Source organism: Pseudomonas ulcerans, from assembly GCF_036324125.1.
GTDB lineage: Bacteria > Pseudomonadota > Gammaproteobacteria > Pseudomonadales > Pseudomonadaceae > Aquipseudomonas > Aquipseudomonas ulcerans.
The window spans coordinates 55,080-111,723 of record NZ_JAZDQN010000013.1 but is presented as its reverse complement, the minus strand read 5'-3'; the positions used below and the strand labels follow the sequence as shown (position 1 = coordinate 111,723).

Below are 56,644 nucleotides of genomic sequence, written 5' to 3'. Positions count from 1 at the left end.
CCCGAGCGGCGCCCTGGCGCACCGGCATTTCGGCGATCTGCTGGAATACCTGCGCCCCGGCGACCTGATGGTGTTCAACAACACCCGGGTCATCCCGGCCCGCCTGTTCGGCCAGAAGGCTTCCGGCGGCAAGCTGGAAATCCTCGTCGAGCGCGTGCTGGATAGCCATCGCGTGCTCGCCCACGTGCGCGCCAGCAAGGCGCCCAAGCCCGGCACGCAGATCCTTATCGATGGCGGCGGCGAAGCGGAAATGGTGGCGCGTCACGACACCCTGTTCGAGCTGCGCTTCGCCGAGGACGTGCTGCCCCTGCTGGACCGCGTCGGCCACATGCCGCTGCCTCCTTATATAGACCGCCCCGACGAGGGCGCCGACCGCGAGCGCTACCAGACGGTCTACGCCGAACGCGCCGGCGCCGTGGCGGCGCCCACCGCCGGTCTGCACTTCGATGAGGAACTGCTGGCGAAGATCGCCGAGAAGGGCGTCGATACGGCGTTCGTCACCTTGCACGTCGGCGCCGGTACCTTCCAGCCGGTGCGCGTCGAGCGCATCGAAGACCACCACATGCATAAAGAGTGGCTGGAAGTCGGCCAGGATGTGGTGGATGCCGTGGCGGCCTGTCGGGCCCGCGGTGGTCGCGTGGTCGCGGTGGGCACCACCAGCGTGCGCTCGCTGGAGAGCGCGGCGCGGGATGGCGTGCTCAAGCCGTTCAGCGGCGACACCGACATCTTCATCTTCCCGGGCCGGCCGTTCCATGTGGTCGATGCCCTGGTCACCAACTTCCACCTGCCCGAGTCCACGCTGCTGATGCTGGTTTCGGCCTTCGCCGGTTACCCGGAAACCATGGCCGCCTACGCCGCCGCCGTGAGCAACGAGTACCGCTTCTTCAGTTACGGTGATGCCATGTTCATCACCCGCAATCCGGCGCCGCGCGGCCCCGAGGATCAAGCATGAGTCGCACCTGTCGTATGTCCTTCGAGTTGCTGGCCACCGACGGCAAGGCCCGTCGCGGCCGCCTGACCTTCCCCCGTGGCACCGTGGAAACCCCGGCCTTCATGCCGGTGGGCACCTATGGCACGGTCAAGGGCATGCTGCCACGGGACATCGAGGCCATCGGCGCCGAGATGATCCTCGGCAACACCTTCCACCTGTGGCTGCGCCCGGGCACCGAGGTGATCAAGGCCCACGGCGACCTGCACGACTTCATGCAGTGGAAAGGCCCGATCCTCACCGATTCCGGCGGTTTCCAGGTGTTCAGCCTCGGCGCCATGCGCAAGATCAAGGAAGAAGGCGTGACCTTCGCCTCCCCGGTGGACGGCTCGAAAGTGTTCATGGGCCCGGAAGAGTCGATGCAGGTCCAGCGTGACCTGGGCTCCGACGTGGTGATGATCTTCGACGAATGCACCCCGTACCCGGCCGACGAGGACGTGGCGCGCGTGTCCATGGAGCTGTCGCTGCGCTGGGCCCAGCGCTCGAAGAACGCCCATGGCGACAACACCGCGGCGCTGTTCGGCATCGTCCAGGGCGGCATGCACCAGGACCTGCGCATGCGCTCCCTGGAAGGCCTGGACAAGATCGGCTTCGACGGCCTGGCCATCGGCGGCCTGTCGGTGGGTGAGCCCAAGCACGAGATGATCAAGGTGCTGGACTACCTGCCCGGCCAGATGCCGGCTGACAAACCTCGTTACCTTATGGGTGTTGGCAAGCCGGAGGATCTTGTGGAGGGTGTGCGCCGCGGCGTCGACATGTTCGATTGCGTGATGCCGACTCGTAACGCGAGAAACGGTCATCTGTTTATCGATACCGGCGTGCTAAAAATCCGCAACGCGTTCCATCGTCACGATGATTCGCCCCTGGATCCGACCTGCGACTGCTACACCTGCCAGAACTTCTCCCGTGCCTATCTGCACCACCTGGATAAATGCGGGGAAATGCTCGGCGCCATGTTGAATACGATCCACAACTTGCGTCATTACCAGCGCCTGATGGCTGGTTTGCGCGAGGCTATTCAACAGGGTACATTGGCCGCCTTTGTCGACGCCTTTTACGCCAAACGCGGACTTCCCGTACCGCCTTTGGATTGATGTTCTGTCATCCGACAAATACAACTTCTGCAAACTGGAGTGCTAAATGAGCTTTCTGATCCCTGCCGCTTACGCGGACGCCGCAGCCCCTGCCGCTGCTGCCGGCCCGGCCGGTACCGGTTTCGAATGGATCTTCCTGGTCGGTTTCCTGGTCATCTTCTACCTGATGATCTGGCGCCCACAGGCCAAACGTGCCAAAGAGCAGAAAAACCTGCTGAGCGCCCTGCAAAAGGGTGACGAAGTGGTTACCAACGGCGGCATCGCCGGCAAGATCGTCAAGGTCAGCGATGACTTCGTGGTCCTGGAAGTGTCCGACTCGGTCGAACTGAAGTTCCAGAAGGGCGCCATCGCGGCCACCCTGCCGAAGGGCACGCTGAAAGCGATCTGAGTTACGTTTTTCACCAATCGACGGGGCGCGCAAGGCGCCCCGCGTCTTGAACGGGCGGCGTGATGCTGAACAAAACTCCTCTATGGAAATACGCACTGATCCTGGTCGTACTGGTGATCGGTTTTATTTATTCCGCTCCCAACCTCTATCCTGACGACCCGGCGGTGCAGGTCAGCGGCGCGAGCACCGCGCTGCAGGTCAGCCAGGCCGATCTGGATCGCGCCAGCAAGGCGTTGACCGATGCAGGGATTGCAGTCAAGGGCGCCAGCCTGGGCGTCAACGGCAAGGGTGCGCTGCTGCGCCTGACCAAGCAGGAAGACCAGCTTCCGGCCAAGGACGTCGTGCGCAAGGCACTGGGCGATGACTACGTGGTGGCGCTGAACCTGGCCCCGACCACTCCGCAATGGCTGCGCAACCTCGGGGCACACCCGATGAAGCTGGGCCTGGACCTGTCCGGTGGCGTGCACTTCCTCCTCGAAGTGGACATGGACAAGGCCATGAGCGCGCGCCTGAAAGTCTACGAAGGCGAAGTGAAGAGCCTCCTGCGCAAGGAAAAAGTCCGCTACCGCAGCCTGCCGCAGCAGGATGGTGGCATCCAGCTGGGCTTCTCCGACGACGCGACCCGCGAGCAGGCCCGCAGCCTGATCCGCAAGAATTTCAACGATTTCGAGCTGACCACCACCGAGCGTAACGAGTTGTCGGTGCTGCGTCTGGCCATCGCCCCGGCGAAGATCACGGAAATCCGTGAATACGCCATCAAGCAGAACCTGACCACGGTACGTAACCGCGTCAACGAGCTGGGCGTCGCCGAACCGCTGGTACAGCGCCAGGGTGCCAACCGCATCGTGGTCGAGCTGCCGGGCGTGCAGGACACCGCCGAAGCCAAGCGTATCCTCGGCAAGACCGCCAACCTGGAATTCCGCCTGGGCGCCGAGCCTGGTGCGTCGAAAGCCACTACCGAGCAATTCGAGTTCCGTGAGGGCGGTCGTTCGGCGCTGGTCGAGCGTGGCCTGATCATCACCGGTGACCAGGTTACCGACGCCCAGGCCAGCTACGACGAGCACGGCCGTCCGCAGGTGAACATCCGTCTCGATGGCCACGGCGGCGAGCTGATGAGCCGCGCGACCCGCAGCAACGTCGGTCGCAGCATGGCGGTGATCTTCATCGAGCAGCGTCCGATCACCCGCTACGAGAAGAAAGTCGTGGACGGCGTCGAGAAAGACGTGGCAGTCCAGACCTTCCAGGAAGAGAAGAAGATCATCAGCCTGGCGACCATCCAGTCGCCGCTGGGCAGCCAGTTCCGCATCACCGGCCTGAACGGCCAGGGCGAGTCTTCCGAGCTGGCCCTGCTGCTGCGTGCCGGTGGCCTGGCCGCGCCGATGTACTTCGCTGAAGAGCGCACCATTGGCCCGAGCCTGGGTGCCGACAACATCACCAAGGGTATCGACGCGTCCCTGTGGGGCATGCTGTTCGTCTCGCTGTTCATCATCGCCATCTACCGCTTCTTCGGCCTGATCGCCACTGTCGCCCTGGCGGGCAACATGGTCCTGCTGCTGGCGCTGATGTCGTTGCTGGGCGCGACCCTGACCCTGCCAGGCATCGCCGGTATCGTGCTGACCATGGGCATGGCGGTCGACGCCAACGTGCTGATCTTCTCGCGGATCCGCGAGGAGCTGGCCAATGGCATGTCGGCGCAACGCGCCATCCACGAAGGCTTCGACCGTGCCTACACGGCGATTCTCGACGCCAACCTGACCACCCTGCTGGTCGGCGGCATCCTCTTCGCCATGGGCACCGGCCCGGTGAAAGGCTTCGCCGTCACCATGTCGCTGGGTATCTTCACCTCGATGTTCACCGCCATTCTGGTTACCCGTGCGATCGTCAACTCGATCTACGGCGGCCGTGACATCAAGAAGCTGTGGGTTTAAGGGGCTGCCATGCTACGTACGATCAACTTCATGGGCGTGCGCAACGTTGCGTTCGCCATCACCATGCTCCTTACCGTGCTGGCCCTGTTCAGCTGGTTCCACAAGGGCCTGAACTTCGGCCTGGACTTCACCGGCGGTACGCTCATCGAGCTGACCTACGAGCGCCCGGCCGATCTTGGCCAGGTCCGTGAAGAACTGGTCAAGTCCGGCTTCCACGAGGCGGTGGTGCAGAGCTTCGGCGCCACCACCGACCTGCTGGTGCGCATGCCGGGCGATGACCCGCAACTGGGCAACAAGGTGGCCGATGCGCTGAAGGCGGCGGGCGGCGACAACCCGGCCACGGTCAAGCGCGTCGAGTTCGTCGGCCCGCAGGTGGGTGAGGAACTGCGTGACCAGGGCGGCCTCGGCATGCTCCTGGCGCTGGGCGGGATCCTGATCTACCTGGCCTTCCGCTTCCAGTGGAAGTTCGCCGTGGGTGCCATCGTTTCCCTGATCCACGACGTGGTCGTGACCATGGGCATCCTGTCGTTCTTCCAGATCACCTTCGACCTGACGGTGCTGGCGGCGGTACTGGCGATTATCGGTTACTCGCTCAACGACACCATCGTCGTGTTCGACCGTGTTCGCGAGAACTTCCGGGTGCTGCGCAAGGCTTCGCTGATCGAGAACATCAACATCTCGACCACCCAGACCCTGCTGCGTACCGTGGCGACCTCGGTATCGACCTTGCTGGCCATCGCTGCCTTGCTGGTCTTCGGTGGCGACAACCTGTACGGCTTCTCCCTGGCACTGTTCATCGGTGTTCTGGCGGGTACCTACTCGTCGATCTACATCGCCAACGTGGTGCTGATCTGGCTGAACCTGAGCAGTGAAGACCTGATTCCTCCGGCGAAAACCGAAGGCGTGGACGACCGTCCATAAGGCTTTTTCCTACGCCGTTGGCGGAAGAGAAGGGCGCGAGTGTTGAACTCGCGCCCTTTTTTTTGCTCCAAGGCTGGGAGAAGCGCGGGTAAGTCCCGCAGGTAAATCAGGAGGTTCACGTGAACAAGTCGATGCTCGTGGGTGCGGTACTGGGTGCTGTCGGTGTGACTGCCGGAGGTGCTGTCGCGACCTACAGCCTGGTCAACAATGGCCCGGAGTATGCCCAGGTAGTGGGTGTGCAACCGGTCAAGACGACCGTCAAGACGCCACGGGAAGTCTGCAAGGACGTCACGGTCACCCGGCAGAAACCGGTGCAGGACCAGCACCAGATCGCCGGTACGGTGGTCGGTGCGCTGGCCGGTGGCCTGCTGGGCAACCAGATCGGCGGCGGTACCGGCAAGAAGATTGCCACGGTGGCCGGTGCGGTCGGTGGCGGTTACGCCGGCAACAAGGTACAGGAGCACATGCAGAACAGCGACACCTACACCACCACTCAGACCCGCTGCAACACGGTCAATGACGTGAGCGAGAAGGTGGTCGGGTACGACGTGAAGTATTCGATTGGTGACAAGGTGGGGCAGGTGCGGATGGACCGTGATCCGGGCTCGCAGATCCCGCTGGACAAGCAGGGCAACCTGATCCTGGGGCAGGCGCAGCCTGCTCAGTAAGCCGATTTGATGGCTGGCGCGGACCTTGTAGGAGCGGGTTCACCCGCGATGGCGGTAATGAATCCGGCATCGTAATCGCGGGTAAACCCGCTCCCACAAGGTTCGCTGCGGCATCAAAATATGGGCACAAAAAAAGCACCGCGAAGGTGCTTTTTTGTTTTTCAGCTGAAACTCAGCGCTTTACCGAAGGCGGCAGGTGCGGCTGGATCGCCGTCAGCACGGCCTTGAAGCACTTGATGTTGCCGGCAACCACATGACCTTTCTCAAGGAAGTCATGACCACCGGTGAAGTCGCTCACCAGGCCGCCTGCTTCCTGGATCAGCAGCGCGCCCGCAGCCATGTCCCACTCGGACAGGCCCGACTCCCAGAAGGCATCGAAACGACCGGCAGCCACGTAGGCCAGGTCCAGGCTGGCGGCGCCGGCGCGGCGGATGCCGGCGGTCTGGCCGACCAGTGCACGGAACATGCCCAGGTAGTTGTCCAGGTATTCCATCTGGCTGTCGCGGAACGGGAAGCCGGTGCCCAGCAGGGCGCCTTCCAGGCTGGTGCGCGAGCTGACGCGCAGGCGACGACCATTGAGCTGGGCGCCACGGCCACGGCTGGCGGTGAACTCTTCCTGGCGCACCGGATCGACGATCACGGCGTGTTCCAGGCGGCCACGGTATTTGCAGGCGATGCTCACCGCGAAGTGCGGAACGCCACGCAGGAAGTTGGTGGTGCCGTCCAGCGGATCGATGATCCACAGGTAATCCTCGCCCTCGCCGCTGCCGGCGTGCAGACCGGTCTCTTCACCGTGGATGGCGTGGTTCGGATAAGCCTTGCGCAGCGCATCGATGATGACTTTCTCGGCGGCGCGATCGACTTCGGAGACGTAGTCCTTCGCGTCCTTCTCATCAACCTTGATGCTATCCAGGCGTTCGATTGAGCGGAAAATCAGTTCGCTGGCGCTGCGGGCGGCGCGCAGCGCGATATTCAGCATGGGCTGCATGGACGTTTCACCTGAGTTTTAAAGAAATGAAAGCCGCACAGTCTATCAGAAAAGTTCCGGCCGGGTGGGGCAACATTTGCTTACGTGGCGTTACGCCGGTCGCTTCTGTAAGATTTGCTCCCCCCTGACTTGATGCCTGTGAGCGCCCGACGTGCTGGAAAATATTCGTGTTGTCCTGGTCTGTACCAGTCATCCCGGCAACATCGGCGGGGCTGCGCGTGCCATGAAGAACATGGGACTGTCGCGCCTCGTGCTGGTGGATCCGGCGGATTTCCCTTCCCCTGAAGCCAGTGCCCGCGCCTCCGGCGCCGACGATGTGCTGGCCGGCGCGCAAGTGGTCGCCACCCTTGAGGACGCGCTGGTCGGCTGCACGCTAGTGGTCGGCACCAGCGCGCGCAGCCGCAGCCTGCCCTGGCCGATGCTCGATCCGCGCGAATGCGGTGCCGAGGCGGTCAAGCGCGCGGCGCAAGGCGAGCAGGTCGCCCTGGTCTTTGGTCGTGAGCACGCCGGCCTGACCAACGACGAGCTGCAGCGATGTCACTACCACGTGCATATCCCCTCCAACCCGGACTTCAGCTCGCTGAACCTGGCGGCGGCGGTGCAGGTGCTGAGTTACGAAGTGCGCATGGCCTGGCTGGCGGAAACGCCGGCGGCCGCCACCGCGGACAAGGAAGAAACGGTCGAGGAATTGGCCACCATGGATGAAATGGAGCGGTTCTACGGCCACCTGGAAAGCACCCTGGTGCAGATCGGTTTCCTCGATCCGGCCAAACCCAAGCACCTGATGCCGCGGCTGCGGCGCCTGTTCGGGCGCAGCGCGGTGAATCGTTCGGAAATGAGTATTTTGCGCGGCATCCTCACCGAAACCCAGAAAGCGGCCCGGGGCGATGCGCACAAGCGGAAGGATCAATAGATGTTCGAGCGTCTGCGTGAAGATATCCAAAGCGTTTTCCACCGTGACCCGGCGGCGCGCAATGCCTTCGAGGTGCTGACCTGCTACCCGGGGATGCACGCGATCTGGCTGCATCGCGCGGCGCACTGCCTGTGGAAGAAGGACTGGAAATGGCTGGCTCGCCTGGTGTCCAACTTCGGACGCTGGCTGACCGGCATCGAGATTCACCCGGGGGCGAAGGTCGGCCGGCGCTTCTTCATCGACCACGGCATGGGCATCGTCATCGGCGAGACTGCCGAGATTGGCGATGACGTGACCCTCTACCAGGGCGTGACCCTGGGCGGCACCAGCTGGAACAAGGGCAAGCGCCACCCGACCCTGGAAGACGGCGTGGTGGTTGGCGCCGGGGCCAAGGTGCTCGGTCCGTTCACCGTCGGTGCCGGGGCCAAGATCGGTTCCAATGCCGTGGTGACCAAGGCGGTGCCGGCCGGCGCCACCGCGGTGGGCATTCCCGGGCGCATCATCGTCAAGAGCGATGGCGAGCAGGAAGCCCGGCGCAAGGCCATGGCCGAGAAGATCGGCTTCGATGCCTATGGTGTCAGCGAAGACATGCCGGACCCCGTGGCGCGCGCCATCGGTCAGTTGCTCGACCACCTGCAGGCGGTCGATGGTCGTCTCGAAGACATGTGCGGCGCCCTGACCAAGCTGGGCAGCGACTACTGCGCCAAGGAGCTGCCGGCCTTGCACGACGAGGATTTCGCCTGCGTCAAGGGCGAGGTACGAAGCGACGCGGCGACGCATTGACAGTCGTCCGGCACATTGGGGCGTGTGCTCACGCCCCGACTTTGCTATCATTCCGCGCCGCCGTTCAGGCGCAAACCCGACTAAAGCAGTAGGTCTTATAGTTGACTTAAACGCTCGGGAATCGCATACTCGCACACATTCCGTAACCTCCGTGGTATCAAATAGCCATGCGACTGACTACCAAAGGCCGATACGCCGTGACTGCCATGCTCGACCTGGCACTGCACGCGCAAAATGGGCCGGTCTCCCTGGCCGACATCTCCGAGCGCCAAGGCATCTCCCTTTCCTACCTGGAACAGCTGTTCGCCAAGCTGCGCCGCAGCAACCTGGTATCCAGCGTTCGCGGTCCGGGTGGCGGCTACCAGCTGTCGCGGACCATGGAAAGCATCCAGGTCGCCCAGGTCATCGATGCGGTCAATGAATCGGTCGATGCCACCCGTTGCCAGGGCCTGGGTGATTGCCATGCCGGCGATACCTGCCTGACCCACCACCTGTGGTGCGACCTCAGCGCCCGGATCCACGAATTCCTCAGCGGAATCAGCCTGGCCGACCTCGTGACCCGCCGTGAGGTCCAGGAAGTCGCCCAGCGCCAGGACCTGCGCCGCATCGCCGGCCGAGCCCCGCATCTGGACAAGATTGAAACGTCCGCCGTCGAATAACCGTACCGACGAGCGACGCGCCTGCCTGATAGGAGATATTCAATGAAGTTGCCGATCTACCTCGATTATTCCGCGACCACTCCGGTCGACCCACGCGTCGCCCAGAAGATGAGCGAATGCCTGCTGGTCGACGGGAACTTCGGTAACCCGGCGTCGCGCTCCCACGTCTTCGGCTGGAAAGCCGAGGAAGCGGTCGAGAACGCCCGCCGCCAGGTCGCCGACCTGGTCAACGCCGATCCACGCGAAATCGTCTGGACCAGCGGCGCCACCGAATCCGACAACCTGGCGCTGAAGGGCGTTGCGCACTTCTACGGCTCCAAGGGCAAGCACATCATCACCTCCAAGATCGAGCACAAGGCGGTCCTGGACAGCACCCGCCAGCTGGAGCGCGAAGGTTTCGAGGTCACCTACCTGGAGCCGGGCGAAGACGGCCTGATCACTCCGGCGCTGGTTGAATCCGCACTGCGTGAAGACACCATCCTGGTCTCGGTCATGCACGTGAACAACGAGATCGGCACCATCAACGACATCGCTGCCATCGGCGAACTGACCCGCTCCCGCGGCGTGCTGTTCCATGTCGACGCCGCGCAGTCCACCGGCAAGGTCGAGATCGACCTGCAGAAGCTGAAAGTCGACCTGATGTCCTTCTCCGCCCACAAGACCTACGGTCCGAAAGGCATCGGCGCGCTGTACGTCAGCCGCAAGCCTCGCGTGCGCCTGGAAGCGGCCATGCACGGTGGCGGTCACGAGCGCGGCATGCGTTCCGGCACCCTGGCCACCCACCAGATCGTCGGCATGGGCGAAGCCTTCGCCGTGGCGAAAGAACTGATGGCCAGCGAGAACGTGCGCATCAAGGCGCTGAGCGACCGCTTCTTCAAGCAGGTCCAGGGCCTGGAAGAGCTGTACGTCAACGGCAGCCTGACCGCGCGTATCCCGCACAACCTGAACCTGAGCTTCAACTACGTCGAAGGCGAGTCGCTGATCATGGCGCTCAAGGACCTGGCCGTTTCGTCCGGTTCCGCCTGTACTTCGGCATCCCTCGAGCCGTCCTACGTCCTGCGTGCCCTGGGCCGCAACGACGAGCTGGCGCATAGCTCGATCCGCTTCACCTTCGGCCGTTTCACCACCGAAGAAGAAATCGACTACGCCGCGCAGAAGGTTTGCGAGGCCGTTACCAAGCTGCGTGAACTCTCGCCGCTGTGGGACATGTACAAAGACGGCGTCGACATCTCCAAGATCGAGTGGGCTGCGCACTAAGTAGTCGCCGGCAAGAGCGGCTCCCTGATGAGGAAGGAATTGCACCATGGCATACAGTGAAAAGGTCATCGACCACTACGAAAACCCACGCAACGTCGGCAAGATGAATGCCGAGGACCCGGATGTCGGTACCGGCATGGTCGGCGCTCCAGCGTGCGGCGACGTGATGCGTCTGCAGATCAAGGTCAACGAGCAGGGCGTCATCGAAGACGCCAAGTTCAAGACCTACGGCTGCGGTTCGGCCATCGCCTCCAGCTCCCTCGCCACCGAGTGGATGAAGGGCAAGACCCTGGACGAAGCCGAAACCATCAAGAACACCCAGCTGGCCGAAGAACTGGCCCTGCCGCCGGTGAAGATCCACTGCTCGGTACTCGCCGAAGACGCCATCAAGGCGGCCGTTCGCGATTACAAGCAGAAGAAAGGTTTGATCTAACCCGCCTGTCGCAGGTCAAGGAGTCCCGATGGCTATCAGCATGACAGAAGCCGCCGCCAACCATGTGCGGCGCTCCCTCGAAGGACGCGGCAAAGGTGACGGCATTCGCCTGGGCGTCCGTACTACCGGCTGCTCCGGTCTGGCCTACGTGCTGGAATTCGTCGACGAGCCGAACGACGAAGACCAGGTCTTCGAGAGCCATGGCATGAAGGTCATCATCGACCCGAAAAGCCTGGTCTACCTCGACGGCACCGAACTGGACTTCGTCAAGGAAGGGTTGAACGAGGGCTTCAAGTTCAACAACCCCAACGTGCGCGGTGAGTGTGGCTGCGGCGAAAGCTTCAACGTCTGAGGCTGCGCGTGGGTACTCCTTGTCATTTCGCCCTGTTTGACCTGCAGCCGGACTTCCGTCTGGACCTGGACCAGCTGGCCGCTCGCTACCGCGAACTGGCCCGCGCCGTGCACCCGGACCGCTTCGCCGACGCCAGCGAGCGCGAGCAGCGCCTGGCGCTGGAGCGTTCCGCCGGTCTCAACGAGGCCTACCAGACCCTCAAGAGCGCGCCCCGTCGGGCGCGTTACCTGTTGGCGATCAGCGGCCACGAAGTGCCGCAGGAAGTCACCGTCCACGATCCCGAGTTTCTCTTCCAGCAGATGCAATGGCGCGAAGAGCTTGAAGACCTGCAGGACAGTGCCGACCTCGATGGCGTGGCCGCCTTCAAGCGCCGCCTGAAAGTCGCCCAGGAAGCCCTCAACGAGGAGTTCGCCGCCTGCTGGAACGATGCCGCGCAGCGTGAACAGGCCGAGCGCCTGATGCGCCGCATGCAGTTCCTCGACAAGCTCGCCTACGAAGTGCGCCAGCTGGAAGAGCGCCTCGACGATTAACCCGGTGCTGCCGCTGGCAGCACCTTTGGTATTCAGATAAGCATGGCCCTACTGCAGATCGCCGAACCCGGTCAGAGCCCGCAACCCCACCAGCGCCGTCTGGCCGTGGGTATTGACCTTGGCACCACCAATTCGCTGGTCGCTGCCCTGCGCAGTGGTCTTTCCGCTCCGTTGCCCGACGCCGAGGGCCGGGTCATCCTGCCGTCCGCGGTGCGCTACCACGCCGACCACATGGATGTCGGCCATGCCGCCCGCGAGGCCGCATCGGCCGATCCGCTGAACACCATCCTCTCGGTCAAGCGCCTGATGGGTCGCGGCCTGGCAGACGTCAAGCAACTGGGCGAGCAACTGCCGTACCGTTTCGTCGGCGGCGAGTCGCACATGCCGTTCATCGATACCGTGCAGGGCCCGAAAAGCCCGGTGGAAGTCTCGGCGGACATCCTCAAGGTGCTGCGCCAGCGTGCCGAGGACAGCCTCGGTGGCGAGCTGGTGGGTGCGGTGATCACCGTCCCGGCCTACTTCGACGATGCCCAGCGCCAGGCCACCAAGGACGCTGCGCGTCTCGCCGGCCTGAATGTCCTGCGCCTGCTCAACGAGCCGACTGCGGCAGCCGTGGCCTACGGCCTGGACCAGAATGCCGAAGGCGTGGTGGCCATCTATGACCTGGGTGGCGGCACCTTCGATATTTCCATACTGCGCCTGACCGGCGGCGTCTTCGAAGTACTGGCCACCGGCGGCGATACCGCCCTGGGCGGCGACGATTTCGACCACGCAATCGCCGGCTGGATCATCCAGTCCGCCGGGTTGTCGTCCGACCTCGATCCGAGCGCCCAGCGCCGCCTGCTGGAAACCGCTTGCGCGGCCAAGGAAGCGCTGACCGACGCCGAGTCCGTCAGCGTGAGCTACGGCGAATGGCAGGCCGAGCTGACCCGCGCCGCCTTCGACGCCCTGATCGAGCCGATGATTGCCCGCAGCCTCAAGGCATGCCGTCGCGCCGTGCGTGACAGCGGCGTCGAGCTGGAAGAAGTTAGTGCCGTGGTCATGGTTGGTGGTTCGACCCGCGTGCCTCGGGTGCGCAGCGCCGTGGGCGAGCTGTTCGGCCGCCAGCCGCTGACCGATATCGACCCGGACCAGGTGGTTGCCATCGGTGCCGCGATCCAGGCCGATACCCTGGCCGGCAATCGCCGTGAAGGCGGCGAACTGCTGCTGCTCGACGTGATTCCGCTGTCCCTGGGCCTGGAAACCATGGGCGGGCTGATGGAGAAGGTGATTCCGCGCAACACCACCATCCCGGTTGCCCGTGCCCAGGAGTTCACCACCTATAAAGACGGCCAGAGCGCGATGATGATCCACGTGCTCCAGGGCGAGCGCGAGCTGATCAGCGACTGCCGTTCCCTGGCGCGCTTCGAGCTGCGCGGCATCCCGGCCATGGTCGCTGGCGCGGCGAAGATCCGCGTGACCTTCCAGGTCGACGCCGACGGCCTGCTCAGCGTCTCGGCGCGGGAGCTGGGTTCGGGCGTGGAGGCGAGCATCCAGGTCAAGCCGTCCTACGGCCTGACCGACGGCGAGATCGCCCGCATGCTCAAGGACTCCTTCGAACATGCCGGCAACGACAAGGCCGCGCGCCAGTTGCGCGAGCACCAGGTCGACGCCGAGCGCCTGCTCGAAGCGGTGCAGGGCGCCCTGGACGCCGATGGCGAGCGCCTGCTGGACGCCGACGAGCGCCTGGCGATCGAATACCAGATGCAAGAATTGCGTGATTTGATGACCGGCACCGATGGCGCGGCCATCGAGCAGCAGACCAAGCGTCTGTCGCAGGTGACCGATGCCTTTGCCGCCCGGCGCCTTGATTCGACGGTAAAAGCCGCACTGGCCGGGCGCAACCTGAATGAGATCGAGGATAACTGATGCCGCAGGTAACATTTCTGCCCCATGAGAAGTTCTGTCCGGACGGCCTGACCGTCGAGGCAGCACCGGGGACTTCCATTCTCGAACTGGCTCATGACCATCACATCGAGATCGAAAGCGCCTGTGGCGGCGTGTGCGCCTGCACCACCTGCCATTGCATCGTGCGCAAGGGCTTCGATTCGGTCGAGGAAGCGGACGAGCTCGAAGAAGACATGCTGGACAAGGCCTGGGGCCTGGAAGCGCAGTCGCGCCTGGCGTGCCAGGTGAAGGTCGGTGAAGAAGACCTGGCCATCGAGATTCCGAAGTACTCGCTCAACCACGCCGCCGAAGCGCCGCACTGATTCCTGGAGCCGACATGAGCCTGAAATGGGTTGATGTACTTGAAATTGCTATCCAGCTTGCCGAAAGCAAGCCGGAAGTCGATCCTCGCTACGTGAACTTCGTCGATCTGCATCGCTGGGTGCTGGCATTGCCAGAGTTCAGCGACGATCCGGCCCGCGGTGGCGAGAAGGTCCTGGAAGCCATCCAGGCCGCCTGGATCGAAGAAGCCGACTGAGCGCACTCGGCAGGTTAGGCAATCCCCCGGAACCCGCGTATAATTCGCGGGTTTAATTTTTCGCATCACTTACTGTTTCTGGAGTTACACCATGGCTGTTCAACGCACTTTCTCCATCATCAAGCCTGACGCCGTTGCCAAGAACGTGATCGGCAAGATCACCACCCGCTTCGAAGACGCCGGCCTGAAAATCGTCGCCTCGAAAATCAAGCAACTGTCCAAGGCCGAAGCCGAAGGCTTCTACGCTGAGCACAAAGAGCGCGGCTTCTTCGGCGACCTGGTTGCCTTCATGACTTCCGGTCCGGTTGTCGTCCAGGTTCTGGAAGGCGAGAACGCCATCGCTCGCAACCGTGAGCTGATGGGCGCTACCAACCCTAAAGAAGCTGCTCCAGGCACCATCCGTGCCGACTTCGCCGAGTCCATCGACGCCAACGCCGTCCACGGTTCGGACTCCGAAGCCGCTGCCGCTCGCGAAATCGCCTACTTCTTCGCAGCTACCGAGGTAACCACTCGCTAAGCCACGGCTGACGAGTGAGGGTGAATCCATGACGACATCTACCGACAAAATCAACCTGTTGGGGCTGACCCAACCGGAAATGGAAAAGTTCTTCGACTCGATAGGGGAGAAGCGCTTCCGTGCCGGCCAGGTAATGAAATGGATTCACCATTTTGGCGTCGATGATTTCGACGCCATGACCAACGTCGGCAAGGCCCTGCGCGAAAAGCTCAAGGCGCGCGCCGAGATTCGCGGACCGGAAGTGGTCAGCGAGGACATCTCGTCCGACGGTACCCGCAAGTGGGTCGTGCGCGTTGCCTCCGGCAGCTGCGTCGAGACCGTGTACATCCCCCAGGGCAAGCGCGGTACGTTGTGCGTATCGTCCCAGGCCGGTTGCGCCCTGGATTGCAGTTTCTGCTCCACCGGCAAGCAAGGATTCAACAGCAACCTCACCGCCGCCGAAGTGATCGGCCAGGTGTGGATTGCCAACAAGTCGTTCGGCTCCGTGCCGGCCACCATCGACCGCGCCATCACCAACGTGGTGATGATGGGGATGGGCGAGCCGCTGCTGAACTTCGACAACGTGGTTGCCGCCATGCACCTGATGATGGACGACCTCGGCTACGGCATCTCCAAGCGCCGGGTGACCCTGTCCACCTCCGGCGTGGTGCCGATGATCGATGAGCTGGCCAAGCACATCGACGTGTCCCTGGCCCTGTCGCTGCATGCGCCGAACGACGCGCTGCGCAACGAACTGGTGCCGATCAACAAGAAGTACCCGCTCAAGGTGGTCCTCGATTCGTGCATGCGCTACATGTCCGAACTGGGCGAGAAGCGTGTGCTGACCATCGAGTACACCCTGCTCAAGGACGTCAACGACAAGCTCGAACACGCCGTGGAAATGGCCGAGCTGCTCAAGAACGTACCGTGCAAGATCAACCTGATCCCGTTCAACCCGTTCCCGCATTCCGGCTACGAGCGGCCGAGCAACAATGCCATCCGCCGTTTCCAGGACCACCTGCACCATGCCGGTTTCAACGTGACCGTGCGCACCACCCGTGGCGAGGACATCGACGCCGCCTGTGGCCAGCTGGTCGGCCAGGTGATGGACCGTACCCGTCGCAGTGAGCGCTACATCGCCGTGCGGCAACTGAACGCCGACGCCGATTCCAGCGGCGTGGCGGGCAACTGAGACGAGAATCGCCATGACCCTGCGCGCTGCGCTGCCGCTTGTTCTGCTGACGACGCTGCTGTGTGGCTGCGTCAGCTCCGGCGGTTCCGCTTCGCAGGTCGGCGGCAAGGCGCGTGACGAAGCCCGCCAGGCCTATGTGCAACTGGGCCTGGGCTATCTGCAGCAAGGGCAGGTCGAACGGGCCAAGATTCCCCTGAAGAAAGCCCTCGAACTCGGCGCCAGCGACGCCCAGGCCAATGCGGCACTGGCCATGGTGTTCCAGCGCGAGGGTGAGACGGAACTGGCCGACGCGCATTTTCGCAAGGCGCTCTCGGCCCAGCCCCACGACGCGCGGATCCGCAACAACTACGGCAGTTTTCTCTTCGCCAACGGGCAATATGCCCAGGCGCAGCAGATGTTTCGCCAAGCGTCCGCCGATACCCTGTATCCTGAGCGGTCCCGAGTGTTCGAGAACCTCGGGCTGACCGCCCTGAAGCTGGGGCAGCGCGACCAGGCGCGGGAATACCTGGAAAAGGCTTTGCGTCTCAACCAGCAACAGCCCAAGGCCCTGCTGGAAATGGCTGAGATGTCTTACGAAGACAGGCATTATGTGCCGGCTCGCGATTTCTACGACCGGCACGGCCGTCTGAGTGAACCGAGCGCCCGCAGCCTGTTGCTTGGCAGTCGCCTGGCAACGGTCTTCGAAGAAAGGACCAAGGCCCTTGAGCTGGGCCTGCAATTACAACGACTTTATCCCGGTACGCCGGAATATCAGCAATACCTGTCGGAGCAATGATGAAAGCGGCGCATCCCGAAGTAGCAGCAGCGACTCGTGAGAATCCCGGTGAAACCCTGCGTCAGGCCCGCGAGAGCCGCGGCTGGGAGCAGGGCGAAGTGGCCCGCAAGCTCAATCTGACCGTGAGTTCCCTCAAGAACCTTGAAGACGGCGCCTTCGACAAGCTGCCGGGGCATACCTTCGCCCGTGGCTATATCCGCGCCTATGCCAAGTTGCTGGACATGGACCAGGCCGCCCTGGTGCAGTCCTTCGACGGCTACACCGGCACCCATGCCCAGGGCAGCGACGTGCATGCCCTTGGCCGTATCGAGGAGCCGGTGCGGCTTTCCCACAATATCCTGCGCATCGTCAGCCTGTTGCTGCTGGTGGTAGTGGTTGGTGGCGGCTTCGTCTGGTGGAAGGACCAGAGCGGCAGTGCCGGCAAGGAACTGTTCAACCTCGCGCCGGAACACATCGAAGTGGAAAGCGCCGACGGCACCACCCAGATCCATCCGCTGGACGAGCCGGAAGACCAGGCCGTCAGCGCAGGCCAGCAGCCTGAAACCGAGGCCCCGGCCAGCGAGCCGCTGCCCCTGGCCGAAACCGCACCACAAGCCCCGGCCGCGCCGGTGACCAGCGCGCCAGCGGTCACTGCCGCCCCGGCCACGCCAAGCGTCGCCACCGCCCCGGCTGCCCAGGCTGCTGCCACTCCAGCACCTGCTGCGCCGGTCGCGCCCGTTGCGCCGGTGACCGCTCCGGTGGCCGCCGTCGCTGCCCCGGCGCCTGCTGCCCCTGCCGTCGCTCCGGCGGGCAGTGGCCAGTTGAACGTGCAGTTCACCGCCGATTGCTGGACTTCGGTCACCGACGGCAACGGCAAGGTCCTGTACAGCGGCATCAAGCGCAAGGGTGAATCCCTCGAACTGGCCGGCAAGCCGCCGTTCGCCGTGCGCCTGGGTGTTGCCCGCGGTGCGCAGGTCAGCTGGAACGGCCAGCCTGTGGATATCGCTCCGTTCACCAGTGGCGAGACCGCTCGCCTGAAGTTGGGACAATAAGTCATGCACGGCGAATCTCCGATCAAACGTCGCGAATCCCGGAAAATCTGGGTCGGTAACGTGCCTGTCGGCGGCGATGCACCCATCGCCGTCCAGAGCATGACCAACACCGATACCAACGACGTTGCCGCCACCGTGGCGCAGATCAACCGTCTTGTCGATGCCGGCGTCGACATCGTCCGCGTCTCGGTACCGGACATGGATGCCGCCGAAGCCTTCGGCCGCATCAAGCAGCAGGTCAGCGTGCCGCTGGTCGCCGACATCCACTTCGACTACAGGATCGCCCTGCGCGTCGCCGAGCTGGGCGTGGACTGCCTGCGCATCAACCCGGGCAATATCGGCCGTGAAGACCGTGTCCGCGCCGTGGTCGATGCCGCCCGCGACCGCGGTATCCCGATCCGCATCGGCGTCAACGCCGGTTCGCTGGAGAAGGACCTGCAGAAGAAGTACGGCGAACCGACCCCGGCAGCGCTGGTGGAGTCGGCGCTGCGCCATGTCGAGCACCTCGATCGTCTGGACTTCCAGGACTTCAAGGTCAGCGTCAAGGCTTCGGACGTGTTCATGGCCGTCGAAGCCTATCGCCTGCTTGCCAAGCAGATCGTCCAGCCGTTGCACCTGGGCATCACCGAAGCCGGCGGCCTGCGCTCGGGCACGGTGAAATCGGCGGTCGGCCTCGGTATGCTGCTCGCCGACGGGATTGGCGATACTATCCGCATCTCCCTGGCGGCCGATCCGGTTGAGGAAGTGAAGGTCGGCTACGACATCCTCAAGTCGCTGCACCTGCGTTCCCGCGGCATCAACTTCATCGCCTGCCCGAGCTGCTCGCGGCAGAATTTCGATGTGGTCAAGACCATGAACGAGCTCGAAGGCCGTCTGGAAGACCTGCTGGTGCCGATGGACGTAGCGGTGATCGGTTGCGTGGTCAACGGTCCCGGTGAAGCCAAGGAAGCCCATGTCGGGCTGACCGGCGGCACGCCGAACCTGATCTACATCGACGGCAAGCCGGCGCAGAAGCTGACCAATGACAACCTGGTGGATGACCTGGAAAAGCTCATCCGCCAGAAAGCGGCCGAGAAGGCCGAGGCCGACGCGGCAGTGATTGCCCGCGGTTGACCGCTACAGATTTCGTTAAGGATTTTTCGTGAGCAAATCGCTGCAAGCCATCCGTGGCATGAACGACATCCTGCCCGAGCAGACGCCCCTGTGGCGCTATTTCGAAAGCACCGTGGCAGGTCTGCTGGATACCTATGGCTATCGCCAGATCCGCACGCCGATCGTCGAGTTCACCGAGCTGTTCAAGCGCTCCATCGGTGAGGTCACCGATATCGTCGAGAAGGAGATGTACACCTTCACCGACCGCAACGGCGACTCCCTGACCCTGCGTCCTGAAGGTACCGCGGCCTGCGTGCGTGCGGTGCTGGAGCACGGCATCACCGGCAACGAGCAGGTGCAGAAACTCTGGTACATCGGCCAGATGTTCCGCCACGAGCGTCCGCAGAAAGGCCGTTATCGCCAGTTCCACCAGATCGGCGTCGAGGTGTTCAACCTCGCCGGTCCCGACATCGACGCCGAGCTGATCGCCCTGACCTGGCGCCTGTGGGGCCAACTGGGCCTGCGCGACGCTGTGACCCTGGAGCTGAACAGCCTCGGCACCAGCGAAGCCCGCGCCCGTTATCGCGAAGCGCTGGTGGAGTTCCTCTCCGCCCGTCTCGACCAACTGGACGAAGACAGCCTGCGCCGCCTCAAGACCAACCCGCTGCGCATCCTCGACAGCAAGGACGCGAAGACCCAGGCTGCCCTGGTCGGCGCGCCGAAGCTGGAAGAGTACCTGGACGAAGAATCCCGCGTGCACTTCGAAGGCCTCAAGTCGCGCCTGGATGCCGCTGGCATCCCGTACGTGATCAACACCAAGCTGGTGCGTGGCCTCGACTACTACAGCAAGACCGTGTTCGAGTGGGTCACCGACAAGCTCGGTGCCCAGGGCACCGTCTGCGCCGGCGGCCGCTACGACGGCCTGGTCGAGCAGATGGGGGGCAAGCCGACCACTGGCGTCGGTTTCGCCATGGGTATCGAGCGGCTGATCCTGCTCCTGGAAACCCTGGAGCTGGTGCCGGAGTCGATCTCCCGCCAGGTCGACGTCTACCTCTGCGCCTTCGGCGAGCAAGCCGAGCTGGCGGGCCTGCAGCTCAGCGAAAGACTGCGCGACCGCCTGCCGAACCTGCGCCTGCAGGTCAACGCCGGTGGCGGCAGCTTCAAGAGCCAGTTCAAGAAAGCCGACAAGAGCGCGGCGCTGTTCGCCCTGATCCTCGGGGACGACGAACTGGCCCAACAAGTGGTAGGTTTCAAACCCCTGCGTGGTCAGGGTGAACAACAGAACATTGCCTGGGATGCTCTGGCCGAGCACCTGGAAGCTTCCCTCGCGCAGGCGTGAAGCGCCCACAGCCGAATTGTCGAAAGGAGTATTGGGGTGTCGAGTACCGATGATGAAACACTGGCCACGGTTAAGGACTGGTGGGAGCGCAACGGCAAGCCACTGGTAACCGGCGGCCTGCTGGCCCTGGTGATCGTGTTCGGCTGGCAGGCCTGGCACAAGTACCAGACCAACCAGTCGCAAGGCGCTTCGAACCTGTATCAGGCCCTGCTGGAAACCTCGCTGACGCCGACCGGCACGCCGGACGCCGCGAAGGTCGCCGAGCTGTCGGGCAAGCTGAAGAGCGAATTCGGCGGTACCGCCTACGCCCAGTACGGCAGCCTGTTCGTGGCCAAGGTCGCGGTGGACAGCGGCAAGCTGGACGATGCCGCCGCCGAGCTGAAGAGCGTCTACGACAAGCCGGCCAACGCCACCCTGGGCGAAGTCGCCCGTCAGCGCCTGGCCCGCGTGCTGGCTGCGCAGAACAAGGCCGACGAGGCCCTGAAGCTGCTCGACGGCGATACCGACAAGGCCTTCGTCGCCACCCGCGAGGAGCTCAAGGGCGACCTGCTCGTGCAGCTGGGCCGCGCCGATGATGCACATGCCGCATATCAGAAGGCCAAGGCCGCGCTGTCCGACGACGACGCGGTAGGTGGCCTGCAACTCAAGCTCGACGACCTGGCCAAAGGGGATGCGTGACGTGATCGGTTGGAAACATGCAGCAGTGCTGACCCTGGCCATCCTGGCCGCGGGTTGCAGCAGCAACAGCAAGAAGGAACTGCCACCGGCCGAGCTGACCAAGTTCACCGAGGAAGTGGTCCTGCAGAAGCAGTGGAGCCGTTCGATCGGTGACGGTCAGGGCGATACCTGGAACATGCTGGTGCCGGCCATCGAGAACGACCGCATCTACGCCTCCGACGTGACCGGCGTGGTGATGTCGCTGGATCGCATGAACGGCGACGTGGTCTGGAAGAAGGACCTGGAAAAGCCGATCTCCGGCGCCGTTGGCGTGGGTTATGGCATGGTCCTGCTGGGCACCATCAAGGGTGAGGTCATCGCCCTCGATTCCAGCACCGGCGAACAGAAATGGACCGCCCGGGTCACCAGCGAAGTGCTGGCCCCGCCAGCGACCAACGGTGACATCGTCGTGGTGCAGACCCAGGACGATCGCCTGATCGGCCTCGATGCCGCCACCGGCGACCGCCGCTGGATCTACGACAGCACCCCTGCCGTACTGACCCTGCGCGGTACCGGCGCGCCTATCGTGACCAACCGCCTGGCGGTTGCCGGCCTGTCCAGCGGCAAGGTCATCGCCCTGGATACCAGCAACGGCGTACCGGTGTGGGAGCAGCGCGTAGCGGTTCCGCAAGGTCGTTCGGAACTGGAGCGCGTGGTGGACATCGACGGCGGCCTGCTGCTGTCCGGTGGCACCCTGTACGTCGCCACCTACCAGGGCCGCGTCGCCGGCCTGGACCTGGAAAGCGGCCGTGTGCTGTGGCAGCGCGATGCCTCCAGCTACACCGGCGTCGCCCAGGGCTTCGGCAACGTCTACGTCAGCGAGGCCTCGGGCACCGTCGAAGGGATCGACGAGCGTTCGTCCTCGGCGCTGTGGAGCAACGACCAACTGGCCCGCCGCCAACTGTCGGCGCCAGAAGTGTTCTCCAGCTTCGTGGCAGTCGGCGACCTGGAAGGTTACCTGCACCTGCTGAGCCAGGTGGACGGCCGCTTCGTCGGCCGCGAGCGCATCGACAGCGACGGCCTGCGCGCCCGTCCGCTGGTCGATGGCAACATGATTTACGTGTATGGCAACAGCGGCACCCTGGAGGCGCTGACCATCAAGTAAGTCTATGCTTGGGGCCTTCGGGCCCCGGGCCGCGACGTCGTGAGACGACGCCCCGAACTTCGGCCGCTGCCCCGCAGCGGCCTTTGTATTTTCTGAATTTACGCAATGGAGAGCCGCATGGTTCCCGTAATCGCCCTGGTGGGTCGCCCGAACGTCGGCAAGTCCACCATGTTCAACCGCCTGACCAAGACCCGCGACGCCATCGTCGGCGATCTCTCGGGCCTGACCCGCGACCGCCAGTACGGTGAAGCGCGCTGGCAGGGCCGTTCCTACATCCTCATCGACACCGGCGGCATCACCGGTGACGAGGCGGGCATGGACGAGAAGATGGCCGAGCAGTCGCTGATGGCCATCGAGGAAGCCGACTACGTGCTGTTCCTGGTGGACGCCCGCGCCGGCCTGACCGCTGCCGACCAGATGATCGCCGAGCACCTGCGCAAGCGGAACAAACAGTCGTTCCTGGTGGCGAACAAGGTCGACAACATCGATCCTGACACCGCCCGCGCCGAATTCGCCCCGATGGGCATGGGCAACGCCATTCCGGTGGCCGGCTCGCAAGGCCGCGGCATCAACGCCATGATGGAAATCGTCCTCGGTGACGTGCCGCGCGACGCGGAAGAAGAGTCCCTCGACGAGAACGTCGCCGAAGGCGAGGAAGCCACCCGCATCCCCGGCCCGAGCGAGAAGGATGGCATCAAGATCGCCATCATCGGCCGGCCGAACGTCGGCAAGTCGACCCTGGTCAACCGCATGCTCGGTGAAGAGCGTGTGGTGGTCTACGACGAGCCCGGCACCACCCGCGACAGCATCTACATTCCCTTCGAGCGCAACGAAGAGAAGTACACCCTGATCGACACTGCCGGCGTCCGCAAGCGCGGCAAGATCCACGAGGAAGTCGAGAAGTTCTCGGTGGTGAAGACCCTGCAGGCGATCAAGGACGCCAACGTGGTGATCTTCGTCATGGATGCCCGCGAAGGCGTGGTCGACCATGACCTCAACCTGCTGGGCTTCGCCCTGGAAGCCGGTCGTGCCATCGTCATCGCCCTGAACAAGTGGGACGGCATGCAGCCGGGCGAGCGCGACTATGTGAAGACCGAGCTGGAGCGCCGGCTGTTCTTCGTCGACTTCGCCGACATCCACTTCATCTCCGCCCTGCACGGCACCGGCGTCGGCAACCTGTACCAGTCGGTGCAGAACTCGTTCAAGTCGGCGGTCACCCGCTGGCCGACCAGCCGCCTGACCCAGATCCTCGAAGACGCGGTCAGCGAGCACCAGCCGCCGATGGTCAACGGCCGCCGCATCAAGCTGCGCTATGCCCACCTCGGTGGCGCCAACCCGCCGATCATCGTGATTCACGGCAACCAGGTGGAGAAGGTTCCGCGTTCGTACTCGCGTTACTTGGAAAACACCTACCGTCGCGTGCTCAAGCTGGTCGGTACGCCGATCCGCATCGAGTACAAGGGCAGCGACAACCCGTTCGAGGGCAACAAGAACACCCTCACCGACCGTCAGGTCAACAAGAAACGCCGGCTGATGTCGCACCACAAGAAAGCCGAGAAGAAGCGCAAGGACAAGCGCAAGTAAGCACGTGGCGGCGCAGGGGCGAATCCTGCGCCGCCGCTGTTCTTGATCCCGGTCAGCGCCCCCCGCTGGCCGTGTGTTACAACCTTTTTCCCGATCCGTCGATCCGCTATGCTCGGTGGTCTACCGCCCCTGGGCCGGGTCCGCAGGAAAGAGGGCTTCATGATCAGCAGCAAGCTGCCGAATGTCGGCACGACCATCTTCACCACCATGTCTCAACTCGCCGTGCAGACCGGCGCGTTGAACCTGTCCCAGGGTTTTCCCGACTTCAATGGCCCGCAGGCCCTGCTCGATGCAGTGGGGCGGCATGTCAGCGCAGGGCACAACCAGTATTCACCGATGACCGGCCTGCCGGCGTTGCGCCAGCAGGTGGCGGCGAAGATCGCCCGTCACTATGGCGTCAGCGTCGATGCCGACAGCGAAGTGACCATCGTCCCGGGTGCCACCGAAGGCATCTTCTGTGCGATCCAGGCGGTGATCCGCGCCGGTGACGAGGTGATCGTCTTCGACCCCAGCTACGACAGCTACGAGCCTTCCGTGGAACTGGCCGGTGGCCGCTGCGTGCATGTGCAACTGGACCCGGCGGACTTCAGCATCGACTGGCAGAAGTTCAGCGATGCCCTGGGCCCGAAGACTCGGATGGTCATCATCAACTCGCCGCACAACCCCAGCGGCGCGCTGATTACCCGCGCCGACCTGGACCAACTGGCGGCCCTGATCGCCGACCGCGACATCTACCTGGTCAGCGACGAGGTCTACGAGCACCTGGTGTTCGACGGTGTCGCCCATGCCAGCGTGCTCAGCCATGAGGCGCTGTACTCGCGTGCCTTCGTGGTCAGCTCGTTCGGCAAGACCTACCACGTCACCGGCTGGAAGACCGGCTACGTGATCGCGCCGCCGGCGCTGAGCGCGGAAATGCGCAAGATCCACCAGTACGTCAACTTCTGCGGCGTGACCCCGCTGCAATGGGCTTTGGCCGATTTCATGGCCGAGCACCCCGAGCATATCGACGAATTGCCGGCCTTCTACCAGGCCAAGCGCGACCTGTTCTGCGACCTGCTGGCGCCGTCGCGCTTCAGCTTCCGCCGTGCGCCGGGCACCTATTTCCAGCTGGTGGATTACTCGGCGATCCGTCCCGACCTGAACGACGTCGACATGTCCTTGTGGCTGACCCGCGAACATGGCGTGGCGACCATCCCGGTATCGGTGTTCTACCAGCAACCCATTCCTGAACAGCGCCTGGTGCGCCTGTGTTTCGCCAAACGCGAGGAGACGCTGCGCGAGGCAGCGGAGAAACTATGCGCGATCTGAGCAGCCTGCCCAATCTGAAAGTCGCCCTGGTCCAGACCAGCCTGATCTGGCAGGACCCCCAGGCCAACTACGAGCATTTCGAAAACCTGCTGGACCAGGCCCGCGGTGCCGACCTGGTGATCCTGCCGGAGATGTTCACCACGGGTTTTTCCATGGAGTCCGAACGCCTGGCCGAGCCGGAGAACGGGCCGACCCATGCCTGGCTCAAGGCCCAGGCGGTGCGGATCGATGCGGTGGTCACGGGCAGCGTGATCATCCAGGCCGCCGACGGCAGCCACCGCAACCGCCTGCTCTGGGCGCGGCCCGATGGCGAGATCCTGCACTACGACAAGCGCCACCTGTTCCGCATGGCCGGCGAGCACAAGCACTACACCCCGGGCGAGCGCCAGGTGCAGTTCGAGCTCAAGGGCTGGCGGGTGAGGCCGCTGATCTGCTACGACCTGCGGTTCCCGGTGTGGAGCCGTGACGCCCAGGACACCGACCTGTTGCTGTACACCGCCAACTGGCCGGCGGCGCGCCGCCTGCACTGGAACCGGCTGCTGCCGGCGCGGGGGATCGAGAACCTGTGCTACGTGGCGGCGGTGAACCGGGTGGGCACGGATGGCAAGGGCTTCGCCTACAGCGGCGACAGTCAGGTGCTGGACTTCCAGGGTGAAAGCCTGCTGAGCGCGGGGGAGGCGGACGGGGTGTTTACCGTGGAGCTGAGCTCGGCGGACCTGGCGGCCTACCGCACCAGGTTTCCGGCGAACCTGGATGCCGATAGCTTCGAATTGCACTGAAGCGTGCAAAGTCCTGTGGGAGGTCCAAGAGCGACGCGGGCCTTGTAGGAGCGGGTTCACCCGCGATTGCGTCGGTGATACCGCCACCGTAATCGCGGGTGAACCCGCTCCCACTGGGCCCGCGTAATCAGTAGACGTCCCGGCGATACCGCCCAAGCTCGATCAGTTCCTCGACCGCCGCCTCACCGAGCAAGCCGTTGAGCGCAGCATCCACCCCGCCGGCCATGCCCTGCAGGCTGCCGCAGACATAGATCGCCGCGCCATCCTCCAGCCAGCGCTTCAACTCCTCGCCGCGCTGCAGCAACAGATCCTGCACATAGACCTTCTCTGCCTGATCCCGCGAGAACGCCAGGTCCAGCCGCGCCAGGTCACCACTGGCCAGCCAGCCTTGCAGTTCTTCCTGGCAGTGGAAGTCATGGGCTGCATTGCGCTCGCCGAACAGCAGCCAGTTGAGCTGCTCGCCACTGGCAATACGTGCCTTGAGCAAGCTGCGCAGCCCGGCCAGCCCGGTACCGTTGCCGATCAGGATCATCGGCGCCGGTTCTGCCGGCAGGTGGAAGCCACTGTTGCGCCGCAGGCGCAGGCTCACCGTGCCGCCCATCGCCATATGCTCGGTCAGCCAACCCGAGCCTAGCCCCAGCGAACCGTCCGGGTGCCGCTCCTGGCGCACGATCAGCTCCAGCACGCCATCGGCGGCGATGGACGCGATGGAGTACTCGCGGGCATCCAGCGGAATCAGGGCATCCACCAGCGCCTGGGCGTGCAGGCCGACCAGGTGCTCGCGACCGACCGGCAACTGCCGGCTGGCCAGTGCCACGGACAGTGGCTCCCGCAAGCCATCCACCTGGACCACGGTGTCGGCGTCCAGGCCGAGCCCGGCGAGGAATTGCTCGATACGCTGGGGCGCCTGGCGCGGCAGGATCTCCACCAGGTCGCCGGCGTCCCATTGCAGTGCCGACGGGGGATTCAGGCCGAGCAGGAACACCGGCAGCCCTTGGCTGCCCGTGTTGAGCAGCTCGCGACGGTTCAATGTCCAGGATTCATAGGTCGGCGCCTGCCAGGCAGGTACCTGTGCACTGCCACTGAGCTCGGCCAGTTGCTGCTGCCAGCGTTGCAGGGCCGCTGGATCGGCGCTGTCCACTTCCACCGGGGCGAAGCGGGCGTGGGCGCCGCGCTCGCCGAGCCAGGCGTGCAGGCGCCGGGCGAAGCCGCAGAAGTGCGGGTACTGGCGATCGCCGAGCGCCAGCAGCGAGTAGTTCAAGCCTTCCAGCGACCACGGCTGGCCGAGCACCTTGCGCTCGAAGCCGCGGGCGCTGTCCGGCGCTTCGCCGTCGCCGAAGGTACTGACCACGAACAGCGCACGCTGGCTCTGGCGCAGGTCTTCTTCACTCAGGCTGGCCAGCGATTGCACGCGCACCGGCAATCCGGCGGCCTGCAGTTGCCCGGCGCTCTGCCAGGCCAGTTGCTCGGCGAAACCGCTCTGGCTGGCGAAGCCCACCAGCCAGCCGTCCTTCTGCTCGCCGCCCTGATTCAGGCCGCTGCGCGCGGCACGCACCTGGCGTTTCTTGCGCCGGCGATCGAGGTACAACAGCCAGCCGGTGATGAAGAACAGCGGCATGGTGAGGCTGGCGATGGACACGATGATCCGCCCCGGCAGGCCGAAATAGCTGCCCACGTGCAGGGCATACACGCTGGCCAGCAACTGCGCCTTGAACGACTTGTCGGTGTACACCTCGACCTTCTTGACCTTGCCGGTGGCCGGGTCGAGGGTCAGGGTGTTGAAGGCGCGTTCGTGGGCGGCGCTATCCAGCAGGTAGAAGATCATGGCCGGTTGTCCGCCGGCCTGGGGCAGGCGCAGGTTGTAGGCGGCCAGGCCAGGACCGGCGGTCTGTTGCAGGCTGTTCCAGATAGCGTCGTAGTCGACCACCTGCGCCGGTGCGTTCGCATCAGGCTTGGGCGGGCCGCCATGACCGCCGCGGCCTTCGCCGCGTTTCTGTTCCAGGCCGGCCGGCGGCTTGTCCGCCAGCAGTTTGTTCAGGCCCTCGCGGTACCACTCGTAGGACCAGAACAGACCGGTGAGGGCGAACAGCAGGTAGAACAGCAGGCACCAGGTGCCGAACACGGCATGCAGGTCCCAGTTGAACGCGCGACCTTTCTTCGCCCAGTCGAGGGTCAGCCAGACCCGCCAGTTCAGCGCCTGGCGCGGCCAGCGCAGGTACAGGCCGGAGAGGCAGAAGAACACCAGGATCAGGGTGCTGGCGCCGGTGATCTGCCGGCCGGTGTCGCCGATGGCGAGGAAGCGGTGCAGGTTGAGCATCAGGTTGAAGAAGTCGAGGCCGACCACATCGCCCTGGAACGCGCCGGTGTACGGATCGACATAGCGCAACTGGCCACGGCGCTCGCCCGGCGGTGGGGTGAAGAACACCCGCGCGGCGGCGTCGCTGTGGGTCTCGACCCAGAGCATGCTGACTTTCTTGCCCTCGGTGGCCTCGACCCGGCGCACCAGCTCGGCCGGCGCCAGTACGCCGCCGTCACGCACCTGGACCTTGAGCACCTGCGGGTTGATCGCCCGCAGGATCTCGTCCTGGAACGACCAGGTCGCTCCGGTGATACCCATCAACGCAAGCACCAGGCCGGCCGTGATGCCGAAGAACCAGTGCAGTTGGAACAACGTCTTTTTCACCACATCGACCACCTGATCTTTCTGGGAATGCGAATTACTTGCGCATTATGCCTTGATACACAAAAGCCCCGCTCACCTGAATGAGCGGGGCTTGACCTGCAGTGTCCGTCAGAAGTGGAAGCTGGTGGTCAGCAAGGTGGTACGACCCGCCGCCTGGTTGGCGAAGTGGGTGCTGTAGGCCTTGTCGTAGTAGACCTCGTTGGTCAGGTTCTGCACGTTGAGCTGCAGGTCGACGTTCTTGGTCAGCTTGTAGGCGGCCATGGCGTCGTAGCGCACGTAGCTGTCGACCATGGTGGTGTTGGCCACGCTGCCGTAGACCTCGTCGGTGTAGAAGGCGCCGCCGCCGATGGTCAGCTTCGGCGTGACCTGGTAGGTGGTCCACAGGCTGGCCGCGTTGTTCGGCAGGTTAGGCAGCTGGTTGCCGTCGTTGGCCCGACCCATGGCGCCGCCGTCGATCTGGCGACCTTCCAGGTAGGTGTAGCCAGCGAACACCTGCCACTTGTCGGTGATCTTGCCGCTGGCCGACAGCTCGACGCCGTCGACGCGGGTAGTACCGACGTTCTCGTAGGTGGTGGCATCGACCTGGACGCGGGCGTTGTCCTTCTCGGTGCGGAAGATCGCGCCGGCCAGGGACAGGCGGTTGTCCAGCAGGTCCCACTTGGTGCCGATCTCGTAGTTGGTGGTTTCCTCCGGCTCCATGTCGCTGGCCAGCAAGTTGCCGGAGCGGTCGGTGGTGCCACCCAGCGGGTTGTTGTCGGTGCCTTCGCCGAGCATGGCGCCTGGTGGGGTGGCCGAAGTGGCGTAGGAGACATAGATGCTGCCGTTGTCGGCCGGTTTCCATACCAGGCCCAGTTGGCCGGTGAAGAACTCGCTGGTGTCCTGGCCTTCGGCGCGCACGCCTTTGCTGTTGACGCTGGTGGCACCGTTGGCGGTGTAGGTGCGGTACTCGGTATCGAAGTGGTCGTAGCGCAGGCCAATGTTGACCAGCCACTGCGGGGTCAGCTCCAGGGTGTCGAAAACGTAGATCGCACGGGTCTTGCTCTTGGTGGTGGTGCCACCGTAGTTGCGGGCGATCGAGCCGGCCCACGGATCATCCGGATTCGGGTTGCTCAACGAGGTGCAGTTGTAGCCGCTGGAAGCGATGGTACCCACGGTGCAGTTGGTGCTGGACGGCGTAGTCGAAGTGATCGGCGTCAGTGGCGTGGTGTCGGTGTTGACGTCGTAGGTCGAACGCTTGCTCTCTTCGCGGCTCAGCTCGATGCCGGTGGAGAAGCTGTTCTTGAAGCCGGCGATGTAGAAGTCGCCGAACAGGTCGGTCTGGTTGGTGGTGGTGGCGGTGTTGCCCACCCGGGTGTTGGCCCGGCGCCAGACACTGCCGTTGTTGACGTTGCGCTGGCTGTCGTCTGGCTGGGTGATGATGTAGTCCTGCATCGAGTTGCCGTGGCGCAGGGTGTTCTTGATGGTCAGCGCGTCGGTCAGGTCATGCTCGACGGCGATGGTGGCGATGTCCGTGCGCGCCTTGCGGAAGTCGCGGTTGGTCAGGCCATAGAAGTTGCTGCTGTCGCCACCGTCGATCGGCTTGCTCGGGTGGGCCGAGGTGCGTGCGGTGCTGCCGGCGGCCGGGATCGAATAGGGAACGCCGGAATCCGGCAGGTCGTCGCTCTCGACGTGGTACCAGTCGAGGTTGACGCGGGTGTCGGTGCCCAGGCCGAAGGCCAGGGACGGGGCGATGCCCCAGCGGTCGTAGTTGACCTTGTCGCGACCGGCGACGTTGCTTTCGTGGCTCATCAGGTTCAGGCGGCCGGCGACGGTGTCGCTGAACTGGTAGTTGCCATCGAAGGTGTAGCGCTGGGTCTGGTCGGAGCCCCAGGTGAAGCCGCCATCGAGCGAGTTGCCCAGGTGCGCTTTCTTGCTCACCAGGTTGATGCTGCCACCGGCCGCGCCACGGCCGCCGATCGCGGAGTTCGGGCCCTTGCTGACTTCGATGGATTCCACGGCGAAGATTTCGCGGGTCTGTGCGCCGGTGTCGCGCACGCCGTCGATGTAGGTGTCGCTCTGCGAGTCGAAGCCGCGGATGAACGGACGGTCGCCTTGCGGGTTGCCGCCTTCACCGGCACCGAAGGTGATGCCCGGTACGGTACGCAGGGCGTCCTGCAGGGTCAGGGCATTGGTGTCCTTGAGGACCTGTTGCGGAATCACGGTGACCGAGCGCGGCGTGTCCACCAGCGGCGCGGTGTATTTCTGCGAGGAAGCGCGTTCCACCTTGTAGTCGGTGCTGGCCTGTTCGGCCTGGCCGGTGATGCTGGTGGCATCGAGGGCGATCGAACCATCCTTCTTGCTGGCAGCGACGGGCTCGTCGGCATAGGCCATGTGCGCGGCGGATGTTGCGGTGATGGCGACACCGATGGCGGATGCGAGCAAGCGCGGTGAACTGACAGTGGCTGGTACGAATTGACGCGACATCAGGTGGACCCCCTCCCAAGGTTTCGAGGGGGCGGAATATAAGAGCAAGTGATTGGCACTCACAATTGAGAAAGCCTTGCATTTACATTCTTTACATCTTTTCCACGAATTTTTGCCAAGGATCAACGTCCGTCCCTCGGGCGGGGCTTGTGGCTGGTAGATAGGAATCAATACCATTGGCATCCTTTTCTGCTCAGGTGCCAGATCGCCATGCTTTTACACATTGCCGGGCTGTTCAATCGCGAGGAAGTGCTGCGCATCCGCGAGGCGCTGGAGCAGACCGACTGGGCCGACGGCAAGATCACTGCGGGCTACCAGTCGGCCAAGGCCAAGCACAACCTGCAGTTGCCCGACACCCATCCCCTGGCCAAGGAGATCGGTGCGGCGATGATCGAGCGCCTGTGGAGCAACCCGCGCTTCATGTCCGCGGCGTTGCCGCACAAGGTGTTTCCGCCGCTGATCAACTGCTATCGCGAGGGCGGCAGCTTCGGCTTCCATATCGACAATGCGGTGCGCCAGCCGCGCGGCAGCGTCGAGCGGGTGCGTACCGACCTGTCCTCGACGCTGTTCTTCAGCGATCCCGAGGATTACGACGGCGGCGAACTGGAGATCCAGGACACCTACGGCCTGCAGCGGGTCAAGCTGGCGGCGGGGGACATGGTCCTGTATCCCGGCACCAGCCTGCACCGGGTCAATCCGGTGACCCGTGGCGCCCGCTATGCGGCGTTCTTCTGGACCCAGAGCCTGGTCCGCGAGGACAGCCAGCGGGCGCTGCTGTTCGAGATGGACAATGCCATCCAGCAACTCACCGCCGATGTGCCGGAACACCCGGCGCTGCTGCAACTGACCGGCACCTACCACAACCTGCTGCGGCGCTGGGTCGAGGTCTGAGGCATGGCATTCCAGTTGCGTCGTGAGGAAGTGGTCGGCAGCGACCAGTTCGGCGAGATGTTCGAAGAGAGCCCGGCCAAGGCGGCCCAGGCCCTGTTGATGGCGGCAGGGCAGAACGTGGTGGAGGCGCAGGCGCTGCTCGGGCAGATCCTCCTGGACGGGCGCGGGATCGAAAAGGACCCGGCCCTGGCCCGGCGCTGGTTCGGGATTGCCGCGAACGGCGGCAGCCTGATGGCGCACAACATGCTCGGGCGCTGCCTTGAACATGGCTGGGGCGGCGAGCCGGATGTGGCCAAGGCTGCGCTGCATTACCGGCATGCGGCCAACGGTGGACTGGATTGGGGCATCTACAACCTCGCCAACCTGCTCGCCACCGGGCGCGGCGTGGCGCTGGACCATCCGTTGGCGCTGGCCTGCTACCGGCGCGCCGCGCAGATGGGCCACGCCAAGTCGATGAACCTGCTCGGGCGCTACCTGGAGGAGGGCCTGTATTGCCAGGCGGACCTGCCAAGGGCGCGGGAGTGGTACCGGCGTTCGGCCGAGGGCGGGGATTTTCGCGGGCAGTTCAGCCATGCGGCGATGCTGGCGGGGCAGGGACAGCTGGACGAGGCGCTGGTGTGGTTGCAGCGGGCGCTGGAGGGGGGGAATGCCAACTTCCTGCGAGTAGCGGGGCCTGCTCTGGAGCAGGCGCAGCAGCCGGAGATCCGGGCGCTGGCGGGGGCCTACAAGGCGCGCCTGGCGGAGTTGGTGTAGTGGTCGTGATGGCCCCATCGCGGGTGAACCCGCTCCCACAGAGACCACTGACCTTGTAGGAGCGGGTTCACCCGCGATAGGGCCCTGAGGGGCGACACAAAAAAGGGGCTGATCACTCAGCCCCTTTTTCCATTTACAGGTAGTAAGCCTTCAGCGGCGGGAAGCCGTTGAATTCGACGGCACTGTAGCTGGTGGTGTAGGCACCGGTGGACAGCCAGTACAGGCGGTCGCCGATCGCCAGGTTCAGCGGCAGGCCGTACTTGTAGTGCTCGTACATGATGTCGGCGCTGTCGCAGGTGGGACCTGCGATGACCACTTCTTCGGTCTCGCCTTTCTTCTCGGTCCAGATCGGGAACTTGATGGACTCGTCCATGGTTTCGATCAGGCCGGAGAACTTGCCCACGTCGGTGTAGATCCAGCGCTCGACGGCGGTACGGGATTTACGCGCCACCAGCACCACTTCGCTGACCAGGATACCGGCGTTGGCGATCAGCGAACGGCCCGGCTCCAGGATGATTTCCGGCAGGTCGTCGCCGAAGTCTTCCTTCAGGAAACGGATGATTTCCTCGGCGTAGGTTTCCAGGCTGTTGGTACGGGTGATGTAGTTGGCCGGGAAGCCGCCACCCATGTTGATCAGCTTCAGCTCGATGCCGTCTTCTTCCTTCAGGCGCTCGAAGATCACCTTGACCTTGGCGATCGCGGCATCCCACACGGAGATGTCACGCTGCTGCGAGCCGACGTGGAAGGAGATGCCGTAGGGCACCAGGCCCAGGTCGCGGGCGAGGATCAGCAGGTCCATGGCCATGTCGGTCTGGCAGCCGAACTTGCGCGACAGCGGCCAGTCGGCGGTGGTGGAGCCTTCGGTGAGGATGCGCACGTAGACTTTCGAGCCCGGCGCGGCCTTAGCGATGTTGCGCAGGTCGGCTTCGGAGTCGGTGGCGTACAGGCGCACGCCCTTCTCGTAGAAGTAGCGGATGTCCTTGGACTTCTTGATGGTGTTGCCGTAGCTGATGCGGTCGGCGCTGACACCGCGGCCCAGCACCTTGTCCAGCTCGTAGATCGAGGCGATGTCGAAGCTCGAACCCTTTTCCTTCAGCAGGTCGATGATCTCGACCGCCGGGTTGGCCTTGACCGCGTAGTAGACCTTGGCGAATTCGAAGCCGGCGCGCAGGTCATCGTAGGCCTGGCTGATCATCTGGGTGTCGATGAGTACGAACGGGGTTTCCTGCTTGTCGGCGAACGCCTTCATTTTCTGGAAGGTTTCGCGCGCGAAGTAATCTTCGACCTGAATCGACATACCGGGGGACTCCATGGGCAAACTGAATGAATAAGTGGCTGCAACTGAACGCCCTCCGTATCCCCACTTTGGTTCGCCTACTTCCCAAGGCATGTCGCCGAAAGCAAAAAGGTCAACCGCGCGCGATAACTTGCTCCACGGGTGACCTTGCTGTCTCGTCGTCAGTACTTGAGCCGGATGGATCGTTTCCAGCATGGACGTTCGGCGCGAACTTTAGGACCTGAGGGGTTCAAGATCAACTAAAAATGTCGCGTTTTCGTACTCCTCGGCGGCGTGTTATCGACGTGTTTCCTTCATAACCGACTCAAGTGACAGCCATATGTTCCTTCGAATCCCCTGAGCGTAAAGAATTGTGGAATAGCTGGCGATTTGCCGAAGTTTGCCGAACTTGTCCCGCAACTGTTTCATTCGCCGAGTTTCGCCCCGAAATGACTTTCATTGAATAAAAACGACCGTCTGTCGCCAAGGCGGAAGTGGTATGCCAGCGGGGACAACTGTTCATATTTATGGCCACCCTCGGCGTAGGTGTTTTGCGCGAAAAAATTTTGCCGCCAGCCTTCGATCGGACGAAATGACGCCGCATTTGCTGCTCTTAATAAGAAACATTACTATTCGCGCACCTTCCCACCGCCTGACGATGACCTTCGCACCGTGTCTCGACCCAAAGGCTTCCTCGATCACTACCACGAGCTGATCGGCACCTGGACCCGCAAGCTGCGCAATCGCCAGCAGGCCGAGGACCTCGCGCACGATGCTTTCGTGCGGGTTCTGGAAAGCGGGGAGGGTGAGGTCGAGCAGCCGCGCGCCTACCTGCACCAGACGGCGCGCAACATCGCCGTCGATGGCTACCGCCGCGAAGACCGGCGCCAGTCCCTGGAACTGCAGGCCCTGGACCTGAGTCCGCCGGTCGACGACGACCCGGAGGCGTACATGAATGCGCTGCAACTGGCGGACAGCGTCGAGCGCGCCCTGGCCGAGCTGCCATTGAACTGCCGCAAGGTGTTCGTCTGGCAGAAACTGGAGGGGCTGACCCAGGCCGAGATCGCCGAGCGCATGGGATTGACCAAGAACATGGTCGAAAAGTATATGATCCGCACGCTCCGTCATCTGCGCGAGCACCTGGATGTGTCGACGAGATGAGTCAGGCGAATGTATTCATGAATCAGGGCGCAAGTCCCGGGCCGCACGAGGCCGCGCGCGAGCAGGCGGCCGAATGGTTCGCCCGCGTCCAGGATGCGCCGCTGTCGGCAGGGCAGCAGGCGAGCTTCGACGCCTGGCTGGCCGCCGATCCCCTTCATCGCGACGAATATGAACTGCTGGCCAGCCTGTGGCGGGCCAGCGACCTGCTGCCCCGTGAGCGCCTGCAAAGGCTGTGCGTCGAAGACCCGGTGCGCCAGTTGCCGCGCCGTCGGTTTATCACCCAGGCCCTGGCCGCCAGCGTGGTAGCCGCCGCAGTGGGCCTGGGCTGGTTTGGCTGGCAGCAACAGCGCCTCGATTATTCCGCCGCATTCGAGACCGCCTTCGGCGAGCGCCGGCAGGTCGAGCTGCCCGACGGCTCGCACCTGGAGATCAATGGCCGCACCCGCTTCGACGTGCATTTCAGCGCCGGCCAGCGGGATATCCGCCTGCAGCAGGGCGAGGTGATGTTCAGCGTCGCCCATGACCCCAGCCGTCCGTTCGTGGTGGATACCGGCAACGGCACGGTCACCGTCATCGGGACCCGCTTCGATGTGCGCCGCGATCCGGCGCAGACCCGCGTCGCGGTGGAGCAGGGCTCGGTGCGGGTGCAGGGTCAGGGCGGTTCGAAGGCTTTGCTCAGTGCCGGGCTCGGCTCCCATATAGATGCCCATGGCGCCGTCGCCGCGCCCTATCGGGTGGACGCCGCCGCGCTCACTGCCTGGCGCTCCGGCAAGCTGGTGTTCAACGACGCGTCGCTGGCGCAGGTGGCCGAAGAGGTGTCGCGCTACCGCCAGCAGCCGTTGAAAGTGGCGCCGAAAGTTGCCGGCCTGCGTCTGAGCAGCACCTTCCGCGTCGACGATACGGACGCTCTGCTGCGGGCCTTGCCGGCCATCCTGCCGGTCACGGTGGTCGCCCATGCCGATGGCTCCCACGAAATAATCGCAAAATAGATTCAGGTATTTTCCGAGTTGTTCGTCTTCCTGCCCGACCTGTAATTGCCAAGCATTTTCATTCGCAGGCAGTTGATCCCGATCCGCCCCTCAGGACATCTCGAAGACGTGAACAACAACAAGCGTTCCCCGCGTTCCGCCAGCCGCTCGCGCTGGCTGCCCCTGGCGCTGGCCCTGGCGGTCAGTGCCGGCATCGGCAACAGCTATGCCGACTCGACCCCGACCAGTATCCAGATCCACGCCCAACCCCTGGCCACGGCTCTGAACCAGCTGGGCCAGCAGACCTCGCTGCAGCTGTTCTTCAGCCCCGAGCTGGTGGCTGGCAAGCAGGCCCCGGCGGTGTCCGGCAACCTGGCGCCGGAGCAGGCGCTGCAAGCCTTGCTGCAAGGCAGCGGGCTGACCTACGAGATTTCCCAGGGCACCGTGGTCCTGCATTCGGCCCAGGCCGACAGCCAGGCGGCCACTGGCACCCTGGAACTGGCGCCAACTGCGGTGAGCATGGTGGGTGACTGGCTTGGCGACGCCCAGGAGCAGGTGGTGCAGAACCACGCCGGCGCGCGCACCGTGGTGCGCCGCGAGGCGATGGTCGAGCAGGGCGCGATGAACGTGCGTGACGTGCTCAAGGGCATTCCCGGGGTGCAGGTGCAGGACTCCAACGGCACCGGCGGCAGCGACCTGTCGCTCAACGTCGGCGTGCGCGGCCTGACCTCGCGCCTGTCGCCGCGCTCCACCGTGCTGATCGATGGCATCCCTGCCGCCTTCGCCCCTTATGGCCAGCCGCAGTTGTCGATGGCGCCGATCTCGTCCGGCAACCTCGACAGCATCGACGTGGTGCGCGGCGCAGGGTCCGTGCGCTACGGGCCGCAGAACGTCGGCGGGGTGATCAACTTCGTCACCCGTGCCATTCCCAAGGAAGCCACCGGCGAGGTCGGTACCACCCTGGAGACTTCCCGTCACGGTGGCTGGAAACATATCGAGTCGGCCTTCATCGGTGGTACGGCCGACAACGGTCTCGGCGCCGCGCTGCTGTATTCCGGGGTCAATGGCAACGGCTACCGCAGCAGCAACAACGACAACGATATCGACGACGTGCTGCTCAAGACCCACTGGGACCTGACCGAGCAGGACGAGCTGTCGCTGAACTTCCACTACTACGACGGCAAGGCCGACATGCCCGGCGGCCTGACCCAGGCGCAGTTCGACGCCGACCCGTACCAGTCCGACCGCGACTACGACAACTTCAGCGGCCGGCGCAAGGACGTGTCGCTGAAGTACCTGCGGCAGATCGACGACGTCACCCAGTTCGAAGTGCAGACCTACTACACCGACAGCTTCCGTGGCAGCACCATTGCCGCCCGCGACCAGAAGACCCTCAGCTCGTACCCGCGCAGCTACCACACCTTCGCCGTGGAGCCGCGGCTGTCGCGGATCTTCTTCACCGGGCCGGCGACCCAGGAAGTCAGCGTCGGCTATCGCTACCTGAAGGAAGCCATGCACGAACAGGCCAGTCGCCTGGCCCTGGTCAACAACGTGCCGACCGTCACCCCGACCTCCGACGGCCACGTCTACCAGGACCGTACCGGCGGCACCGAGGCCAGCGCCTACTACATCGACGACAAGATCGACATCGGCAACTGGACCATCACCCCGGGCGTGCGCTTCGAGCACATCAACACCGACTGGCACGAGCGTCCGGTGCTCGGCACCAACGGCGTGCGGGTGCAGGAGAAGAGCCGCAGCGTGACCAGCAACGAGCCGCTGCCGGCGCTGAGCGTGATGTACCACCTGTCCGATGCCTGGAAGCTGTTCGCCAACTACGAGACTTCGTTCGGCAGCCTGCAGTACTTCCAGCTGGGGCAGGGCGGGGTCGGCGACTCGACCGCCAACGGCCTGGAAGCGGAGAAGGCCAAGACCTACGAGATCGGTACCCGCTACAACGACGGTACCTGGGGCGGCGAGCTGACGGCGTTCTACATCGACTTCGACGACGAGCTGCAATACATCAGCAACGATGTCGGCTGGACCAACCTCGGTGCGACCAAGCACCAGGGTATCGAGGCCTCGGTGCACTACGACCTGTCGGGGCTGGATCAGCGCCTGGATGGCCTGAGCGCGAATGCCGGCTTCACCTACACCCGGGCCACCTATGAAGGCGAGATCCCTGGCTTCAAGGGCCGTGACCTGCCGTTCTACTCGCGCCAGGTGGTCAATGCCGGGCTGCGCTACCAGGTGGATCGCTGGACCTGGAACCTGGACGCCTTCGCCCAATCGAAACAGCGCGCGCCGGGTACCGGGACGAACGCCGATGGCAGCTTCAACGGCAACTACATCACCACGCCCAGCGCCGATGGGCAGTATGGCGACATCCCGGGCTACGTGACCTGGAGTGCCCGCGGCGGGTATGACTTCGGCAAGGAACTGTCGAACCTGAAGCTGGGCGCAGGTGTGAAGAACATTTTCGACAAGCAGTACTTCACCCGCTCCAGCGACAACAACTCGGGGATCTACCTGGGTGAGCCGCGGACGTTCTATGTGCAGGCCAGTGTAGGGTTCTGAATTTCGGCTGCCTTCCGGGCCTGCTATGCAGGCCATCGCGGGTGAACCCGCTCCTACACCGTCCCCTGTGGGAGCGGGTTCACCCGCGATGGGCCGCAAAGCGGCCCCGGAATCTCTCTTACACAGCAGCCTCGGCGGGAGAAACGATACTGGTCTTGCCCCCGCGAGACCGCCCCGAACTCAGGTACGCCGCAATGGACTCCTGGGTCACCTCGCCAAGGAACACCTTCTCCCCGTCCAGTACCGGCAACCACGCCCGGTTGAACTCGTACATCCGCGACAACAGGATGCGCAGGTGCTCGTCATGCGCCGCCGTCGCATTGAACTCGCGCAGGAAGTCGGCGCAGGTGCCTTGCTGGCGATGCAGGTCGCGTCGGCGCACATAGCCCAGTGCGCGGTTGTCGCCATCGGTCACCACCACGTACTTGCGGTCGTGCTCGTCCATCAGTTCCAGCGCCTCTGCCACCGGCATCTCCGGGCTGGCCGACGGCGCGTTGTCCGCCGCGTCCTCCGCCCGCACCAGCAGCAAGCGCTTGAGGGTGCTGTCCTGGCCGACGAAGTTGCTGACGAACTCATCCGCCGGATGGGCCAGCAGGGTGTCCGGATGATCCAGCTGGACCAGCTTGCCGGCGCGGAAGATGGCGATCTTGTCGCCCAGCTTGATCGCCTCGTCGATGTCGTGGCTGACCATGATCACCGTCTTGTTCAGCGCCCGCTGCATCTCGAAGAACTCGTTCTGGATCATCTCGCGGTTGATCGGGTCGACCGCGCCGAACGGCTCGTCCATCAGCAGCAGCGGTGCCTCGGCGGCGAGGGCGCGGATCACCCCGATGCGCTGTTGCTGGCCGCCGGACAGTTCGCGCGGGTAGCGCTGCAGGTACTGCTTGGGCTCCAGGCGGATCATGCTCATCAGCTCGCGGGCGCGCTCGTGGCATTTCTGCTTGTCCCAGCCGAGCAGGCGCGGGACCACGGTGATGTTCTCCTCGATGGTCATGTTGGGGAACAGGCCGATCTGCTGGATCACGTAGCCGATGCGCCGGCGCAGGGTCACTTCGTCAAGGCCCGTGGTGTCCTCGCCGTTGATCAGCACCTTGCCCGAGGTCGGCTCGATCAGGCGGTTGATCATCTTCAGCGTGGTGCTCTTGCCGCAGCCGGACGGGCCGAGGAAGACGCAGATCTCGCCTTCGTTGACGGTCAGGCTGACCGAGTCGACCGCCTTGACCTCCTTGCCGTTGCTTTGGAAGGTTTTCGAGAGGTTCTGGAGTTCGATCATTTGAGCAGTCCTTCTGGAGTCAGCGAGCGTTGCAGGGCTTGCAGCAGCAGGTCGGCGAGGATGGCCAGGAGGCTCACCAGCACGGCGCCGACCAGCAGCATCGACATGTCGCTGCGGCTGATGGAGGTCAGGATGAGTACGCCGAGACCGCCGGCGCCGATGGTGGCGGCGATGGTCATGACGCCGATGTTCATCACCACGGCGGTGCGCACCCCGGCGAGGATCACCGGCACGGCGATCGGCAGCTCGACCATGCGCAGGCGCTGGCCGAAGGTCATGCCGATGCCGCGGGCGGCTTCACGGATGCCCGGCTCGACGTTGGTCAGGGCCAGGTAGGTGTTGCGCATGATCGGCAACAGGGAATAAAGGAACACCGCGGTGATCGCCGGCAGCGGGCCGAGGCCCTGGCCGAACTTCGAGTAGAACGGCAGCAGCAGGCCGAACAGGGCGATCGACGGCACCGTCAGCAGCACCGTGGCGCTGGCTTGCAGCGGGCCGGCGAGGCTGGGGAAGCGGGTCATGAGGATGCCCAGCGGCACGCCGACCAGGATCGCCAGGCCGACGGCGATACCCACCAGGGTGACGTGCTGGCCAGTCAATTGCAGCACTTGCGCCCAGTCCAGGTGGGCAAAGGTATCCAGCAGGTTCATTGCGCACCTCCTTGCAGCGGATGTTCACGCAGGAAGTCGTCGGCCACCTTGCCCGGGCTCTGGTGCTCCACATCGACCTTGGCGTTGAGCTGGCGCATGGTCTCGTCGTCCAGTTGCTCGGCTAGGGGCTTGAGCAAGGTCGCCAGTTGCGGATGGGCGTCGAGCACCGCCTTGCGCACCACCGGGGCGGCGGTGTAGTCGGGGAAGTAGTGGCGGTCGTCTTCCAGCAGTTTCAGGTCGAAGGCGCTGAGGCGGCCGTCGGTGGTGTACACCAGGCCGGTGAACACCTGGCCGTTGCGCAGGGCGGTGTAGACCAGCCCGGCGTCCATCTGGCGGATGTCCTTGCGGGTGAACTGCAGGTCGTAGGTTTCGGTCAGGCCTTGGAGGCCGTCCGGGCGGTTGGCGAACTCGGTGTCGAGGGCGAGGACGTGGGTCTTGCCCGCTTCGTCGCGCAGCACCTGGTTCAGCTGGCTGATGCTGTTGACCTGAGGGTACTGCTCGGCGACGTTGCGCGGCAGGGCCAGGGCGTAGGTGTTGCTGAAGCGCGACGGGGCGAGCCAGACCAGGCCTTTCCTGGCGTCGAGTTCCTTGACCCGGGCATAGGTGGCCTCGGCGCTGGGCATGCGCTCGTCGATATGGTTGTAGGACACCAGCGACACGCCGGTGTATTCCCAGACCATGTCCAGCTGGCCGCTTTCCTGGGCGCTGCGCGCCAGGCTGCTGCCGAGACCGCCGGTGACGCTGACCTCGAAGCCGTTCTGGCGCAGGTAGCGCGCGGTGATTTCGGCCAGCACTGTCTGCTCGGTGAACACCCGGGCGCCAATGCGGATCAGGGGTTTGTCGGCGGCCTGGGCAAATCCCGCGAACAGCAGGGCCGCGCCCAGGAACAAGGCGATTCTTCGTTTCATTGGAGTCCCTCGGTCAGTGGGTCAGGCCGCGTTCCAGCCAGCGGCGGCTGCACTGGCTGACCAGCGCATCGAGCAGCAACGCCAGGGCTGCGGTACAGGCCGCGCCCAGCAGCAGTTGCGGCTGGTTGTTCAGGGCGATGCCGGGGAAGATCAGGCTGCCCAGGCTGTTGGCGCCGATCAGGAACGACAGCGGCGCGGTGCCGACGTTGATCGCCAGGGCCACGCGCACGCCGCCGACGATGATCGGCACGGCGTTCGGCAGCTCGACCTGGTACAGCGTCTGGCGCGGGGTCATGCCGATGCCGGTGGCGGCTTCCTTGAGCGAGGCGGGGACGTTTTTCAGGCCTTCGTAGGTGTTGCGCACGATGGGCAGCAACGAGGCGAGGAACAGCGCGAAGATCGCGGGGCCGGCGCCGATGCCGAGGATGCTCAGGGCGATGGCGAGGACGGCGAGGGGTGGAACGGTGTTGCCAATGTTGAAGACCTGCATGAAGCGTTCGGCGCGGTCGACCCGGTGCGGTCGACTCAGGGCAATGCCGGCGGGGATGCCCACGGCAAGCGCCGCCACCATCGACAGCAGCACCAGCATCAGGTGCGCCTGCAGGTAGAACCAGAGATCGGCGCGGTAGTGCGCGATCGTATCGATGCCGATCCAGTGGACCAGCAGGGCCAGGATGACGAGCGCGGCGGCCCATCCCATCAGCCCCTTGCCATAGCGTGCAGCCATAGGCGCGGACTCCTTTTTCATCGTCGGCGCAGCGACGCCCGCGGGGGTCGCCATTCCGGGCGACGGGCAGTCGTTGCGCGAGTAGCGGCGCGCTTTTGTGCGCGCCATGAGCGAAACCTCGTCAGGCTCGTGTTGCCGGTGAAACATCCCCCGACCAGCGGTCAGCGACTTGGCATGAGCAAGGGAATGGACGTCTCCGTTGCGCTAAAGGTTCCCATCTGAGGCGGCATTTGGCCAGTGTTAATCCCTGGGGTGTAGGAAATCTCGCACGAAAAACCAGCGTGATTCTGGCCTGTAGGCGTTGAAATACCTGCTGTCGGGCCGTTAGTCGCGAGGGGCAGCATTTACCTCCGTACTTCTTGCGAATAGTCGCTTGAGGGAATATTCCTTCGGAGGTATTTTATGGCGTGGCCGATCATTTTCTGTACGGAGTTGCTTGAGGAGCTCGACGGCATCGACAAGCTGGTCAAAAAAGTATTCCTGGGGCATCTGATGTTGTTGGAACAGATGGGGCCGATGCTGGGAAGGCCGCATGTGGATACATTGAAAGGCTCTGTCTACAGCAATATGAAGGAACTGAGGTTCAGTGCTGCTGAAGGGAGCTGGCGGGTTGCTTTTGCGTTCGACCCTTCGAGATCCGCAGTCATGTTGGTCGCTGGCGACAAGATGGGAGTCGATCAGAACCGCTTCTATCGAAGTTTGATCAAGCGGGCTGATGAGCGCTTTGTCAGGCACCTGATGAAAGGAAAGGATGATGTCCAAGACACTTGATGAAGTAATGAGCAGCCTGCCACCGGACTTCCGGGCGGAGGTCGAAGAGTACGGTCACGAGCTGATCCGTGAGGAAATGACAATTCAAGCCTTGCGCCGCGAGTTGGGGCTGACGCAGGAGGGCCTGGCCGAGCAAATGGATATCCGACAGGCGACCGTCTCCAAGGTTGAAAAGCGAAACGACATGTTGATCTCAACACTCCGCAATTACGTAGAGGCTCTTGGCGGAAGGCTCGAGTTGGTAGCCAACATGCCAGGTCGTGGACGGGTAACGCTGGACGGGTTTAGCAGCCAGCGCGAGTGTGTCGAGTAGTCGGTCTGTGTTTTTGCTTGGCAAGGGCGGGGACCCGATTTTGGTCCCCGCCCAACTTCAGGTATGATACCGCCCCTTTTTTCAATCCCCAGTCAGGCGATTTCCCATGACCCAACAGGCCGCCGAAGTCGCGAAGCGCCGCACTTTCGCAATCATTTCCCACCCCGACGCCGGTAAGACCACCATCACCGAAAAGCTCCTGCTGATGGGCAAGGCGATCGCCGTCGCCGGTACGGTGAAGTCGCGCAAGTCCGACCGCCATGCCACTTCCGACTGGATGGAAATGGAGAAACAGCGTGGTATCTCCATCACGACCTCGGTGATGCAGTTCCCCTATCGCGAGCACATGATCAACCTGCTCGACACCCCGGGCCACGAAGACTTCTCGGAAGACACCTACCGTACCCTGACCGCCGTCGACTCGGCGCTGATGGTGCTCGACGGCGGTAAAGGCGTCGAGCCGCGGACCATCGCCCTGATGGACGTCTGCCGCCTGCGCGACACGCCGATCGTCAGCTTCATCAACAAACTCGACCGCGACATCCGCGACCCGATCGAGCTGCTCGACGAGATCGAGGCTGTCCTCAAGATCAAGGCCGCGCCGATCACCTGGCCGATTGGCTGCTACAAGGACTTCAAGGGCGTCTATCACCTGGCTGGCGACTACATCATCGTCTATACCCCGGGCCACGGCCATGAGCGTACCGAGGTGAAGATCATCGAGAAGCTCGACTCCGACGAAGCCCGCGCGCACCTGGGTGACGAGTACGAGCGTTTCCTCGAACAGCTGGAGCTGGTGCAGGGCGCCTGCCACGAGTTCGACCAGGACGAGTTCATCAACGGCCAGCTGACACCGGTGTTCTTCGGTACCGCGCTGGGCAACTTCGGTGTCGACCATGTACTCGATGCCGTGGTCGACTGGGCCCCGCGCCCGTTGGCACGGGTTGCCCACGAACGTACCGTGGAACCGGTGGAAGAGAAGTTCAGCGGCTTCGTGTTCAAGATCCAGGCGAACATGGACCCGAAACACCGCGACCGCATCGCCTTCATGCGCATCTGCTCGGGCAAGTACGAGAAGGGCATGAAGATGCGCCATGTGCGCACCGGCAAGGACCTGCGCATCGGCGACGCACTGACCTTCTTCTCCTCCGAGCGCGAGCAACTGGAAGAGGCCTATGCCGGCGACATCATCGGCCTGCACAACCACGGTACCATCCAGATCGGCGATACCTTCAGTGAAGGCGAGAGCCTGGGCTTCACCGGTATCCCGCACTTCGCCCCGGAACTGTTCCGCCGCGTGCGCCTGAAGGACCCGCTGAAATCCAAGCAACTGCGCCAGGGCCTGCAGCAACTGGCGGAAGAGGGCGCGACCCAGGTGTTCTTCCCCGAGCGCAGCAACGACATCATTCTCGGCGCCGTTGGTGTCCTGCAGTTCGATGTGGTCGCCAGTCGCCTGAAAGAGGAATACAAGGTCGAGTGTGCCTACGAGCCGATCACCGTCTGGTCGGCACGCTGGATCAGCTGCGATGACAAGAAGAAGCTGGAAGACTTCAAGGTCAAGGCGATGGAAAACCTGGCGGTGGATGGCGGTGGTCACCTGACCTACCTGGCGCCGACCCGGGTCAACTTGTCGCTGATGGAAGAGCGCTGGCCGGATGTGAAGTTCCGCGCAACCCGCGAACATCACTGATTTCTCAAAGGCAGAACGCGGATCCTGTGGGAGCGGGTTTACCGGGACGCCGGACCGCCGCGATTGCGGCGGTGAATTCACCATCGTAATCGCGGGTAAACCCGCTCCCACAGGATCCGCGTTCTGCTTTAGAGCGGTTTAATTCCCCGCCTTGATACTGGTCCAGATCCGCGTCCTGATCCGGTCGATCTTCGCCGGCATCGCTTCCAGCGCATACAGCTTGTCCATCACCTCTTCTCCCGGGTAGATCATCGGGTTGGCCTTCAGCGCCGGCTGCACCAGCGCGTCCGCCTGCTGGTTGCCATTGGCGTACTGCACGAAGTTGCTGATGTTGGCCATCACCTCCGGCTGCAGCAGGTAGTTCATGTAGGCATAGCCCGCCTTCTCGTCCGGCGCATCCGCCGGCATCGCCACCATGTCGAACCACATCGGCGCGCCTTCCCTGGGAATCGAGTAGCCCACCTTCACCCCGTTCTTCGCTTCTTCCGCACGGTTCTTCGCCTGCAGCACATCGCCGGAGAAGCCCACCACCACGCACACGTCGCCATTGGCCAGGTCGCCGGTGTATTTGGAGGAGTGGAAGTAGCTGATGTACGGCCGCACCTTCATCAGCAGGTCCTTGGCCTTGTCATAGTCCTTGGGATCCTGGCTGTGATGCGGCAGGCCCAGGTAATGCAGGGCGATCGGCAACAGCTCCGGGCCATTGTCCAGCACCGCGACGCCGCAGCTCTTCAGCTTGCCGATGTACTCGGGCTTGAAGATCAGGTCCCAGGAATCCACCGGCGCATTGTCGCCAAGCACCGCCTTGACCTTGTCGATGTTGTAGCCGATGCCCGTGCTGCCCCACAGGTACGGGAAACCATGCTGGTTGCCCGGGTCGTTGACCTCCAGCGCCTTGAGCAGCACCGGGTTGAGGTTCTTCCAGTTGGGCAACTGGCTCTTGTCCAACTTCTTCAGGGCGCCGCCCTGGATCTGCCGGGCCATGAAGTGGTTGGAAGGGAACACCACGTCGTAGCCGGAGTTGCCGGTCATCAGCTTGCCATCGAGGGTTTCGTTGCTGTCGAAGACGTCGTAGGTGGGCACGATGCCGCTGGCCTGCTGGAAGTTCTTCAGCGTGTCCGGGGCGATGTAGCTGGACCAGTTGTAGATCTTCACCGAGTCGGCGGCGCTGGCCACGCTGGCGGCCAGCATCAGGGGTGCAACAAGGAGCTTGCGCATGTCCGGGGTACCTTTCTTTATCTGTTGTTATCGAAGGCAGCAGGCGATCAGCGGATCAGAAAATCAGCACGTAGGTCTTGCGCACCGTTTCCTGGATGTCCCAGATGCCGGTGCTGTTGGCCGGTAGCATCAGTGCGTCTCCGGCTTCTATGGTCAGGGGCTCGCCACCATCGGGGGTGAAGGTGCAGCGACCCTTGATGAAATGGCAGAACTCCTGTTGCACGATCTGCCGTCGCCAGCGGCCCGGGGTGCATTCCCAGATGCCGGTTTCCACGCCGTCGTTGCGCTCGACGCAGGTGACCGAGGCCACTGCGACGGGTTCGCCGAGCGGCACGGCGACCGGGCTGGAAGTCTCCAGGGCGACGCTGTCGGTGTGTTTGAACTGGGTGATGCTCATGACTGCGGGTTCCTCTTGGTCCGGATTCAATTCATGAAGCTCTGCATGAAGTCCGCCAGCCCGCTGGCCATGCGCCGACGCCAGGGTGGGCTGGCGGGGCTGGCAAGGGTGCGGTCCTCGAAGATGAAGCTCTGGATGATGGCGTTGTAGCCGAGCCAGCGGCACGGCTCCGGCGGCCAGCTGGCGAGGCTGGACAGCGCCCGGTTGTCGTGGACCCAGGGCTGCGCGGTGAGGGCGTTGTGCTGACCGAGGATCAGCGCGGCGAGGGTGCGTCCGCCCAGGTTCGTGGCGCCGACACCCTCGCCGCCGTAGCCGCCGGACAGGGCGATGCCGCGCTGGCGGTCGCAGAGCATGTGTGGCCGGAAGCGCCGCGCCATGCCCAGGTTGCCGCCCCAGGAATGGGTGATGCGCACGTTCTTCAACTGCGGGAACAGCTCGCCGAACAGGTAGCGGCGCAGATCGATTTCGCCGGGCGTCAGACTGAAGTCTTCGCGCAGGCGTCCGCCGAAGCGATAGCCGCCGCGGGCGCCGAACATCAGGCGGTTGTCGCGGGTGCGCTGGCCGTAGGTGACCTGCCGGCTGTTCTCGCTGAAGGCCTGGCCTTCCTTCAGCCCGATTTCGTCCCACACCGAGTCTGCCAGCGGCTCGGTCGCCACCAGCAGGCTCTGCACCGGCAACTGGTGCTTGCCCAGCGGCGGCAGGCTGGCGGCGTAGCCCTCGACGGCGGGTACCACCCAGTGGCTGCGGATCGTCGCTTGCGGGGTGCGTACCTGGCCGGGGTGCCAGTCGATGGCCGGGGTGTCTTCGTAGATCTTCACGCCCAGGCGCTCCACCGCCCGAGCCAGGCCGCGAGCCAGTTTCGCCGGCTGGATGGTGGCGGTGTGCGGGCTGAAGATCGCGCCGTAGGCGTTGCTGACCCGCAGATGGCCTTCCAGTTCTTCGGGACGCAGCCAGCGGTAGTCGTCGGCGGTCATGCCTTGGCGGTACAGGTCGTCGAGCCAGCTGCGCAGGCTCTTTTCCTGTTCCGGGTAGCGCGCCGCGCAATACAGCACGCCGCCCTTGCGGTAGTCGCAGTCGATGCCTTCGCGGTCGAGCACGCGGCGTGCTTCATCGGGGATGTCGTGGAGCAGGTCGATGCTGTCGCGGCGTTGTTGCGGGGAAAGCGTGGCCAGCAGGCGGTCGTCGCCGAGCATGTTGCCCATCAGCCAGCCGCCGTTGCGGCCGGAGGCGCCGAAGCCGGCGAACCTGGCCTCGATGATGGCGATGTTCAGGTGTGGCGCCTGCTGCTTGAGGTAGTACGCGGTCCACAGGCCGGTGTAGCCGGCGCCGATGATGCAGACATCGACATCCAGGTCCTGGCTCAACGCCGGGCGTGGCTCGATCTGTTCGTCGAGCTGGTCCATCCACAGGCTTATCGTGCGCCAGGCTTGCATCGGGTACTGCTCCACATCCGCGAAAAGGTCTGACGTCGATCCTAGTGGCGGGCGGGGCGGGCTGTCTTACGTGCGTGCACGCAGGGAAATCTGCTTCACATAGGCCTTGGGCGAGAGGCCGGTGTGCTCGCGGAAGCACTTGTAGAAGGCGGACAGGGAATTGAAGCCGGCATCGAAGGCCAGCTCGTCGATGGGCGCGGCAGGGCTGGCACCGTCCAGGCCGTCGAGCAGATGCTGCAGGCGCGCCTGGTTGACGTAGCGGTAGAAGCTCTGGCCGAGCACCTGGTTGAGCAGGTAGGAAATCTGGTTGCGGCTGTAGCCGCTTTCATTGGCGACCCGTTGCAGGTCCAGTTCCGGATCGAGGTAGGGGCGCTGGCGCTGGAAGTAGTGCTCCAGGTCCTGGGCCATGGTGCTCAACTGCCGTGGCGACAGGCCCAGGCGGCTGGTGGCCGGGCGCGGGCCACCGGTGGTGCTGGCCTTGCCGTCCTGGCGAACCAGGGTGGCGTATTCGTTGACCCGCCAGATCAGTCCGTCCTTGACGGTGATGGCTTCGCTGGACTGGAAGGCCACCAGCCCGTCACCGCCCTGCACCGTGACCTGGTACTGGATGAAGGCGGTGCAGCCGTCGACGCGGATGCGGTCGCTGTGGACGATGTCCTCGCCGGCCTCATGGGGCAGGCAGGCGTGCACGTAGTCGCGCAACTGCGCATGGCCGAGGACGCGGTTCTGGAAGAAGTCGTGGTACTGGACGTCCGGGTGATACAGGGCCATGACGCCGTCGAGGTCGCGATGCTTCCAGCACAGGTGGTAGCGCATCACGGTGGCGGCGGTGATCGGGGTCTGTTCGGGGCCGTCGGGGAGGGAAGTCATTGCCCGATAGTGCTTCAGGGCTTTATCGCTGGCAAGCCAGCTGCCAGCCACGCACATGCGGACAATGCAGAAAGCCATCTGCCGAGCCGGCTTTTCCGGCATTTTGCACGGTCCTCAGACGCCTGGGCCCTGGCAAACCCCCGATTTCATTGGCTGTCATCGTTTGAAACATTTGGCATGGGCACTGCACCGTTGTTGTGCGAAGGGACCTTTCGCTCATCGGAGAAGCGCAACCATGATCACCAACGAATACGCATCGCCCCTCGATGTACCCAACCGCTCAGGGGTGTCCTGGGCCGCCATCTTCGCCGGCGCGGCAGCGGCGGCGGCCTTGTCATTGATCCTCGTGGTGCTCGGCGCCGGCCTCGGTTTCGCCGCGACCTCGCCGTGGGCCAACGAAGGCGCCAGTGCCAAGGCGCTGGGCATCTCGACTATCGTCTGGCTGTTGCTGACGCAGATTCTCGCTTCCGGACTCGGCGGCTACATCGCCGGCCGGCTGCGGGTGAAGTGGGCCAACCTGCATGGCGACGAGGTGTACTTCCGCGATACCGCCCATGGCTTCCTGGCCTGGGCCGTGGCGACGCTGGTCGCGGCAATGCTGGTAGTCGGCACCGTGGGTGGCGTGGCGAGTACGGGGGCCCAGGTCGGTGCTGCAGCGGCGGCCAACAGCGATGCCTCGATGGGTTACTTCGTCGACAGCCTGTTCCGTGGCGATGGCCCTGCACCGGTCAGCGAGGATGCCGCCAATGGCGTGGCCGCACGCATCCTGGCCCGCAGCGTGGCCCAGGACCGGGCGCTGACGCCGGAAGACCATGCCTACCTGTCGCAACTGGTGGCGCAACGCACCCGTCTGAGCCAGGCGGAAGCCGAGGCGCGGGTCGACCAGGTGTTCGGCCAGGTGCAGCAGGCCAAGGTCGAGGCGAAGCAGGCAGCGGATACGGCGGCCAAGGTTGCGGCATGGACGGCCCTGTGGACCTTCGTCGCACTGCTGTGCGGCGCTTTCTTCGCCAGCCTGGCGGCGCTGTATGGCGGTCGTCGCCGGGACCAGGTGCGCTGGCTGGAAGTTGAAACCGTGGGCTATGCGGCACGTACCGCGCCGATTCGTTGAATCCAGAGGAGAGACATCATGCGTTCATTACTGCTGTGGTTCCTGGGTGTACCGATTCCGGTGATCATCCTGATCGCGATTTTCATGCATTGAGATGTTTGGGGCCGCTTTGCGGCCTTCGCGAGCAAGCTCGCTCCCACGGGTTCGGCATAGACCATCGTGGGAGCGAGCTTGTCGGGGCGCCGAACCGTCGCGAAGGCCTGCAAGGCAGGCCCAGTAGAGTGCTAGAGGAACTGCTCTGCGTAGTGGCACGCCACCTGCCGCGTCTCCACCTTGCGCAACGCCGGCACTTCCTTCGCACAACGCTCCGTCGCATGCGGGCAGCGCTTGTGGAACGCGCAGCCATCAGGCGGATTCAGCGGGTTGGGCAACTCTCCGGCAATCTTGATCTTCGGCTTCAGCGGATCGGGGTGAATGGTCGGTGTCGCCGACAGCAGCGCCTGCGTGTACGGATGCAGCGGCTTGTCGTAGATATCTTCCTTCGGCCCCATCTCCGCCGGCCGCCCCAGGTACATCACCAGCACCTCGTCTGCCACATGCCGCACCACCGCCAGGTTGTGCGAGATGAACACGTACGCGGTGTTGAATTCCTTCTGCAGGTCCATGAACAGGTTCAGCACCTGGGCCTGGATCGACACGTCCAGCGCGGAAGTCGGCTCGTCCGCCACCAGCACCTTGGGTTGCAGCATCATCGCCCGGGCCAGGGCGATGCGCTGGCGCTGGCCGCCGGAGAACATGTGCGGATAGCGCTGGTAATGCTCGGGCCGCAGGCCCACCTGCTGCATCATCGCCTGCACCCGTTCGCGGCGCTGTTCCTTCGATAGCGAGGTGTTGATCAGCAGCGGCTCGGCCAGTTGGTCGCCGATCTTCTGTCGCGGATTGAGCGAGGCATAGGGACTCTGGAAGACCATCTGCACATTGCGGCGCAGTTGCTTGCGCTCCTGCTTGCTGGCGCCATTCACCTCCTGCCCGGCGATCTGCAGCGAACCGGACGAGGGCTCCTCGATCAGGGTCAGGGCGCGGGCCAGGGTCGACTTGCCGCAGCCGGACTCGCCGACCACGGCCAGGGTCTTGCCGGCCTCCAGCTCGAACGACACGCCATTCAGCGCGCGTACCGTGGCGTGGCCCTTGAACAGGCCACGGGAGACTTCGTAGTGACGGGTGAGGTCACGGGCGGTCAGGACAACGCTCATCACGCCACCTCCTGGTTCAGCGGATAGAAGCAGCGCACCAGGCTATGGACCTGGGGATCGAGGCTCGGGCGCTGCTGGCGGCAGTTGTCGCGGACATAGGGACAGCGCGGCGAAAGCAGGCAGCCACTGGGCCGGTCATAGCGCCCGGGCACGATGCCGGGCAGGGTCGCCAGGCGTTCGGCGCCCAGGCTGTGCTCGGGAATCGCCTTGAGCAGCGCTTCGCTGTACGGGTGCGCCGGTACGTCGAACAGCTCCGGCACCTGGCCGACTTCCACGGCCTGGCCGGCATACATCACGCACACCCGCTTCGCGGTCTCGGCGACCACGGCGAGGTCGTGGGTGATCAGGATCAGCGCCATGCCCTGCTCCTTCTGCAGGTTCAGCAGCAGTTCCATGATCTGCGCCTGGATGGTCACGTCGAGGGCGGTGGTCGGTTCGTCGGCGATCAGCAGCTTGGGTTCGCCGGCAATCGCCATGGCGATCGCCACCCGCTGGCTCATGCCGCCGGAAAGCTGGTGCGGGTAGGCGTCGAGGCGGCTTTCCGGAGCCGGGATCTCGACCTTCTTCAGCAGCTCCAGGGCGCGCTGACGGGCGGCCTTGCCGCGCAGGCCGAGGTGCTGGCGCAGCACTTCCTCGATCTGGAAGCCCACGGTGTAGCTGGGGTTGAGCGCGGTCATGGGGTCCTGGAAGACCATGGCCATGTCCTTGCCCACCACCTTGCGCCGTTGCCGGCCGCTGAGGGTGAGCATGTCGTTGCCGTCGAAGACCAGGGCGTCGGCGCCGATGCGCCCGGGCGGGTCGATCAGGCCCATCAGCGCCATCATGGTCACCGACTTGCCGGAACCGGATTCGCCGACGATGGCCAGGACCTCGCCCTTGTCCACGTTGAGGTCGAGACCGTCCACCACAGGCACGGCGTCGGCGCCGCCGAAGCGCACGTTGAGGTTGCGGATTTGTAGAAGTGACATGGGCTTCTCCTCAGGCGGCATTCTTGAGTTTCGGGTCCAGCGCATCGCGCAGCCCGTCGCCCATCAGGTTGATTGCCAGCACGCTGAGCAAGATGGTCAGGCCGGGCAGGCTCACCACCCACCAGGCGCGTTCGATGTAGTCGCGGGCCGAGGCCAGCATGGTGCCCCACTCGGGGGTGGGCGGCTGCACGCCGAGGCCGAGGAAGCCCAGGGCGGCGGCGTCGAGGATCGCCGAGGAGAAACTCAGGGTCGCCTGCACGATCAGCGGCGCCATGCAGTTGGGCAGCACGGTGACGAACATCAGGCGCGGCAGGCTGGCACCAGCCAGGCGCGCGGCGGTCACGTAGTCGCGGTTGAGCTCACCCATCACTGCGGCACGGGTCAGGCGCACGTAGGACGGCAGCGAGACGATGGCGATGGCGATCACGGTGTTGACCAGGCCAGGGCCGAGGATCGCGACGATGGCCACCGCCAGCAGCAGGGAAGGCAGGGCCAGCATCACGTCCATCAGGCGCATGATCGAGGCGCCCAGCGCGCTGGGGAAGAAGCCCGCCAGCAGGCCGAGGACGATCCCCGGGATCAGCGAGATCACCACCGACGACAGGCCGATCAGCAGCGACAGGCGCGAGCCCTGGATCAGCCGCGAGAGCAGGTCGCGGCCCAGTTCGTCGGTGCCGAGGATGAACTGCCATTGGCCGCCTTCCAGCCACACCGGCGGGGTCAGCAGGAAGTCGCGGTACTGCTCGCTGGGGTCGTGCGGCGCCACCCAGGGCGCGAACAGCGCGCAGAAGACGATCAGGCACATGAACAGCAGGCCGGCCACCGCGCCCTTGTTGCGCGAGAAGGCCTGCCAGAACTCCTTGTACGGCGAGGGGTAGAGCAGGCTCTGGTCGATTGCCGGGGCCGGGTTTGGAGCGGGAGTATTCATGACGGTGGCCTCAGCGCTGGTGACGGATGCGTGGGTTGGCCAGGCCGTAGAGGATGTCCACGACGAAGTTGACCAGGATGACCAGGCAGGCGATCAGCAGGATGCCGTTCTGGACCACGGGGTAGTCACGGGCACCGATGGCTTCGATCAGCCACTTGCCGATGCCCGGCCAGGAAAAGATGGTTTCGGTGAGCACCGCGCCGGCCAGCAAGGTGCCGACCTGCAGGCCGAACACCGTCAGCACCGGGATCAGCGCGTTGCGCAGGCCGTGCACGAACACCACCCGGGCCGGCGACAGGCCCTTGGCCCGGGCGGTGCGGATGTAGTCTTCGCGCAGCACTTCGAGCATCGACGAGCGGGTCATCCGCGCGATCACCGCCAGCGGGATGGTGCCGAGCACTATGGCCGGCAGGATGAGGTGCATCAGGGCGTCCTTGAACGCGCCTTCCTCGTCGCTGAGCAGGGTGTCGATGAGCATGAAGCCGGTCTTCGGCTCGATGTCGTAGAGCAGGTCGATGCGTCCGGAAACCGGGGTCCAGCCCAGGTTCACCGAGAAGAACATGATGAGGATCAGGCCCCACCAGAAGATCGGCATGGAGTAGCCGGTGAGGGACAGCCCCATCACCCCGTGGTCGAACAGCGAACCGCGCTTGAGCGCGGCGATGACCCCGGCCAGCACCCCGAGCACACCGGCGAACAGCAGGGCGGCGAGGGCCAGTTCGAGGGTGGCGGGGAACAGCGCGAGAAACTCGTTCCACACGCTCTCGCGGGTACGCAGGGATTCGCCCAGGTCGCCCTGGGACAGCTTGCCGACATAATCCAGGTACTGCTCGGGCAAGGGCTTGTTCAAGCCCAGCCGTTCCATGGCCTGTGCGTGCATTTCAGGGTCGACCCTGCGCTCGCCCATCATCACTTCCACCGGGTCCCCCGGTATCAGCCGTATCAGTGCGAAGGTCAGCAAGGTAATGCCGAAAAAGGTCGGGATCAGCAATCCCAGACGCCGGGCAATGAAACTCAACATCTTCTGGTGTTCCTCGTCAGCCGTCAGGCGTGCCCGCTTGTTCCCTGGTGGGGTGGGCGGGCGTTCTTGTTCTACTTCACCACTGTGGTAGCGAAGTTGTTGTTGGTCAGGGGGCTGATGATGTAGCCCTCGACGTTCCGACGCATGGCCGTGAACATCTTCGGATGGGCCATGGTTATCCATGGCCGGTCCGCATCGTACACGGCCAGGGCCTCGTTATAGAGCGCTTCTCGCTGCTGCGGGTCGATCACCTGGCGGGCCTGGGTGATCAGCGCATCGAATTTCGTGTTGCACCATCGAGCATAGTTCTCGCCATTCTTCACCGCCTCGCAGCTGAGCAGCGGGGTCAGGAAGTTGTCCGGGTCGCCGTTGTCGCCGGCCCATCCGGTGGACACCATGTCGTGCTCGCCGTTCTTCGCCCGGCGGAGCATTTCCGCCCATTCCATGACGCGGATCTGCACCTTCAGGCCGATCTTCGCCAGGTCGGCCTGGAGCATTTCCGCGCTCAGCCGCGGGTTCGGGTTGGTCATGCCGCCGCCGTTGCGGGTGAACAGGGTCAGCACCGTGCCCTCCGGCACCCCGGCTTCCTTGAGCAGGGCGCGGGCCTTGGCGAGGTCGCGGGGAGGGTTCCGGTTGTCGTGGTTGTAGCCGATCATCGACGGCGGATAGGGGTTTACCGCCAGCAGCGCGTTGTCCTTGCCGAACAGCTGGTCGACGTGGGTCTGGCGGTCGAAGGCGATGTCGATGGCCTTGCGCACGCGCACGTCATTGAGCACCGGGTGCTCGGTGTTGAAGGCGATGTAGCCGATGATCAGCGCTTCCTGCTCGACCACCTTGAGCAGCGGATCCTGCCTGATCGCCGGCACGTCGTCCGGCTTGGGATACAGGGCCACCTGGCACTCGTTGGCGCGCAGCTTCTGCAGGCGCACGTTGTTGTCGCTGGCGATGGCGAACACCAGGCTCTCGCTCGGCGGCGCGCCGCGGAAGTAGTCGGGGTTGGCCTTGTAGCGCACCTGGGCGTCCTTGACGTAGCGCTGGAAGATGAACGGGCCGGTGCCCACCGGCTTGCTGTTGAGGTCGCCGGTGCGTCCGGCCTTGAGCAACTGGTCGCCGTACTCGGCGGAATAGATCGAGGTGAAGGCCATGGCCAGGTCGCGCAGGAAGGGTGCTTGCGGCTGGGTCAGGGTGAAGACCACGGTATGTTCATCGGTCTTTTCCACGCTCTTGAGCAGGGTGCGGAAGCTCATGCCCTCGAAGTAGGGGAAGCCGATGCTGGTCTTGTCGTGCCAGGGATGCCCGGGGTCGAGCTGGCGGTGGAAGCTCCACAGCACGTCGTCGGCATTCATCTCGCGAGTCGGCGTGAACCAGGGCGTGGTGTGGAACTTGACGCCCTGGCGCAGGTGGAAGGTGTAGGTGAGGCCGTCGTCGCTGATCTCCCAGCGCTCGGCCAGGGACGGCTGGATCTCGGTGGTGCCGGGCTTGAAATCCACCAGGCGGTTGAAGATGGTTTCCGCGGCTGCGTCGGCGGTGACCGCAGTGGTGTACTGGGCCATGTCGAAGCCTTCCGGGCTGGCTTCGGTGCACACCACCAGCGGTCTCGCCCAGAGGCTCGCCGAGGCGCTGAGCAGCAGGGTCGCCAGGGCGGCGTGCAAGGATAGGTTTTTCATCGTTATGTCCTTTGTCGGTGCCTGGCCGGGCGGCGACCATGATCGCCGCCCGGCCCCTGCTCAGAGAATGTTGAACGGCACGGTGGTGACGATGCGGAACTCGTCGAGGTTGCCGTCGATCTGTGCCCGGCTGGCGCGATGCGCGGTGTAGTAGGCGCGGATGCTGGTGTCGGCCAGCGCACCGCCCTGCACCACGTAGCTGGCGCCGAGTGACCATTCCCGGTGATGTTCGCCGTCGAGCTTGCGAACATCGTAGCCGTTGCCCTTGTAGTGGGTGCCGTCGATGCCCCAGCCACGCGCGGTGTAGGCGTTCAGGCGCAGGCCCGGCACGCCGTAGCCGGCCAGGTCGATGGCATAGCCGAACTGCAGCGACTGCTCGTTGGGCCCGTTGTAGTCGGAGAACAGCGAGTTGGCGAGGAAGATCGCGTTGGTGTCGTGCACGTAGTCGAAGTACTCGTCGCCGCTGACCTTTTGGTACGCCAGGGTCAGGCTGTGGGCCTGGTGCGCCAGGGTGAACGAGAGGCTGAAGGTGTCGTTGTCGATCGGTCCCAGCTTCGCCGCGCCGGTATCGCGGGTGCGGTAGTAGTTCAGCCCGGTGGTCAGGCCCAGTACGCCACGGTCGCCGAGTTCGTGGGAGGCGCCGAAGTAGTATTGGTTCCAGATGTCCTCGACATGGCCGAAGTAGAGGCTGGTGGTCAGGCTGCGCAGCGGCTGGTAGTTGAGGCCGGCCAGGCTGACCCGGTCGGTGTCGGCGCCGATGGCCGAGTACTCCGTGGTGAAGCGGCTGCGGCCTTGCTCGGTGCGGGTCGAGACGCGGCTGAAGCTGCCCAGGTCGAAGGACAGGTTGGCGAACTCGGCACTGTGCAGGCTGACCCCGTCGAAGCTGGAGGGCAGGGCGCGGTTGCCGATGTAGGCGAATACCGGGGTGTTGATCGACTGCCTGCCGGCGGTGA

54 protein-coding genes (2 of these 54 only partly in view) are annotated in these 56,644 nt (G+C 64.3%); 36 read left to right on the top strand and 18 right to left on the bottom strand.

Annotated elements, in window-relative coordinates; translation table 11 throughout:
• The 6 genes from queA to V0R59_RS14470 form a co-directional block, all read left to right on the top strand.
• A protein-coding gene (queA, locus tag V0R59_RS14495; protein WP_330074938.1) for a tRNA preQ1(34) S-adenosylmethionine ribosyltransferase-isomerase QueA crosses the window boundary here: on the top strand, window positions 1-952 show its 3' portion. The gene continues 98 nt to the left of window position 1, outside the view; only the last 952 of its 1,050 coding nucleotides appear in the window; its start codon lies off the left edge, out of view; it ends in the stop codon at window positions 950-952.
• 14 nt (window positions 953-966) lie between these two features.
• A complete protein-coding gene (gene tgt / locus V0R59_RS14490) occupies window positions 967-2,082 on the top strand; it encodes a tRNA guanosine(34) transglycosylase Tgt (protein ID WP_178392087.1) in 1,116 nt (371 codons plus the stop codon).
• Window positions 2,083-2,128: 46 nt separating this feature from the next.
• Complete coding sequence (gene yajC, locus V0R59_RS14485) at window positions 2,129-2,470, top strand: preprotein translocase subunit YajC (protein ID WP_075806543.1); 342 nt, start codon at window positions 2,129-2,131, stop codon at window positions 2,468-2,470.
• A gap of 62 nt (window positions 2,471-2,532) precedes the next feature.
• Window positions 2,533-4,398: a protein translocase subunit SecD gene (secD, locus tag V0R59_RS14480; RefSeq protein ID WP_330074937.1), complete on the top strand. Its 1,866-nt coding sequence runs from the start codon at window positions 2,533-2,535 to the stop codon at window positions 4,396-4,398.
• 9 nt (window positions 4,399-4,407) lie between these two features.
• Entirely contained in the window at window positions 4,408-5,319 is a 912-nt protein-coding gene (gene secF / locus V0R59_RS14475; protein ID WP_316919274.1) for a protein translocase subunit SecF, read from the top strand.
• 119 nt (window positions 5,320-5,438) lie between these two features.
• Window positions 5,439-5,987 carry a glycine zipper 2TM domain-containing protein gene (locus tag V0R59_RS14470; protein ID WP_330074936.1) on the top strand — a complete coding sequence of 183 codons (549 nt, stop codon included), beginning with the start codon at window positions 5,439-5,441 and terminating at the stop codon, window positions 5,985-5,987.
• Window positions 5,988-6,159: 172 nt separating this feature from the next.
• On the opposite strand, the gene suhB is transcribed toward V0R59_RS14470, so the two are convergent.
• Window positions 6,160-6,975, bottom strand: coding sequence for a type III secretion system regulator SuhB (gene suhB, locus V0R59_RS14465; RefSeq protein ID WP_330074935.1), 816 nt, complete (start codon window positions 6,973-6,975; stop codon window positions 6,160-6,162).
• A 151-nt stretch (window positions 6,976-7,126) separates the two neighbouring features.
• Here suhB and trmJ point away from each other — a divergent pair, with 151 nt between their 5' ends.
• From trmJ to V0R59_RS14360, 21 genes are all read left to right on the top strand, one after another.
• Window positions 7,127-7,888, top strand: coding sequence for a tRNA (cytosine(32)/uridine(32)-2'-O)-methyltransferase TrmJ (gene trmJ / locus V0R59_RS14460; protein WP_330074934.1), 762 nt, complete (start codon window positions 7,127-7,129; stop codon window positions 7,886-7,888).
• Window positions 7,889-8,671 (top strand): serine O-acetyltransferase, encoded by a 783-nt coding sequence (cysE, locus tag V0R59_RS14455; protein WP_330074933.1) that lies wholly within the window; start codon window positions 7,889-7,891, stop codon window positions 8,669-8,671.
• Window positions 8,672-8,838: 167 nt separating this feature from the next.
• The gene (iscR, locus tag V0R59_RS14450) at window positions 8,839-9,330 is read left to right on the top strand and encodes a Fe-S cluster assembly transcriptional regulator IscR (RefSeq protein WP_316919270.1); all 492 of its coding nucleotides are present in this window, start codon (window positions 8,839-8,841) and stop codon (window positions 9,328-9,330) included.
• A 42-nt stretch (window positions 9,331-9,372) separates the two neighbouring features.
• A complete protein-coding gene (locus tag V0R59_RS14445) occupies window positions 9,373-10,587 on the top strand; it encodes an IscS subfamily cysteine desulfurase (RefSeq protein ID WP_330074932.1) in 1,215 nt (404 codons plus the stop codon).
• Between the two features lie 46 nt (window positions 10,588-10,633).
• The gene (gene iscU / locus V0R59_RS14440) at window positions 10,634-11,020 is read left to right on the top strand and encodes a Fe-S cluster assembly scaffold IscU (protein ID WP_003248539.1); all 387 of its coding nucleotides are present in this window, start codon (window positions 10,634-10,636) and stop codon (window positions 11,018-11,020) included.
• A gap of 28 nt (window positions 11,021-11,048) precedes the next feature.
• Window positions 11,049-11,372, top strand: coding sequence for an iron-sulfur cluster assembly protein IscA (gene iscA, locus V0R59_RS14435; protein ID WP_316919268.1), 324 nt, complete (start codon window positions 11,049-11,051; stop codon window positions 11,370-11,372).
• An 8-nt stretch (window positions 11,373-11,380) separates the two neighbouring features.
• The gene (hscB, locus tag V0R59_RS14430; RefSeq protein ID WP_330074931.1) at window positions 11,381-11,902 is read left to right on the top strand and encodes a co-chaperone HscB; all 522 of its coding nucleotides are present in this window, start codon (window positions 11,381-11,383) and stop codon (window positions 11,900-11,902) included.
• A gap of 42 nt (window positions 11,903-11,944) precedes the next feature.
• Complete coding sequence (gene hscA, locus V0R59_RS14425) at window positions 11,945-13,810, top strand: Fe-S protein assembly chaperone HscA (protein ID WP_330074930.1); 1,866 nt, start codon at window positions 11,945-11,947, stop codon at window positions 13,808-13,810.
• Window positions 13,810-14,151 (top strand): ISC system 2Fe-2S type ferredoxin, encoded by a 342-nt coding sequence (gene fdx / locus V0R59_RS14420; protein WP_330074929.1) that lies wholly within the window; start codon window positions 13,810-13,812, stop codon window positions 14,149-14,151. The genes hscA and fdx overlap by 1 nt, the downstream gene beginning before the upstream one ends.
• A gap of 14 nt (window positions 14,152-14,165) precedes the next feature.
• Window positions 14,166-14,366 carry a Fe-S cluster assembly protein IscX gene (gene iscX / locus V0R59_RS14415; RefSeq protein WP_330074928.1) on the top strand — a complete coding sequence of 67 codons (201 nt, stop codon included), beginning with the start codon at window positions 14,166-14,168 and terminating at the stop codon, window positions 14,364-14,366.
• A 91-nt stretch (window positions 14,367-14,457) separates the two neighbouring features.
• Window positions 14,458-14,883: a nucleoside-diphosphate kinase gene (ndk, locus tag V0R59_RS14410; protein ID WP_009398515.1), complete on the top strand. Its 426-nt coding sequence runs from the start codon at window positions 14,458-14,460 to the stop codon at window positions 14,881-14,883.
• Window positions 14,884-14,911: 28 nt separating this feature from the next.
• The gene (gene rlmN / locus V0R59_RS14405; RefSeq protein ID WP_330074927.1) at window positions 14,912-16,054 is read left to right on the top strand and encodes a 23S rRNA (adenine(2503)-C(2))-methyltransferase RlmN; all 1,143 of its coding nucleotides are present in this window, start codon (window positions 14,912-14,914) and stop codon (window positions 16,052-16,054) included.
• Window positions 16,055-16,067: 13 nt separating this feature from the next.
• Entirely contained in the window at window positions 16,068-16,829 is a 762-nt protein-coding gene (gene pilW, locus V0R59_RS14400; protein WP_330074926.1) for a type IV pilus biogenesis/stability protein PilW, read from the top strand.
• Window positions 16,829-17,860: a RodZ family helix-turn-helix domain-containing protein gene (locus V0R59_RS14395; protein ID WP_330074925.1), complete on the top strand. Its 1,032-nt coding sequence runs from the start codon at window positions 16,829-16,831 to the stop codon at window positions 17,858-17,860. Before pilW ends, V0R59_RS14395 begins: the two co-directional genes overlap by 1 nt.
• A gap of 3 nt (window positions 17,861-17,863) precedes the next feature.
• The gene (gene ispG, locus V0R59_RS14390) at window positions 17,864-18,973 is read left to right on the top strand and encodes a flavodoxin-dependent (E)-4-hydroxy-3-methylbut-2-enyl-diphosphate synthase (protein ID WP_330074924.1); all 1,110 of its coding nucleotides are present in this window, start codon (window positions 17,864-17,866) and stop codon (window positions 18,971-18,973) included.
• A 28-nt stretch (window positions 18,974-19,001) separates the two neighbouring features.
• The gene (gene hisS / locus V0R59_RS14385) at window positions 19,002-20,291 is read left to right on the top strand and encodes a histidine--tRNA ligase (protein ID WP_330074923.1); all 1,290 of its coding nucleotides are present in this window, start codon (window positions 19,002-19,004) and stop codon (window positions 20,289-20,291) included.
• Window positions 20,292-20,327: 36 nt separating this feature from the next.
• Window positions 20,328-20,969, top strand: a complete 642-nt coding sequence (locus tag V0R59_RS14380; protein ID WP_330074922.1) for a tetratricopeptide repeat protein — start codon at window positions 20,328-20,330, stop codon at window positions 20,967-20,969.
• Window positions 20,962-22,113 carry an outer membrane protein assembly factor BamB gene (gene bamB, locus V0R59_RS14375; protein ID WP_330074921.1) on the top strand — a complete coding sequence of 384 codons (1,152 nt, stop codon included), beginning with the start codon at window positions 20,962-20,964 and terminating at the stop codon, window positions 22,111-22,113. The genes V0R59_RS14380 and bamB overlap by 8 nt, the downstream gene beginning before the upstream one ends.
• 117 nt (window positions 22,114-22,230) lie before the next feature.
• Complete coding sequence (der, locus tag V0R59_RS14370) at window positions 22,231-23,697, top strand: ribosome biogenesis GTPase Der (protein WP_330074920.1); 1,467 nt, start codon at window positions 22,231-22,233, stop codon at window positions 23,695-23,697.
• A gap of 159 nt (window positions 23,698-23,856) precedes the next feature.
• Window positions 23,857-25,005, top strand: coding sequence for a pyridoxal phosphate-dependent aminotransferase (locus V0R59_RS14365; RefSeq protein ID WP_330074919.1), 1,149 nt, complete (start codon window positions 23,857-23,859; stop codon window positions 25,003-25,005).
• Complete coding sequence (locus V0R59_RS14360) at window positions 24,993-25,784, top strand: amidohydrolase (protein WP_330074918.1); 792 nt, start codon at window positions 24,993-24,995, stop codon at window positions 25,782-25,784. Before V0R59_RS14365 ends, V0R59_RS14360 begins: the two co-directional genes overlap by 13 nt.
• A gap of 127 nt (window positions 25,785-25,911) precedes the next feature.
• Here V0R59_RS14360 and V0R59_RS14355 read toward each other — a convergent pair whose 3' ends face one another.
• Entirely contained in the window at window positions 25,912-28,470 is a 2,559-nt protein-coding gene (locus V0R59_RS14355) for a sulfite reductase flavoprotein subunit alpha (RefSeq protein WP_330074917.1), read from the bottom strand.
• A gap of 105 nt (window positions 28,471-28,575) precedes the next feature.
• Window positions 28,576-30,930 carry a TonB-dependent receptor gene (locus V0R59_RS14350; protein ID WP_330074916.1) on the bottom strand — a complete coding sequence of 785 codons (2,355 nt, stop codon included), beginning with the start codon at window positions 30,928-30,930 and terminating at the stop codon, window positions 28,576-28,578.
• 210 nt (window positions 30,931-31,140) lie between these two features.
• Here V0R59_RS14350 and V0R59_RS14345 point away from each other — a divergent pair, with 210 nt between their 5' ends.
• Both V0R59_RS14345 and V0R59_RS14340 read left to right on the top strand, forming a co-directional pair.
• Window positions 31,141-31,821 carry a Fe2+-dependent dioxygenase gene (locus tag V0R59_RS14345; protein ID WP_330074915.1) on the top strand — a complete coding sequence of 227 codons (681 nt, stop codon included), beginning with the start codon at window positions 31,141-31,143 and terminating at the stop codon, window positions 31,819-31,821.
• A 3-nt stretch (window positions 31,822-31,824) separates the two neighbouring features.
• Window positions 31,825-32,574 (top strand): tetratricopeptide repeat protein, encoded by a 750-nt coding sequence (locus V0R59_RS14340; protein WP_330074914.1) that lies wholly within the window; start codon window positions 31,825-31,827, stop codon window positions 32,572-32,574.
• 133 nt (window positions 32,575-32,707) lie between these two features.
• On the opposite strand, the gene V0R59_RS14335 is transcribed toward V0R59_RS14340, so the two are convergent.
• On the bottom strand, window positions 32,708-33,871 hold the full coding sequence (locus tag V0R59_RS14335; protein WP_316919254.1) for a type III PLP-dependent enzyme: 1,164 nt from the start codon (window positions 33,869-33,871) through the stop codon (window positions 32,708-32,710).
• A 651-nt stretch (window positions 33,872-34,522) separates the two neighbouring features.
• On the opposite strand from V0R59_RS14335, the gene V0R59_RS14330 reads away from it, so the two are divergent.
• The 3 genes from V0R59_RS14330 (at window position 34,523) to V0R59_RS14320 (ending at window position 38,556) form a co-directional block, all read left to right on the top strand.
• Complete coding sequence (locus tag V0R59_RS14330; RefSeq protein WP_330074913.1) at window positions 34,523-35,011, top strand: sigma-70 family RNA polymerase sigma factor; 489 nt, start codon at window positions 34,523-34,525, stop codon at window positions 35,009-35,011.
• 17 nt (window positions 35,012-35,028) lie between these two features.
• Window positions 35,029-36,000, top strand: a complete 972-nt coding sequence (locus tag V0R59_RS14325) for a FecR family protein (protein WP_330074912.1) — start codon at window positions 35,029-35,031, stop codon at window positions 35,998-36,000.
• 108 nt (window positions 36,001-36,108) lie between these two features.
• Window positions 36,109-38,556 carry a TonB-dependent siderophore receptor gene (locus V0R59_RS14320; RefSeq protein WP_330074911.1) on the top strand — a complete coding sequence of 816 codons (2,448 nt, stop codon included), beginning with the start codon at window positions 36,109-36,111 and terminating at the stop codon, window positions 38,554-38,556.
• A 118-nt stretch (window positions 38,557-38,674) separates the two neighbouring features.
• Here the strand turns inward: V0R59_RS14320 and V0R59_RS14315 are convergent, their stop codons facing one another.
• The 4 genes from V0R59_RS14315 to V0R59_RS14300 are packed head-to-tail and all read right to left on the bottom strand — an operon-like array spanning window position 38,675 to window position 42,114.
• Window positions 38,675-39,829: an osmoprotectant ABC transporter ATP-binding protein OsmV gene (locus tag V0R59_RS14315; protein WP_330074910.1), complete on the bottom strand. Its 1,155-nt coding sequence runs from the start codon at window positions 39,827-39,829 to the stop codon at window positions 38,675-38,677.
• Window positions 39,826-40,479, bottom strand: coding sequence for an ABC transporter permease (locus V0R59_RS14310; protein WP_330074909.1), 654 nt, complete (start codon window positions 40,477-40,479; stop codon window positions 39,826-39,828). The genes V0R59_RS14315 and V0R59_RS14310 overlap by 4 nt, the downstream gene beginning before the upstream one ends.
• Window positions 40,476-41,387, bottom strand: coding sequence for a glycine betaine ABC transporter substrate-binding protein (locus V0R59_RS14305; RefSeq protein WP_330074908.1), 912 nt, complete (start codon window positions 41,385-41,387; stop codon window positions 40,476-40,478). The genes V0R59_RS14310 and V0R59_RS14305 overlap by 4 nt, the downstream gene beginning before the upstream one ends.
• Before the next feature lie 13 nt (window positions 41,388-41,400).
• Entirely contained in the window at window positions 41,401-42,114 is a 714-nt protein-coding gene (locus tag V0R59_RS14300) for an ABC transporter permease (protein WP_330074907.1), read from the bottom strand.
• 402 nt (window positions 42,115-42,516) lie between these two features.
• Here V0R59_RS14300 and V0R59_RS14295 point away from each other — a divergent pair, with 402 nt between their 5' ends.
• From V0R59_RS14295 to V0R59_RS14285, 3 genes are all read left to right on the top strand, one after another.
• Window positions 42,517-42,885, top strand: coding sequence for a type II toxin-antitoxin system RelE/ParE family toxin (locus tag V0R59_RS14295; RefSeq protein ID WP_330074906.1), 369 nt, complete (start codon window positions 42,517-42,519; stop codon window positions 42,883-42,885).
• Entirely contained in the window at window positions 42,869-43,198 is a 330-nt protein-coding gene (locus tag V0R59_RS14290; RefSeq protein WP_330074905.1) for a helix-turn-helix domain-containing protein, read from the top strand. The genes V0R59_RS14295 and V0R59_RS14290 overlap by 17 nt, the downstream gene beginning before the upstream one ends.
• A gap of 106 nt (window positions 43,199-43,304) precedes the next feature.
• On the top strand, window positions 43,305-44,888 hold the full coding sequence (locus V0R59_RS14285) for a peptide chain release factor 3 (RefSeq protein ID WP_330074904.1): 1,584 nt from the start codon (window positions 43,305-43,307) through the stop codon (window positions 44,886-44,888).
• Window positions 44,889-45,026: 138 nt separating this feature from the next.
• Here V0R59_RS14285 and V0R59_RS14280 read toward each other — a convergent pair whose 3' ends face one another.
• The 4 genes from V0R59_RS14280 to V0R59_RS14265 all read right to left on the bottom strand — a co-directional run bounded on the left by V0R59_RS14280 (window position 45,027) and on the right by V0R59_RS14265 (window position 48,806).
• Complete coding sequence (locus tag V0R59_RS14280) at window positions 45,027-46,106, bottom strand: polyamine ABC transporter substrate-binding protein (protein WP_330074903.1); 1,080 nt, start codon at window positions 46,104-46,106, stop codon at window positions 45,027-45,029.
• 55 nt (window positions 46,107-46,161) lie between these two features.
• Complete coding sequence (locus V0R59_RS14275) at window positions 46,162-46,503, bottom strand: cupin domain-containing protein (RefSeq protein WP_330074902.1); 342 nt, start codon at window positions 46,501-46,503, stop codon at window positions 46,162-46,164.
• Window positions 46,504-46,529: 26 nt separating this feature from the next.
• The gene (locus V0R59_RS14270) at window positions 46,530-47,936 is read right to left on the bottom strand and encodes an NAD(P)/FAD-dependent oxidoreductase (RefSeq protein ID WP_330074901.1); all 1,407 of its coding nucleotides are present in this window, start codon (window positions 47,934-47,936) and stop codon (window positions 46,530-46,532) included.
• A 66-nt stretch (window positions 47,937-48,002) separates the two neighbouring features.
• Complete coding sequence (locus tag V0R59_RS14265) at window positions 48,003-48,806, bottom strand: helix-turn-helix domain-containing protein (RefSeq protein WP_330074900.1); 804 nt, start codon at window positions 48,804-48,806, stop codon at window positions 48,003-48,005.
• 235 nt (window positions 48,807-49,041) lie between these two features.
• Here V0R59_RS14265 and V0R59_RS14260 point away from each other — a divergent pair, with 235 nt between their 5' ends.
• Window positions 49,042-49,914, top strand: a complete 873-nt coding sequence (locus V0R59_RS14260) for a hypothetical protein (protein WP_330074899.1) — start codon at window positions 49,042-49,044, stop codon at window positions 49,912-49,914.
• 224 nt (window positions 49,915-50,138) lie between these two features.
• On the opposite strand, the gene V0R59_RS14255 is transcribed toward V0R59_RS14260, so the two are convergent.
• The 6 genes from V0R59_RS14255 to V0R59_RS14230 form a co-directional block, all read right to left on the bottom strand.
• Complete coding sequence (locus V0R59_RS14255) at window positions 50,139-51,107, bottom strand: peptide ABC transporter ATP-binding protein (RefSeq protein ID WP_330074898.1); 969 nt, start codon at window positions 51,105-51,107, stop codon at window positions 50,139-50,141.
• A complete protein-coding gene (locus V0R59_RS14250; RefSeq protein ID WP_330074897.1) occupies window positions 51,107-52,075 on the bottom strand; it encodes an ABC transporter ATP-binding protein in 969 nt (322 codons plus the stop codon). Before V0R59_RS14250 ends, V0R59_RS14255 begins: the two co-directional genes overlap by 1 nt.
• A 10-nt stretch (window positions 52,076-52,085) precedes the next feature.
• Window positions 52,086-53,003 carry an ABC transporter permease subunit gene (locus tag V0R59_RS14245; protein ID WP_330074896.1) on the bottom strand — a complete coding sequence of 306 codons (918 nt, stop codon included), beginning with the start codon at window positions 53,001-53,003 and terminating at the stop codon, window positions 52,086-52,088.
• A gap of 10 nt (window positions 53,004-53,013) precedes the next feature.
• The gene (locus V0R59_RS14240) at window positions 53,014-54,024 is read right to left on the bottom strand and encodes an ABC transporter permease subunit (protein WP_330074895.1); all 1,011 of its coding nucleotides are present in this window, start codon (window positions 54,022-54,024) and stop codon (window positions 53,014-53,016) included.
• 71 nt (window positions 54,025-54,095) lie between these two features.
• Entirely contained in the window at window positions 54,096-55,691 is a 1,596-nt protein-coding gene (locus V0R59_RS14235) for an ABC transporter substrate-binding protein (protein ID WP_330074894.1), read from the bottom strand.
• A gap of 60 nt (window positions 55,692-55,751) precedes the next feature.
• Window positions 55,752-56,644 carry the 3' portion of an OprD family outer membrane porin gene (locus tag V0R59_RS14230; RefSeq protein WP_330074893.1) on the bottom strand. 484 nt of this gene lie beyond the right edge of the window, so only the last 893 of its 1,377 coding nucleotides appear in the window; its start codon lies beyond the right edge, outside the window; its stop codon occupies window positions 55,752-55,754.

Coding starts and splice junctions, on each gene's coding strand:
- V0R59_RS14295 (WP_330074906.1), top strand. CDS start 42,517: ATGGCGTGGCCGATCATTTTCTGTACGGAGTTGCTTGAGGAGCTCGAC.
- suhB (WP_330074935.1), bottom strand. CDS start 6,975: ATGCAGCCCATGCTGAATATCGCGCTGCGCGCCGCCCGCAGCGCCAGC.
- V0R59_RS14260 (WP_330074899.1), top strand. CDS start 49,042: ATGATCACCAACGAATACGCATCGCCCCTCGATGTACCCAACCGCTCA.
- hscA (WP_330074930.1), top strand. CDS start 11,945: ATGGCCCTACTGCAGATCGCCGAACCCGGTCAGAGCCCGCAACCCCAC.
- secD (WP_330074937.1), top strand. CDS start 2,533: ATGCTGAACAAAACTCCTCTATGGAAATACGCACTGATCCTGGTCGTA.
- V0R59_RS14305 (WP_330074908.1), bottom strand. CDS start 41,387: ATGAAACGAAGAATCGCCTTGTTCCTGGGCGCGGCCCTGCTGTTCGCG.
- V0R59_RS14275 (WP_330074902.1), bottom strand. CDS start 46,503: ATGAGCATCACCCAGTTCAAACACACCGACAGCGTCGCCCTGGAGACT.
- V0R59_RS14350 (WP_330074916.1), bottom strand. CDS start 30,930: ATGTCGCGTCAATTCGTACCAGCCACTGTCAGTTCACCGCGCTTGCTC.
- V0R59_RS14280 (WP_330074903.1), bottom strand. CDS start 46,106: ATGCGCAAGCTCCTTGTTGCACCCCTGATGCTGGCCGCCAGCGTGGCC.
- iscX (WP_330074928.1), top strand. CDS start 14,166: ATGAGCCTGAAATGGGTTGATGTACTTGAAATTGCTATCCAGCTTGCC.
- V0R59_RS14395 (WP_330074925.1), top strand. CDS start 16,829: ATGAAAGCGGCGCATCCCGAAGTAGCAGCAGCGACTCGTGAGAATCCC.
- V0R59_RS14340 (WP_330074914.1), top strand. CDS start 31,825: ATGGCATTCCAGTTGCGTCGTGAGGAAGTGGTCGGCAGCGACCAGTTC.
- V0R59_RS14300 (WP_330074907.1), bottom strand. CDS start 42,114: ATGGCTGCACGCTATGGCAAGGGGCTGATGGGATGGGCCGCCGCGCTC.
- V0R59_RS14235 (WP_330074894.1), bottom strand. CDS start 55,691: ATGAAAAACCTATCCTTGCACGCCGCCCTGGCGACCCTGCTGCTCAGC.
- iscA (WP_316919268.1), top strand. CDS start 11,049: ATGGCTATCAGCATGACAGAAGCCGCCGCCAACCATGTGCGGCGCTCC.
- tgt (WP_178392087.1), top strand. CDS start 967: ATGTCCTTCGAGTTGCTGGCCACCGACGGCAAGGCCCGTCGCGGCCGC.
- iscR (WP_316919270.1), top strand. CDS start 8,839: ATGCGACTGACTACCAAAGGCCGATACGCCGTGACTGCCATGCTCGAC.
- V0R59_RS14310 (WP_330074909.1), bottom strand. CDS start 40,479: ATGAACCTGCTGGATACCTTTGCCCACCTGGACTGGGCGCAAGTGCTG.
- V0R59_RS14365 (WP_330074919.1), top strand. CDS start 23,857: ATGATCAGCAGCAAGCTGCCGAATGTCGGCACGACCATCTTCACCACC.
- iscU (WP_003248539.1), top strand. CDS start 10,634: ATGGCATACAGTGAAAAGGTCATCGACCACTACGAAAACCCACGCAAC.
- V0R59_RS14445 (WP_330074932.1), top strand. CDS start 9,373: ATGAAGTTGCCGATCTACCTCGATTATTCCGCGACCACTCCGGTCGAC.
- rlmN (WP_330074927.1), top strand. CDS start 14,912: ATGACGACATCTACCGACAAAATCAACCTGTTGGGGCTGACCCAACCG.
- yajC (WP_075806543.1), top strand. CDS start 2,129: ATGAGCTTTCTGATCCCTGCCGCTTACGCGGACGCCGCAGCCCCTGCC.
- pilW (WP_330074926.1), top strand. CDS start 16,068: ATGACCCTGCGCGCTGCGCTGCCGCTTGTTCTGCTGACGACGCTGCTG.
- ispG (WP_330074924.1), top strand. CDS start 17,864: ATGCACGGCGAATCTCCGATCAAACGTCGCGAATCCCGGAAAATCTGG.
- der (WP_330074920.1), top strand. CDS start 22,231: ATGGTTCCCGTAATCGCCCTGGTGGGTCGCCCGAACGTCGGCAAGTCC.
- V0R59_RS14325 (WP_330074912.1), top strand. CDS start 35,029: ATGAATCAGGGCGCAAGTCCCGGGCCGCACGAGGCCGCGCGCGAGCAG.
- V0R59_RS14270 (WP_330074901.1), bottom strand. CDS start 47,936: ATGCAAGCCTGGCGCACGATAAGCCTGTGGATGGACCAGCTCGACGAA.
- V0R59_RS14285 (WP_330074904.1), top strand. CDS start 43,305: ATGACCCAACAGGCCGCCGAAGTCGCGAAGCGCCGCACTTTCGCAATC.
- V0R59_RS14240 (WP_330074895.1), bottom strand. CDS start 54,024: ATGTTGAGTTTCATTGCCCGGCGTCTGGGATTGCTGATCCCGACCTTT.
- V0R59_RS14245 (WP_330074896.1), bottom strand. CDS start 53,003: ATGAATACTCCCGCTCCAAACCCGGCCCCGGCAATCGACCAGAGCCTG.
- V0R59_RS14315 (WP_330074910.1), bottom strand. CDS start 39,829: ATGATCGAACTCCAGAACCTCTCGAAAACCTTCCAAAGCAACGGCAAG.
- V0R59_RS14290 (WP_330074905.1), top strand. CDS start 42,869: ATGTCCAAGACACTTGATGAAGTAATGAGCAGCCTGCCACCGGACTTC.
- V0R59_RS14360 (WP_330074918.1), top strand. CDS start 24,993: ATGCGCGATCTGAGCAGCCTGCCCAATCTGAAAGTCGCCCTGGTCCAG.
- cysE (WP_330074933.1), top strand. CDS start 7,889: ATGTTCGAGCGTCTGCGTGAAGATATCCAAAGCGTTTTCCACCGTGAC.
- V0R59_RS14250 (WP_330074897.1), bottom strand. CDS start 52,075: ATGTCACTTCTACAAATCCGCAACCTCAACGTGCGCTTCGGCGGCGCC.
- V0R59_RS14335 (WP_316919254.1), bottom strand. CDS start 33,871: ATGTCGATTCAGGTCGAAGATTACTTCGCGCGCGAAACCTTCCAGAAA.
- V0R59_RS14265 (WP_330074900.1), bottom strand. CDS start 48,806: ATGACTTCCCTCCCCGACGGCCCCGAACAGACCCCGATCACCGCCGCC.
- secF (WP_316919274.1), top strand. CDS start 4,408: ATGCTACGTACGATCAACTTCATGGGCGTGCGCAACGTTGCGTTCGCC.
- ndk (WP_009398515.1), top strand. CDS start 14,458: ATGGCTGTTCAACGCACTTTCTCCATCATCAAGCCTGACGCCGTTGCC.
- V0R59_RS14255 (WP_330074898.1), bottom strand. CDS start 51,107: ATGAGCGTTGTCCTGACCGCCCGTGACCTCACCCGTCACTACGAAGTC.
- V0R59_RS14345 (WP_330074915.1), top strand. CDS start 31,141: ATGCTTTTACACATTGCCGGGCTGTTCAATCGCGAGGAAGTGCTGCGC.
- fdx (WP_330074929.1), top strand. CDS start 13,810: ATGCCGCAGGTAACATTTCTGCCCCATGAGAAGTTCTGTCCGGACGGC.
- bamB (WP_330074921.1), top strand. CDS start 20,962: ATGCGTGACGTGATCGGTTGGAAACATGCAGCAGTGCTGACCCTGGCC.